Source organism: Bradyrhizobium lablabi, assembly GCF_900141755.1.
Classification (GTDB): domain Bacteria; phylum Pseudomonadota; class Alphaproteobacteria; order Rhizobiales; family Xanthobacteraceae; genus Bradyrhizobium; species Bradyrhizobium lablabi_A.
Genome location: NZ_LT670844.1, coordinates 6772746 through 6828900 on the forward strand (window position 1 = coordinate 6772746; position 56155 = coordinate 6828900).

At 62.0% G+C, this 56155-nt stretch carries 56 protein-coding genes, 1 tRNA gene and 3 pseudogenes (2 of these 60 only partly in view); 34 read left to right on the plus strand and 26 right to left on the minus strand.

Features of this window, described 5'->3' with window-relative positions:
• From B5526_RS31400 to B5526_RS31410, 3 genes are all read left to right on the plus strand, one after another.
• Positions 1–207, plus strand: the 3' portion of a protein-coding gene (locus tag B5526_RS31400; protein WP_079543623.1) for an ABC transporter permease. 963 nt of this gene lie to the left of the window's left edge; 207 of the gene's 1170 nt are visible here — the last part of the coding sequence; its start codon lies off the left edge, out of view; it ends in the stop codon at positions 205–207.
• Between the two features lie 129 nt (positions 208–336).
• Positions 337–1650, plus strand: coding sequence for an adenylate/guanylate cyclase domain-containing protein (locus B5526_RS31405; RefSeq protein ID WP_079543624.1), 1314 nt, complete (start codon positions 337–339; stop codon positions 1648–1650).
• 13 nt (positions 1651–1663) lie between these two features.
• Complete coding sequence (locus B5526_RS31410) at positions 1664–2578, plus strand: PhzF family phenazine biosynthesis protein (protein WP_079543625.1); 915 nt, start codon at positions 1664–1666, stop codon at positions 2576–2578.
• A 182-nt stretch (positions 2579–2760) separates the two neighbouring features.
• On the opposite strand, the gene B5526_RS31415 is transcribed toward B5526_RS31410, so the two are convergent.
• Both B5526_RS31415 and B5526_RS31420 read right to left on the minus strand, forming a co-directional pair.
• Positions 2761–3222 (minus strand): DUF488 domain-containing protein, encoded by a 462-nt coding sequence (locus B5526_RS31415; RefSeq protein ID WP_079543626.1) that lies wholly within the window; start codon positions 3220–3222, stop codon positions 2761–2763.
• 11 nt (positions 3223–3233) lie between these two features.
• A complete protein-coding gene (locus B5526_RS31420; RefSeq protein WP_079545645.1) occupies positions 3234–4016 on the minus strand; it encodes a DUF72 domain-containing protein in 783 nt (260 codons plus the stop codon).
• Positions 4017–4301: 285 nt separating this feature from the next.
• Between B5526_RS31420 and B5526_RS31425 the strand changes: the two genes are divergently transcribed.
• The 9 genes and pseudogenes from B5526_RS31425 (at position 4302) to B5526_RS38575 (ending at position 11994) form a co-directional block, all read left to right on the plus strand.
• A complete protein-coding gene (locus tag B5526_RS31425) occupies positions 4302–4670 on the plus strand; it encodes a hypothetical protein (protein WP_079543627.1) in 369 nt (122 codons plus the stop codon).
• Between the two features lie 97 nt (positions 4671–4767).
• Complete coding sequence (locus B5526_RS31430; RefSeq protein WP_079543628.1) at positions 4768–4956, plus strand: hypothetical protein; 189 nt, start codon at positions 4768–4770, stop codon at positions 4954–4956.
• A 265-nt stretch (positions 4957–5221) separates the two neighbouring features.
• Positions 5222–6355, plus strand: coding sequence for a glycosyltransferase (locus B5526_RS31435; protein ID WP_079543629.1), 1134 nt, complete (start codon positions 5222–5224; stop codon positions 6353–6355).
• 8 nt (positions 6356–6363) lie between these two features.
• Positions 6364–7866, plus strand: a complete 1503-nt coding sequence (locus B5526_RS31440) for a glycosyltransferase family 39 protein (protein WP_079543630.1) — start codon at positions 6364–6366, stop codon at positions 7864–7866.
• A 253-nt stretch (positions 7867–8119) separates the two neighbouring features.
• Positions 8120–8857 carry a DUF899 family protein gene (locus tag B5526_RS31445; RefSeq protein ID WP_079543631.1) on the plus strand — a complete coding sequence of 246 codons (738 nt, stop codon included), beginning with the start codon at positions 8120–8122 and terminating at the stop codon, positions 8855–8857.
• Between the two features lie 212 nt (positions 8858–9069).
• Positions 9070–10212 carry a DUF2778 domain-containing protein gene (locus tag B5526_RS31450; RefSeq protein WP_079543632.1) on the plus strand — a complete coding sequence of 381 codons (1143 nt, stop codon included), beginning with the start codon at positions 9070–9072 and terminating at the stop codon, positions 10210–10212.
• A 98-nt stretch (positions 10213–10310) separates the two neighbouring features.
• Positions 10311–11033: a signal peptidase I gene (gene lepB / locus B5526_RS31455; RefSeq protein ID WP_079543633.1), complete on the plus strand. Its 723-nt coding sequence runs from the start codon at positions 10311–10313 to the stop codon at positions 11031–11033.
• A gap of 42 nt (positions 11034–11075) precedes the next feature.
• Entirely contained in the window at positions 11076–11627 is a 552-nt protein-coding gene (locus B5526_RS31460) for a GNAT family N-acetyltransferase (RefSeq protein ID WP_197688378.1), read from the plus strand.
• A gap of 81 nt (positions 11628–11708) precedes the next feature.
• Positions 11709–11994 (plus strand): annotated as a pseudogene (locus tag B5526_RS38575) (GIY-YIG nuclease family protein).
• Between the two features lie 177 nt (positions 11995–12171).
• Here B5526_RS38575 and groL read toward each other — a convergent pair.
• Together groL and B5526_RS31470 are read right to left on the minus strand one after the other, a co-directional pair.
• Positions 12172–13818, minus strand: a complete 1647-nt coding sequence (groL, locus tag B5526_RS31465; protein WP_079543634.1) for a chaperonin GroEL — start codon at positions 13816–13818, stop codon at positions 12172–12174.
• A 92-nt stretch (positions 13819–13910) separates the two neighbouring features.
• Positions 13911–14228 (minus strand): co-chaperone GroES, encoded by a 318-nt coding sequence (locus tag B5526_RS31470; protein WP_079543635.1) that lies wholly within the window; start codon positions 14226–14228, stop codon positions 13911–13913.
• Positions 14229–14607: 379 nt separating this feature from the next.
• Between B5526_RS31470 and B5526_RS31475 the strand changes: the two genes are divergently transcribed.
• The 3 genes from B5526_RS31475 (at position 14608) to B5526_RS31485 (ending at position 17562) form a co-directional block, all read left to right on the plus strand.
• Positions 14608–14892 carry an usg protein gene (locus B5526_RS31475; protein WP_079545648.1) on the plus strand — a complete coding sequence of 95 codons (285 nt, stop codon included), beginning with the start codon at positions 14608–14610 and terminating at the stop codon, positions 14890–14892.
• Positions 14893–14954: 62 nt separating this feature from the next.
• Positions 14955–15500, plus strand: coding sequence for a cupin domain-containing protein (locus B5526_RS31480; RefSeq protein WP_079543636.1), 546 nt, complete (start codon positions 14955–14957; stop codon positions 15498–15500).
• An 88-nt stretch (positions 15501–15588) separates the two neighbouring features.
• On the plus strand, positions 15589–17562 hold the full coding sequence (locus B5526_RS31485) for an acyltransferase family protein (RefSeq protein WP_172842157.1): 1974 nt from the start codon (positions 15589–15591) through the stop codon (positions 17560–17562).
• Between the two features lie 10 nt (positions 17563–17572).
• Here the strand turns inward: B5526_RS31485 and B5526_RS31490 are convergent, their stop codons facing one another.
• A complete protein-coding gene (locus B5526_RS31490) occupies positions 17573–18823 on the minus strand; it encodes a NupC/NupG family nucleoside CNT transporter (protein ID WP_079543638.1) in 1251 nt (416 codons plus the stop codon).
• A gap of 169 nt (positions 18824–18992) precedes the next feature.
• On the opposite strand from B5526_RS31490, the gene B5526_RS31495 reads away from it, so the two are divergent.
• A complete protein-coding gene (locus tag B5526_RS31495; RefSeq protein WP_079545650.1) occupies positions 18993–19283 on the plus strand; it encodes a BrnT family toxin in 291 nt (96 codons plus the stop codon).
• The gene (locus B5526_RS31500; RefSeq protein ID WP_079543639.1) at positions 19264–19569 is read left to right on the plus strand and encodes a BrnA antitoxin family protein; all 306 of its coding nucleotides are present in this window, start codon (positions 19264–19266) and stop codon (positions 19567–19569) included. The genes B5526_RS31495 and B5526_RS31500 overlap by 20 nt, the downstream gene beginning before the upstream one ends.
• A gap of 18 nt (positions 19570–19587) precedes the next feature.
• On the opposite strand, the gene B5526_RS31505 is transcribed toward B5526_RS31500, so the two are convergent.
• The 5 genes from B5526_RS31505 to B5526_RS31525 form a co-directional block, all read right to left on the minus strand.
• Entirely contained in the window at positions 19588–20346 is a 759-nt protein-coding gene (locus B5526_RS31505; protein WP_079543640.1) for an SDR family oxidoreductase, read from the minus strand.
• A 15-nt stretch (positions 20347–20361) separates the two neighbouring features.
• Positions 20362–21120 (minus strand): peptidase, encoded by a 759-nt coding sequence (locus tag B5526_RS31510; protein ID WP_079543641.1) that lies wholly within the window; start codon positions 21118–21120, stop codon positions 20362–20364.
• A 167-nt stretch (positions 21121–21287) separates the two neighbouring features.
• Positions 21288–22127, minus strand: coding sequence for a transglutaminase family protein (locus B5526_RS31515; RefSeq protein WP_079543642.1), 840 nt, complete (start codon positions 22125–22127; stop codon positions 21288–21290).
• Between the two features lie 137 nt (positions 22128–22264).
• On the minus strand, positions 22265–23209 hold the full coding sequence (locus B5526_RS31520) for an alpha-E domain-containing protein (RefSeq protein ID WP_079543643.1): 945 nt from the start codon (positions 23207–23209) through the stop codon (positions 22265–22267).
• A gap of 75 nt (positions 23210–23284) precedes the next feature.
• Positions 23285–24703 carry a circularly permuted type 2 ATP-grasp protein gene (locus B5526_RS31525; protein WP_079543644.1) on the minus strand — a complete coding sequence of 473 codons (1419 nt, stop codon included), beginning with the start codon at positions 24701–24703 and terminating at the stop codon, positions 23285–23287.
• 224 nt (positions 24704–24927) lie between these two features.
• Here B5526_RS31525 and B5526_RS31530 point away from each other — a divergent pair, with 224 nt between their 5' ends.
• From B5526_RS31530 to B5526_RS31540, 3 genes are all read left to right on the plus strand, one after another.
• A complete protein-coding gene (locus B5526_RS31530) occupies positions 24928–25665 on the plus strand; it encodes a competence/damage-inducible protein A (protein ID WP_079543645.1) in 738 nt (245 codons plus the stop codon).
• Positions 25666–25684: 19 nt separating this feature from the next.
• The gene (gpt, locus tag B5526_RS31535) at positions 25685–26215 is read left to right on the plus strand and encodes a xanthine phosphoribosyltransferase (RefSeq protein ID WP_433994607.1); all 531 of its coding nucleotides are present in this window, start codon (positions 25685–25687) and stop codon (positions 26213–26215) included.
• A 159-nt stretch (positions 26216–26374) separates the two neighbouring features.
• Positions 26375–26998, plus strand: a complete 624-nt coding sequence (locus B5526_RS31540; RefSeq protein WP_079543646.1) for a hypothetical protein — start codon at positions 26375–26377, stop codon at positions 26996–26998.
• 129 nt (positions 26999–27127) lie between these two features.
• Here the strand turns inward: B5526_RS31540 and B5526_RS31545 are convergent, their stop codons facing one another.
• A complete protein-coding gene (locus B5526_RS31545) occupies positions 27128–28150 on the minus strand; it encodes a methionine synthase (RefSeq protein ID WP_079543647.1) in 1023 nt (340 codons plus the stop codon).
• Positions 28151–28264: 114 nt separating this feature from the next.
• Between B5526_RS31545 and B5526_RS31550 the strand changes: the two genes are divergently transcribed.
• The 3 genes from B5526_RS31550 (at position 28265) to B5526_RS31560 (ending at position 30734) form a co-directional block, all read left to right on the plus strand.
• Positions 28265–28966: a glutathione S-transferase N-terminal domain-containing protein gene (locus B5526_RS31550; RefSeq protein WP_079545655.1), complete on the plus strand. Its 702-nt coding sequence runs from the start codon at positions 28265–28267 to the stop codon at positions 28964–28966.
• 185 nt (positions 28967–29151) lie between these two features.
• A complete protein-coding gene (locus B5526_RS31555) occupies positions 29152–29760 on the plus strand; it encodes a 2-hydroxychromene-2-carboxylate isomerase (RefSeq protein ID WP_079543648.1) in 609 nt (202 codons plus the stop codon).
• Positions 29760–30734, plus strand: a complete 975-nt coding sequence (locus B5526_RS31560; protein WP_079543649.1) for an NADPH:quinone oxidoreductase family protein — start codon at positions 29760–29762, stop codon at positions 30732–30734. The genes B5526_RS31555 and B5526_RS31560 overlap by 1 nt, the downstream gene beginning before the upstream one ends.
• 149 nt (positions 30735–30883) lie before the next feature.
• Here the strand turns inward: B5526_RS31560 and B5526_RS31565 are convergent, their stop codons facing one another.
• A complete protein-coding gene (locus B5526_RS31565) occupies positions 30884–31774 on the minus strand; it encodes a crotonase/enoyl-CoA hydratase family protein (protein WP_079543650.1) in 891 nt (296 codons plus the stop codon).
• Positions 31775–31932: 158 nt separating this feature from the next.
• On the opposite strand from B5526_RS31565, the pseudogene B5526_RS31570 reads away from it, so the two are divergent.
• Positions 31933–33054, plus strand: a pseudogene (locus tag B5526_RS31570) (IS4 family transposase); the annotation flags it as partial.
• 145 nt (positions 33055–33199) lie between these two features.
• Here the strand turns inward: B5526_RS31570 and B5526_RS31575 are convergent.
• The 7 genes from B5526_RS31575 to B5526_RS31605 all read right to left on the minus strand — a co-directional run bounded on the left by B5526_RS31575 (position 33200) and on the right by B5526_RS31605 (position 42618).
• On the minus strand, positions 33200–34630 hold the full coding sequence (locus B5526_RS31575) for an amidase (protein WP_079543651.1): 1431 nt from the start codon (positions 34628–34630) through the stop codon (positions 33200–33202).
• Positions 34623–35795 carry a M20 aminoacylase family protein gene (locus B5526_RS31580; RefSeq protein WP_079543652.1) on the minus strand — a complete coding sequence of 391 codons (1173 nt, stop codon included), beginning with the start codon at positions 35793–35795 and terminating at the stop codon, positions 34623–34625. The genes B5526_RS31575 and B5526_RS31580 overlap by 8 nt, the downstream gene beginning before the upstream one ends.
• Before the next feature lie 5 nt (positions 35796–35800).
• On the minus strand, positions 35801–37327 hold the full coding sequence (locus B5526_RS31585; RefSeq protein ID WP_079543653.1) for a M81 family metallopeptidase: 1527 nt from the start codon (positions 37325–37327) through the stop codon (positions 35801–35803).
• A gap of 260 nt (positions 37328–37587) precedes the next feature.
• Positions 37588–39231, minus strand: coding sequence for an ABC transporter ATP-binding protein (locus B5526_RS31590; RefSeq protein ID WP_079543654.1), 1644 nt, complete (start codon positions 39229–39231; stop codon positions 37588–37590).
• A gap of 139 nt (positions 39232–39370) precedes the next feature.
• Positions 39371–40261 (minus strand): ABC transporter permease, encoded by an 891-nt coding sequence (locus tag B5526_RS31595; RefSeq protein ID WP_079543655.1) that lies wholly within the window; start codon positions 40259–40261, stop codon positions 39371–39373.
• Between the two features lie 13 nt (positions 40262–40274).
• The gene (locus B5526_RS31600; RefSeq protein ID WP_079543656.1) at positions 40275–41216 is read right to left on the minus strand and encodes an ABC transporter permease; all 942 of its coding nucleotides are present in this window, start codon (positions 41214–41216) and stop codon (positions 40275–40277) included.
• Between the two features lie 271 nt (positions 41217–41487).
• Positions 41488–42618, minus strand: coding sequence for a M20/M25/M40 family metallo-hydrolase (locus tag B5526_RS31605; protein WP_079543657.1), 1131 nt, complete (start codon positions 42616–42618; stop codon positions 41488–41490).
• A gap of 280 nt (positions 42619–42898) precedes the next feature.
• Here B5526_RS31605 and B5526_RS31610 point away from each other — a divergent pair, with 280 nt between their 5' ends.
• Complete coding sequence (locus B5526_RS31610; protein WP_079543658.1) at positions 42899–44500, plus strand: ABC transporter substrate-binding protein; 1602 nt, start codon at positions 42899–42901, stop codon at positions 44498–44500.
• 54 nt (positions 44501–44554) lie between these two features.
• Here B5526_RS31610 and B5526_RS31615 read toward each other — a convergent pair whose 3' ends face one another.
• Positions 44555–45415 (minus strand): alpha/beta fold hydrolase, encoded by an 861-nt coding sequence (locus B5526_RS31615; RefSeq protein WP_197688379.1) that lies wholly within the window; start codon positions 45413–45415, stop codon positions 44555–44557.
• A gap of 66 nt (positions 45416–45481) precedes the next feature.
• Here B5526_RS31615 and B5526_RS31620 point away from each other — a divergent pair, with 66 nt between their 5' ends.
• From B5526_RS31620 to B5526_RS31640, 5 genes are all read left to right on the plus strand, one after another.
• Entirely contained in the window at positions 45482–45832 is a 351-nt protein-coding gene (locus B5526_RS31620; RefSeq protein ID WP_079543659.1) for an ArsR/SmtB family transcription factor, read from the plus strand.
• Positions 45833–46321, plus strand: coding sequence for an SRPBCC family protein (locus B5526_RS31625; protein WP_079543660.1), 489 nt, complete (start codon positions 45833–45835; stop codon positions 46319–46321).
• A gap of 24 nt (positions 46322–46345) precedes the next feature.
• Positions 46346–47005 (plus strand): glutathione S-transferase family protein, encoded by a 660-nt coding sequence (locus B5526_RS31630; RefSeq protein WP_079543661.1) that lies wholly within the window; start codon positions 46346–46348, stop codon positions 47003–47005.
• Between the two features lie 528 nt (positions 47006–47533).
• On the plus strand, positions 47534–47935 hold the full coding sequence (locus B5526_RS31635; protein ID WP_079536392.1) for a helix-turn-helix domain-containing protein: 402 nt from the start codon (positions 47534–47536) through the stop codon (positions 47933–47935).
• Positions 47932–48789 (plus strand): IS3 family transposase, encoded by an 858-nt coding sequence (locus tag B5526_RS31640; RefSeq protein ID WP_079543662.1) that lies wholly within the window; start codon positions 47932–47934, stop codon positions 48787–48789. Before B5526_RS31635 ends, B5526_RS31640 begins: the two co-directional genes overlap by 4 nt.
• 171 nt (positions 48790–48960) lie before the next feature.
• On the opposite strand, the gene B5526_RS31645 is transcribed toward B5526_RS31640, so the two are convergent.
• Positions 48961–49599, minus strand: coding sequence for a cytochrome P460 family protein (locus tag B5526_RS31645; RefSeq protein WP_244562107.1), 639 nt, complete (start codon positions 49597–49599; stop codon positions 48961–48963).
• A gap of 251 nt (positions 49600–49850) precedes the next feature.
• Between B5526_RS31645 and B5526_RS31650 the strand changes: the two genes are divergently transcribed.
• Positions 49851–50114, plus strand: coding sequence for a BrnT family toxin (locus B5526_RS31650; protein ID WP_079543663.1), 264 nt, complete (start codon positions 49851–49853; stop codon positions 50112–50114).
• Positions 50107–50502 (plus strand): BrnA antitoxin family protein, encoded by a 396-nt coding sequence (locus B5526_RS31655; protein ID WP_079543664.1) that lies wholly within the window; start codon positions 50107–50109, stop codon positions 50500–50502. The genes B5526_RS31650 and B5526_RS31655 overlap by 8 nt, the downstream gene beginning before the upstream one ends.
• On the opposite strand, the gene B5526_RS31660 is transcribed toward B5526_RS31655, so the two are convergent.
• A complete protein-coding gene (locus tag B5526_RS31660) occupies positions 50469–50861 on the minus strand; it encodes an ABC transporter substrate binding protein (protein WP_172842158.1) in 393 nt (130 codons plus the stop codon). The two genes, B5526_RS31655 and B5526_RS31660, sit on opposite strands and share 34 nt — an antisense overlap.
• Positions 50862–51139: 278 nt before the next feature.
• On the opposite strand from B5526_RS31660, the gene B5526_RS31665 reads away from it, so the two are divergent.
• The gene (locus tag B5526_RS31665) at positions 51140–51472 is read left to right on the plus strand and encodes a GYD domain-containing protein (RefSeq protein ID WP_079543666.1); all 333 of its coding nucleotides are present in this window, start codon (positions 51140–51142) and stop codon (positions 51470–51472) included.
• 249 nt (positions 51473–51721) lie between these two features.
• On the opposite strand, the gene B5526_RS31670 is transcribed toward B5526_RS31665, so the two are convergent.
• The 3 genes from B5526_RS31670 to B5526_RS31680 form a co-directional block, all read right to left on the minus strand.
• Positions 51722–52561 (minus strand): universal stress protein, encoded by an 840-nt coding sequence (locus B5526_RS31670; protein ID WP_079545659.1) that lies wholly within the window; start codon positions 52559–52561, stop codon positions 51722–51724.
• A 187-nt stretch (positions 52562–52748) separates the two neighbouring features.
• Positions 52749–52835 (minus strand) — tRNA-Leu (locus B5526_RS31675).
• A gap of 90 nt (positions 52836–52925) precedes the next feature.
• A complete protein-coding gene (locus B5526_RS31680) occupies positions 52926–54050 on the minus strand; it encodes a tyrosine-type recombinase/integrase (RefSeq protein ID WP_079543667.1) in 1125 nt (374 codons plus the stop codon).
• 1193 nt (positions 54051–55243) lie between these two features.
• Here B5526_RS31680 and B5526_RS38110 point away from each other — a divergent pair.
• On the plus strand, positions 55244–55744 hold the full coding sequence (locus tag B5526_RS38110) for a hypothetical protein (protein ID WP_154071548.1): 501 nt from the start codon (positions 55244–55246) through the stop codon (positions 55742–55744).
• Between the two features lie 371 nt (positions 55745–56115).
• Here B5526_RS38110 and B5526_RS39520 read toward each other — a convergent pair.
• Positions 56116–56155: pseudogene (locus tag B5526_RS39520) on the minus strand (HlyD family type I secretion periplasmic adaptor subunit) (its annotated part continues 227 nt past the right edge of the window); the annotation flags it as partial.

Below are 56155 nucleotides of genomic sequence, written 5' to 3' on the forward strand. Positions count from 1 at the left end.
TTCATGTTTCCGTTCGCGGGCATGCCGATCTGGGCGCAATATATCGGCGAAGGCCTGCCGCTGACGCATTATGTGCGGATCGTGCGGGCCATCATGCTGAAGGGCGCGACGCTGCAGAATTTGCAATATGACACAATTGCACTGATTGCACTGATGTTGTTCGCCATGACCATCGCGGTGACGCGCTTCCGCCGCACGCTCGATTGATGCTAGATGCCGACTGTCATTCCGGGGCGATGCGAAGCATCGAACCCGGAATCTCGAGATTCCCCGATGTGCAATTGCACATCTGAGGTCTGGTCCTCGGGACCATCCCGGAAATGACGGTGTAATTTGATGGCTGCGTTCTGGGGAAAAAAGGCAAGCACGAGACGGCCGGCGGTGTCGGCCGAGTTCGATCATGCGCTGATGCGCGAGGTGATGCAGACCGAACTTATCCGGGTTAAGGCGCTCATCATCACCGCTGTTTCTCTCCTCGTCATTCTCTGGACCATCGATCTGATCGACCCAAGGGGGCTCGATCGCATCTGGCGGGGAAGGTTTCAGCCGACCTATCTCAATTACATCCTGATCCCGTTTATCCTGTTCGAGCTCTGGGTGCATGGCAATATCCAGAGGCATCTGAAACTCGACCGCGATGTGGCCCTGATCCGGCGATATCTGGGTGTGCTGATCGAGACCTCGCTGCCGACCGTGGCGCTGGCTGTGCATATCCAGAAGATGGGGCCGGTCGAGGCGCTCGGCTTCGTGATGCCGTTCGCCTATTTCATCTTCATCATCCTCTCGACGCTGCGGCTCGATTTCTGGCTTTCGACCTTCACCGGTTTCGTGGCGGCAGCGGAGCTGTTTTGTATCGCGATGTTCTATCACCCGGCAGCGACCACCGACCCTTCGCCCGACGGTTTTTACCACGGCGCGCGCAGCATGATGCTCTTGATTTCAGGGGTTTTGGCGGGCGCGGTCGGGGTTCAGTTGCGCCGTCAGTTCGCAGCCAGCATCATGGCCGCGACCGCGCGCGACCGTGTCACCAATCTGTTCGGCCAGCACGTTTCGCCGCAGGTAGCCGAGCGGCTCCTGCTCGAGGGCCCGAGCACCGACAGCGACATTCGCCGGGTCGCCGTGATGTTCGTCGATTTCCGCAGCTTTACCGCAGCGGCGCGCTCGCGCTCGCCCAAGGACGTCGTCGACCGGCTCGACGGCGCGTTCGCGGTGCTGGTCGAAATCCTCGACCGTCACGGCGGCATCGTCAACAAATTCCTGGGCGATGGTTTTCTGGCGCTGTTCGGCGCGCCGTTCGAGGTCGCCGACGCCGCCCATCACGCGGTCGCAGCCGCCCGCGAAATGCTCACCGCGATGGAACACATCAACGAGGCCTCGCATTGGCCGCTCCGCATCGGCATCGGCATTCATGTCGGCGAAGTGGTCGCGGGCAATATCGGCTCGCCCCGGCGCAAGGAATATACCGTGATCGGCGACACCGTGAATTTTGCCTCGAGGCTGGAGGCGCTCAACAAGGAATTCAATTCGCAGCTCTTGATCTCGGCCGCGGTTCGCGACGCGCTCGGCGAGGACGGCCGCGACGCAGTCTCGCTCGGCGAAGTCCCGGTCAAGGGCTATGACCAGCCTATGACGGTTTGGCAGTTGGGATAAAAGGAGACATCACATGCAACGGCGTTATATCACCGTGGACGTTTTCACCGACCGCGCCTTTGGCGGCAATCCGCTGGCCGTGGTGCTGGATGCCGGCGGGCTCTCGACCGCGCAGATGCAGGCGATTGCATCGGAGTTCAATTATTCCGAGACCACCTTCGTGCTGCCGCCGCGCGATAGCGCGCATCACGCGCAGGTTCGGATTTTTACCGTACGCTCCGAAATCCCGTTCGCGGGCCATCCCAATGTCGGGACGGCTTTTGTGCTGGCGACGCAGATGACAAAACCGCCTGGGCGATTCCTGTTCGAGGAAGGCGCCGGTCTCGTGCCGGTTGAAATTCTGAAAGAGCAGGGCAAGGCGGTTGGCGCCGAACTCACCGCGCCGCAGCCGCTCAAGAAGCTGACGACGTTTAGCGCCGAACAGGCGGCCGCTTGCCTGTCGCTGTCGGCAGCCGATGTGAGAACCGACCGGCATCCGCCGCTGATTGCTTCCGTCGGGCTGCCGTTCCTGATGGTGGAATTGAACGCGCGCGAGGCGCTGAGACGTGCAAAACCCGACGCTGCCGCGTTTGCCCGCATTTTCCCCTGCGACGGCAGTGACGCGGTCTATTTCTATACGCGCGACGTGCCGCCGTCCGAACGGCCCTGCGACCTGCAGGCGCGGATGTTTCACCCGGGATCGAGCGGGCTTTCCGAAGATCCCGCCACCGGCAGCGCCACCGTCGCCGCCGCGGCGCTGCTCGCCGATCTCGCGGGCGAACGCGACGGCGAATTGAAACTGCGCATCGGCCAGGGCGTCGATATGGGGCGGCCGAGCTTGCTCCTGACGCGGGTGCGGAAGGAAAACGGCGTCGTCGCATCCGCCCATGTCGGCGGGCATTGCGTGCCGATGATGGAAGGAACTTTTCGATTGGCGGGGGAGGGGTGATGAGCGAACCTGCACCATCCACCGTCATTGCGAGGAGCCAACGGGTCGCGCGAACGCGCGCCCGATGACAGGCTCCGCGACGAAGCAATCCAGCTTTTCATCCGTAGAACGAAAGCTGGATTGCATCGCGGAGCCTGTCATCGGGCGGCGCCTTGCGCCGACCCGTTGGCTCGCAATGACGGTTAGACTTGCGGCGCGACCAAATTCTCGATTCTGACCCCGTCACGATCCCCGATGATCTCGGCGATCCATTGCCGGTGGCAATGCAGATGGTCGCGCTCGTAGCAGAGGATGCACACGGGCCCGGACTTCCTGACCAGCGCCGACAACTCGTCGAGTTCTTCTTTCGCCTGCGGCGTCTTCAGGTGCTTCGCATAGATCTTGTGCAGCGCGTCGAACTTGCCGCTGCGCGCGGCCTCGCGGCCGTCCTTGGGCGTGCCGAGGCCGCGCAGGTGCAAATAGGAAATACCGCGCTCGTCGAGCCCCGCGGCAAGCTGGTTTTTTGAAAACCCGGGACGGCGCGAAGACGCGACCGCGCGCACATCGACCAATAGTTTTATGCCGGCCTGCTCGAGTTCGTCGAGCACGGCCTTGGCGGGCGTCTGTTCATAGCCGATGGTGAAGAGTTTTTTCGCCTTGGCCATTTGCCGTCCACTTATTTCACCCGTTCGATCAATTCCATCGCGCCTGATGGCGCGCGCACCTTGCCCTCGTGGATCACATAGGCGAACACATCGCGCGGGGCTTTTTTGGTGCTTGCCGGAGCAACACGCGGCAGATCGTCCGGCTCGCCGCCATCGGCCCATAATTGCAGCCGCTTCGCCCAGGCATCGAGCGCCTTTGGCGGATAGCAGGTCGCGATCTCGTCATTGCCCTTCTGCAGCCGGGCATAAACAAAATCTCCGGCGACATCAGCGATCGCCGGATAGCTGCCATGTTCCGCAAACACGACGGGCGTTTCAAATTTGCGCAACAACGCGATGAACTCGGGTACGCAAAAACTGGCGTGGCGGACCTCAACCACATGGCGGAGGTCGCGACCCTCGAGCCTGCGCGGCAGTAATTCCAAAAACTTGCCGAAGTCGGATTCGTCGAATTTCTTGGTCGGCGCGAATTGCCAGAGCACCGGGCCGAGCCGGTCGCCGAGTTCCAGCACGCCGGTATTGTAAAAATACTTGATGGAATCGCCGGCCTCCGCCAGCACCCGGCGATTGGTGGCGAAGCGCGGCCCCTTCACCGAAAACACAAACCCGTCCGGCACCTCGCGCGCCCATTTCCTAAAACTCTCCGGCTTCTGCGAGCCGTAATAGGTGCCGTTGATCTCGATCGAGGTCAGCTTTGACGCCGCGTATTCGAGCTCCTTCGCCTGCGTCAGCTTTTCCGGATAAAACACCCCGCGCCATGGTGCAAAGGTCCAGCCGCCGACGCCGATATAGATTTTTCCGGAATTTTTTGAGGCGGATTTTGCAGGCGCTTTGGTTTCATGCGCCTTGGCGACGGGCGTCTTGGTTTCAGCCGGCTTGGTTGCAGCCGTCTTGCTTGCAGGCGTCTTCTTGGCGGGGGCTTTGGGGGTCTTGCTCACCGGCTACTCTCGTCGCGAACGGAACCTGGTCTCCCCGAGCCTAGTCAAATCAATCGTGATTGGCCAGTTCGCTCCGGACAGCGCCTTGGCGTTTACGGCAGTCCGGCGTTCACGCTAGGATGATCAAAAAAGGAGAACAAGATGCGGTCGATTATTCTGGCGGTTATCGCGATGTTGCCTTCTGTTGCCATGTCCAATGTTGGCTTGGCCGGCGAGATCGACGAAGCGCACCGGGACGCGGTTGTGGGGCGGGACTCCTACTGGAATTGCCTCGCGCAGGAGTATAACCGCGACAGCAACAAGGGCCTGTCGGGCCAGGATTTTACATCTCTGATCGCCAGCGTTTGTCCGTCCGAGCGGCAGAATTTTCGGGTGACGCTGGTGGATTATCTTTCGATGCAGTTCCCCGACGTCGACGCGGGAGCGCATATGACCACCGCCAACAGCGCCATCGCGGCGGCGCAAAAGGACATCGTGACGGCCTTCATCAAGCACAAGGCGCCGAAATAGCTTGGCCAAATTGGAAATTGCTTGGCCAGATTGTCAGCGAAGCGTTGTATGTCTATTTCCTCGGGGTGAGTTTTTAAGGGGCGGCCGGGATATCGAGATGGACTCGGAAAAAGTAGCAGGCATTTTGGGTGCGATCGTCGCGGCAGCCGTGCTGGGGATGGCGTTTTTCTACGTGCCGATCGGACAAATCAGCAAGCCCCAAACGCAGATTCAAAAGACTGAACAGCCGACGAAACCGGCCCCGCCGGCGGTCAGGGGGCCGGTGATCAGAGAGGTGCCTCAATAGGCCGCAGACGCTGGGCCCGAGCAGGAGCCCCTTGCGGACGGCCCGGATCATCCCTATCTGGTTACTAACGGCGACGTCGATGCTTGATAGCTCCGGCGCTGGGACGACCACTGAATAGATCGGCTGCGCCGGATGTACGCGCGCCCCTGTTCGTGGTCGTTGGCATTTTGGGGCCTGTTTTGGGCCGTTTTTAAGCTCCTCCGACCCCCGTTTCGGGAACTGCGCCTTGGCTTCCCCTGGCGGCGCGGATATACGCTTGGCCGTCATGAATGAAGCCATCAGACCGGGCCCCGAAAGCCAGCCGCAGGCAGTCGCCTCGCCCGAGCTTTCGGTCGTCGTCCCCACCTTCAACGAGCGCGACAACGTCTTAACGCTGTTCCGGCGGCTGGAGACCGCGCTTGCGGGCAAGGCCTTTGAAGTCATCTTCGTCGACGACAATTCCCCCGACGGCACCTGGGACGTCGTGCGCGGGCTGGCGCGGCAGGATTCGCGGGTCCGCTGCATCCGGCGGATCGGGCGGCGCGGCCTGTCGGGCGCGTGCATCGAGGGCATCCTGGCCTCGAGCGCGGCCTGTGCGGCGGTGATCGATGCCGACCTGCAGCATGACGAGACGCAGCTTAAAAAGATGCTGGCGCTTTTGCAGGGCAATGAGGCCGATCTCGTGGTCGGCAGCCGCTACATCGAAGGCGGCAGCGCCGACAGTTTCAACAAGCAGCGTGCCGGCGCCAGCGCGCTCGCGACCGAAGTCGCGCGGCGCGTGCTGCGGGTCAAGATCGCCGATCCCATGAGCGGCTTCTTCATGATCCGCCGCGAGCGGTTCGAGCAATTGGCGCCGCAGCTCTCCACGCAAGGATTCAAGATACTGCTCGATATCATCGCCACCGCGCACGGCGATCTTCGCGTGAAGGAAATCCCCTACACCTTCGGCTCGCGGCTGCACGGCGAGAGCAAGCTCGATTCGATGGTGGCGCTGGATTTTCTGGGGCTGGTGCTCGCGAAACTGACGAATGACGTGGTGTCGTTGCGCTTCCTGTTGTTTGCGATGGTCGGATCGACCGGCCTGTTCGTGCATCTGGCCGCGTTGTTCGTCGCGCTCAATATTCTTGGCTGGCCGTTCCCGCAGGCGCAGGCCTGCGGCGCGGTGGTCGCCATGACCAGCAATTTCATCCTCAACAATTTTCTCACCTATCGCGACCAGCGCCTGAAGGGTTTTGCCATTTTGCGCGGTCTGTTGCTGTTTTATCTCGTCTGCAGCGTTGGGCTGTTCGCCAATGTCGGCGTCGCATTCTCGGTTTACGACAAGCAGCCGATCTGGTGGCTGGCCGGTGCGGCCGGCGCGCTGATGGGCGTGGTGTGGAATTACGCGATGTCCGGGCTGTTTGTCTGGCGCAAGCGATGAACGTTTAGATGACTCCAAGCGATTTGCGGCTCGTCCGCACCACGGCGATGACGATATCGGCGCTGGTAGCGCTGCGGCTGGCCGCAGCCGCCTGGACCCCGCTGACGTTCGACGAAGCCTATTACTGGATGTGGTCGAAACATCTCGCCGGCGGCTATTACGATCATCCGCCTGGCGTCGCCGCGGTGATCCGGCTCGGCACCATGATCGCCGGCGACACCGAACTCGGCGTGCGGCTGGTGTCGATCTTGCTGGCGCTGCCGATGAGCTGGGCGGTGTTTCGCACCGCCTCGATCCTGTTCGGCGGCTTCCGGGTGGCTGCGACCGCTGCCATCCTGCTCAATGTCACGCTGATGGCCGCCATCGGCACGCTGATCGTGACCCCGGACGCGCCGCTGTTGGTGGCCTCGAGCTTTGTGCTGTTTGGTCTGGCAAAAGTGCTGGAGACCGGGCGCGGCGCCTGGTGGCTGGCGGTCGGCGCCGCGGTCGGCGCAGCGCTGTTGTCAAAGTACACGGCGATGTTTTTCGGCCCGGCGATCCTGATCTGGCTGATCGCCGTCCCAAAATTGCGGCGCTGGCTGCTCTCGCCCTGGCTCTATCTCGGCGGCCTGGTTTCGCTGGCGTTATTCTCGCCGGTCATTCTGTGGAACGCCGATCACCACTGGGTCTCCTTCATCAAGCAGATCGGGCGGGCAAGAATTGAGGATTTCAGGCCCGCCTTCATCGGCGAATTGATCCCGACCCAGATCGCGTTCGCAACACCGCTGGTTTTCATCCTCGGCGTGATGGGACTTTACGCGCTCGCAAGGCGCAATGCCGGCGCATCCGCCGCGCGCGTGCTGATCAACGCGACCTTCTGGACCATCGTGGCGTATTTCGTCTGGCATTCGCTGCACGCCCGCGTCGAGGCGAACTGGTTCGCGCCGGTCTATCCGGCCTTCGCGATCGCGGCCGCGGTCGCCGCCAACATCGCGCGATGGGAGAGGCGCCAGCAGCGCATCGTCGATTTCTGCGCGCGCTGGGCCCCGCCGGTCGGCATCGTGATGTTCGCGCTTCTGATCGTGCAGGCCGATACCGGCATGCTGTCGGGCTACCGCCGCGACGCCACCGTGCGCAGTGTCGGCGTCGGCTGGCGCGAACTCGCCTCCGGGATCGAAGCGGTGCGCGCGCGCGTCGGTGCAGCCTGCGTGCTGGCGCCGGATTACGGCACCACCGGCTGGCTCGCCTTCTATCTGCCCAAAGGCACCTGCGTGGTGCAGCCGACGCAGCGCATCCGTTGGGTCAACATGCCCGAGCCGGACCCGGCGCTGCTGAGGGGCAAGCTACTCTATGTCGACGAGGCGCGGCCCGGCGGGCGGCCGTATCTGAAGGACGCGTTCACGCAGGTTGAGCTGGTCGCGGAGCTGCCGCGCAAGCGCGGGCCTTTGACGATCGAGACCTACGCGCTGGATCTGTTGGAGGGGCCGAAGGGCGAAGTGCTCGATCCCTCTCCGCCGCCGGAACTGGAGTGACGGGGGACACGCAATCTCACCCCGTCATTGCGAGCCAACGGGTCGGCGCAAGGCGCCGCCCGATGACAGGCTCCGCGAAGCAATCCAGCTTTGTTACCCGGAAACAGAAAGCTGGATTGCTTCGTCGCTGCGCTCCTCGCAATGACGTGGCGGGAGAGGCGGAAAAAATATTCCGCCGTCCTGTCGGATCGCTCCTCGGCAAAACGTCTTGTAGCCTGGGAACATCCAAAGCCACCAAGCCGGAGGTCATGCCATGAGCAGTTCCACCCAGAAATCCGCCGATATTTCCGCCTTGAAGCCCGCCGCCGAGCTCGCCCGCTTAAGCGGTTTTCGTTTTCCCAACGAAAGCGCCGAATATCGCCGCGCCCGCGAGGGGTTGCTGGCGGAAGAGATCGAGCTTCGCCGCCACATCGAACGCGTCGCCGAGCAGCGCCGCGCGCTGCCGCCGGGCGGTGAGGTCAAGAAGAATTACGCGTTCGAGGGCGAAGCGGGGCCTCTAGGCTTCGCCGAGCTATTCGGCAACAAGGACACGCTCGTGGTCTACAATTACATGTATGGCCCGCAGCGCGAACGGCCGTGCCCGATGTGCACGTCATTGCTGAGCGCATGGGACGGCGAGGTGCCGGACATTCTTCAGCGTGTCGGGCTTGCGATCGTGGCGCGCTCGCCGATCGAACGGCTGAAAGCATTCAAGCGCGAGCGCGGCTGGCATCATCTGCCGCTATACTCGGACATCTCCGGCGAGTTCAGCCGCGATTATCATGGGTTAACCAAGGACGGCGGCGATGACGCCGCGTTCAACGTGTTCACGCGGCGGCCGGAAGGAAACGGGGTCACAATCAGGCATTTTTGGGGCGGCGAGATGAACGGCGCTTCCGCCGATCCCGGACAGGATCCGCGCGGCGCGCCGGACCTGATGCCGCTCTGGACGATTTTGGACGTGACGCCGGAGGGCAGGGGAACCGACTGGTATCCGAAGCTCAATTATTGAGAGCGCGAGCCCCGCGCGCCCCGTAATTTTGCGGGCGCGCGGGGCTTGCGTTAACGCTATTTCCCACCGCCCAACATCTGCCCGCACTTAATCTGCATTTAACTAAAAGTCGCCTTAATGACGCTCCGCGCCTCTGCGAGATGCTCTGCCGGGACTTCCCCGTGCGGCGGCATCGAGAGGAACAAAGTGGACATTGTGTGGGCGCAAGGTGAATGAGTACGAGTGCGTGTGTTGAGTTCGCGGCGTTCAAGCCAAGACGTTCATCCCGAAAAACCATCTCGCAGAACCTCTTCGGCGGCGCCGCCATCGCCTGCCTCGTGCTCGGCTGTGGTTGGACCGTCTATACCAACATCCTGGCGGCCAGCGTCTATCCGTCGCTCGGCAGCGCCCGCTACGACGAGCCCGTAATCAAGTCGCAGCCCAGGCTCGCCGCGCGGTCCGCAACACAGGCCGTCAACGAGGTGTTTGCGGCGCTGCCTGATGCGGCTCCGGTGATTTCGAAGCCGGCAACCGTCGCACCGATCACGCCGCCCATGTTCAACGAACGGTTTGCAGCGTCCGAGGCGCAAGGCGTGCCGTCGAACGCAGCGAACGCATCCCCGCCGGGCGAGGCGCCGAAGCTCGCGTCCAAGGAAACCTCCAAGACCTCCTCGCTCGCGGCAAAAGTCGCCGAGGCGCCGAAGAAGGAAACCTCGCCGGCGCCGGTCAAGGTTGCCGCACTTCCCGTTCCGCCGCCCCCGGGCGAGGCCAAGACCGCGAACAGCGCAGGCATGACGGTCCGCGACATGGCGCAACGCGCAAAAGCGGCCGTGATGTCGATCGCCTCCACCGAGAAGCGGACGGTCTTTGAAAAGCTCTGGGGCAAGCAGCCGTCGCAGGGCTCGCTGCTGGCCTATGCCTCCGCCGACGCCAGCATCACCGGCAGCCTCGGGCAAAACCAGAACCCGGCGCTCGGCGGATCGGCGCCCTATGATCGCTCGACCGCGGTCTATGATATCTCCGCGCACATGGTCTATCTGCCCGACGGCACCAAGCTGGAAGCCCATTCCGGCCTCGGCGACAAGCTCGACGATCCATCTTCGGCGAAGATCAGGATGCGCGGGGTGACGCCGCCGCATATCTACGAATTGAAGCCGCGCGAGGCGCTGTTTCACGGCGTGCCGGCGTTGCGGCTAACCCCGATCGGCGGCGAGGAGGCGATCTACGGCCGCAGCGGGTTGCTCGCGCATAGCTTCATGCTCGGCGCCAACGGCGATTCCAACGGCTGCGTCTCGTTCCGCGACTACAACGCCTTCCTCAACGCCTACCGCAATCAGGGCATCAAGCGCCTCGCCGTGGTCGCACGGGTGGAGTGAGTCCTATATTGCCGGCTATTTGCTTTTGACGCCGAGCGTTGCATATTGACGTTCGTCTTTCCGGCTAATCCGGCTGGTTCGTGCGGAACGCCCATTTCATGACGCTGGCTCAGGAAGCAAAATCAGAATCGCCGTGGGCGATTGGAGGGCTTGTCGCCCTCAGCTTCGTCCTGATGGTTCTGTTGCTGTCGCTCCCGCTGCTGGTTCGCACGTTCCTGTTCCAGCCCTTCAATATTCCATCCACCTCGATGATGCCGACATTTCTGTTGGGCGATTATTTCTTCGTTTCGAAATATGCCTATGGTTTTCCGGCGCCGCTGTCGTCGGGACGCATTTTAGGGTCGGAGCCGGCCCGCGGCGACGTGGTCGCGTTCTTGTTGCCGAAGGATACTTCAACCGTTTTCATCAAGCGCGTGGTGGGATTGCCGGGCGATCGCATTCAAATGAAGCAAGGGTTGCTTCACATCAACGGCGTTCCCGTAGCGCGCGACCGTCTGGCCGATTTCGTTGGCCTGGATCCCTGTGGATCGGATGCTCGGGCCAATACGAAGCACTGGCGCGAAACCCTGCCGAACGGGGCGAGCTATGAGATCCTGGATTGCGTCGATAACGGCTTTTACGACAACACCAACGTCTACACCGTGCCTTCAGGCCATTTCTTCATGCTCGGCGACAACCGCGACAATTCGACCGACAGCCGGGTGCTTTCGACGGTCGGTTATGTGCCACGGGAAAATATCATCGGCCGTGCCGGGCTGATCTTCTTTTCCCGCTCCCCGTCAGCGGTGCGTTGGGGTCGGATCGGCCAGTTCGTTCATTGAGCGGTTGGTTCCCCCGAGGCTGAACAAGGCTATCACCAAACGATGTCACAACCTGATTTCCAACCAACGCTGATCGGCCCGACCGTGACGGTCAGACCGATCATGGCCTCAGACTGGCCCGAGCTGTTCGCAGCCGGCTCCGATCCGGAGATCTGGAAGGTGCATCCCTCTCCCGATCGCTACACCGAGCCGGCCTTCAGGGCGTATTTCGACAGCGCGGTCGCCTCGAAAATGGCGTTTGTGTTCGTCGACCGGTCGACCGGCGCCCTGATCGGCTCGAGCCGCTATCACGGCTATGACGCCGAACGGAGCGAGATCGAGATCGGCTGGACGTTTGTAGTCCGCTCCCATTGGGGTGGGGCGACCAATCGCGAGGTCAAGCGCCTGATGCTCGACCACGCCTTCACGTCAGTCGATACCGTCATCTTCTGGGTGGGCGAGAAAAACTGGCGCTCGCAGGGTGCGATGAAAAAGATCGGCGGCGTGCGGCGCGACGGGCTCTTTACCCGGGAGTCGTCCGGTGCGGTGCCGTATTTCATCTTCGAAATCGGCAAGAGCCGATATCAGCAGGGCGGCCGGGCGCTGGTCGAGTGAAGTTTCTATGGCACTATCATTCGTCATTCCGGGGCACGCCACTTCGCGCGAGCCCGGAATCCATAACCCCCGATGCCCGCGATGGCGTACTGCGTCTATCTACTTGCGAACAGGAAGCACGGCACGCTTTATCTCGGCGTGACAAACGACATCGTGCGGCGTGTACGAGCATCGAACCAAGATCGTTCAGGGCTTTACGAAACGATACGGCGTCGACAAACTTGTCTGGTTCGAAATCTATGACGACGTAACGACCGCGATCGCCCGCGAAAAAGAACTCAAGAAATGGCGGCGCGACTGGAAGATCCGGCTGATCGAAGAGCAGAATCCGGGCTGGGTGGATCTTTATCCCGGTATTTCAAACTGACATTGGGGGTTATGGATTCCGGGCCCGCGCCAAGTGGCGCGTCCCGGAATGACGACTGAGTTCTTGGCGTCGCGGTTCGCTTCACGGGGCTACGCTGACAACGCCTACGCCAGTAACGAAAAAACCCCGGCATCGCTGCCGGGGTTTTGCGTCGTCGTAATCGGCTGTACGGCCGGATCAGAAATCCATGCCGCCCATGCCGCCGCCGGGGGGCATGCCGCCGGCGCCGGCGCCGGTGTTCTTCTTCGGCATTTCGGCCACCATGGCTTCGGTGGTGATCAGGAGCGCGGCAACGGAGGCCGCGTTCTGGATCGCCGCACGCACCACCTTGGTCGGGTCGATGATGCCCTTCTTGACGAGATCGCCATATTCGCCGGTCTGCGAGTCGAAACCGTAGGAATACTGGTCCTTCTCGAGGATCTTGCCGACGATCACGGAACCGTCTTCACCGGCATTGATCGCAATCTGGCGGGCCGGCCAGGACAGCGCCTTGCGCACGATCTCGACGCCGGTCTTCTGGTCGTCGTTCTTGGTGCGGATGCCCTTGAGGTGCTCGGAGGCACGCAGCAGAGCGACGCCGCCGCCCGGCACGATGCCTTCTTCAACGGCCGCGCGGGTCGCATGCATCGCGTCATCAACGCGATCCTTGCGCTCCTTGACTTCGACCTCGGTCGCGCCGCCGACGCGGATCACCGCGACGCCGCCGGCGAGCTTGGCCAGACGCTCCTGCAGCTTCTCACGGTCGTAGTCCGAGGTGGTTTCCTCGATCTGCGCCTTGATCTGCGCCACCCGCGCCTCGATGTCGGCCTTCTTGCCGGCGCCGTTGACGATGGTGGTGTTCTCCTTGTCGATCATCACCTTCTTGGCGCGACCGAGCATCTGCAGCGTGACGTTCTCGAGCTTGATGCCGAGATCTTCCGAGATCGCCGTACCGCCGGTCAGGATCGCGATGTCCTGCAGCATGGCCTTGCGGCGATCGCCGAAGCCCGGAGCCTTGACGGCCGCGACCTTCAGACCACCGCGCAGACGGTTGACGACGAGGGTGGCGAGTGCCTCGCCTTCGACGTCTTCCGCGATGATGACCAGCGGCTTGCCGGTCTGCACCACGGCTTCCAGCAGCGGCAGCAGCTCGTTCAGCGAGGAGAGCTTCTTCTCGTTGATCAGGATATAGGGGTCTTCCATCTCAACGCGCATCTTGTCGGCGTTGGTGACGAAGTAGGGCGAGATGTAACCGCGGTCGAACTGCATGCCCTCGACGACCTCGAGTTCGGTCTCGAGCGACTTGGCTTCCTCAACCGTGATGACGCCCTCGTTGCCGACCTTCTTCATGGCGTCGGAGAGGAACTTTCCGATCTCGGCGTCGCCATTGGCGGAGATGGTGCCGACCTGGGCGATTTCGTCGTTCGAGGTAACCTTCTTGGAGTTCTTGACGAGGTCGGCGACCACGGCTTCCACGGCGAGGTCGATACCGCGCTTCAGATCCATCGGGTTCATGCCGGCGGCAACCGACTTGGCGCCTTCGCGGACGATCGCAGCCGCCAGCACGGTCGCGGTGGTGGTGCCGTCGCCGGCCGCATCGGCCGACTTGGAGGCGACTTCGCGCACCATCTGGGCGCCCATGTTCTCGAACTTGTCGTCAAGCTCGATTTCCTTGGCGACGGTGACGCCGTCCTTGGTGACGCGGGGTGCGCCGAACGACTTGTCGAGCACGACGTTGCGGCCCTTGGGGCCGAGCGTCACCTTGACCGCGTTGTTGAGAATGTCGACACCGCGCAGCATGCGGTCGCGCGCCTCGACGCCGAATTTAACTTCCTTAGCTGACATATTTGGTTTTCCCTGAGTTGATGTCGGTCTCTCACCCTTCGAGAGGCGCCTTGCAGGCGCTCCTCAGGGTGAGCCGTGTGCAGGCTTTGGCCTTACGCGGCCTTCTTCTTGGCGGCGGGGAGGTCGGTGAGAACACCCATGATATCGCTCTCCTTCATGATCAGGAGATCCTCGCCGTCGAGGACGACCTCAGTGCCCGACCACTTGCCGAACAGCACGCGGTCGCCGACCTTGAGGTCGATCGGGATCAGCTTGCCATTTTCGTCACGGCCGCCGGGACCGACCGCGGTGATTTCGCCTTGCGAGGGCTTCTCCTTGGCAGTGTCCGGAATGATGATGCCGCCCTTGGACTTTTCTTCGGCCTCGATGCGCTTGACCACAACGCGGTCATGGAGCGGACGGAATTTCATACAGTCCTCCTAAGCTTTTGAAGATGTTGCCAGTTTTTGAAAATTAGCAGTCCCCGCCGGCGAGTGCCAGCGCGGCTGCAGACGACATAGGCCAGACTTGTTCCGGGGACAAGGGCTTCTAGCAGAAAAACTGGCACTCAAATATGACGCCTGCCAATTTCGTTAATCATGATTAATCGGCCAGAATGGACGTCGAAAGCCGGTATTAGCACGTGCGGTAAGCTGCTGCTAACGCAAGAATTTTCAACAGTTCATTAAACATTTAGGCTTGTGATGGGTTGGTCATGTGCGTCACATTTCTCTCATGTGAGCGCATCTCCACCGGGTGGCTCCCGGTCGGCGGCCATCTCGGGAATGCGCTCCAGCAATGGAGGTTGGCATGGTCTCGCGGGTTGGGGTTTCCGAGGATTTCCGGAAGCAGGTGCTGGGTTACGGGCTGACAACGGCCCAAATTCTCTATCGCATGCCGGATCACCCCTCGTTGTTACAAACCTATGTCTGGCAGAACTACGATCTGTGCCCGAATTTCCCGGTGCTGAAGGACTTCCTCGCATTCTGGCAGGAGAAGCTGGAAGGCCCGCTTCATTCGGTGACCGTTGCGCATTCCAAGCTGATCAAGCCCGCCGAATTGCGTGCGGTCGACGGCGTGTTCCGGCTGCACTGAAAAGGACCCGAAGCGCGAACTGTGCTAACGTTCTCCCACAACGTGCAACAGGGAGAACGTCAATGGCCAAGCAGAAGCCGACATCGCGGGCCGCGGCCAAGGCCGCCGCGCAGAAAAAATCTCCGGCGGGCAAGACTGCCCATAAAACCGCAGCCAAATCCACAGCACGAAAAAAGCTCAAGGCCAAAGCGCGTGCCGTGCCGTCGGCAAAGCGCGCGCGTCCGAAACAGCGCATCGCGATCAGCCATTACCGCGACGAGGATTTCAAGGCCGATGGCTTGCGCGCTTACGCAAAATACCGCGATCTCGGCATTGCCGATGCCACAAACGGCCTGGCGCGGGCGCATGTGATCCGCCTGATCGGGCCGTGCAATCCGGCCGAGGTTTCAAAGCTGCATTTCCACGACGTCGACTTCCAGATGGTCTATGTGCTGAAAGGCTGGGTCAAAACCTACATCGAAGGTCACGGCGAGACCCTGATGAAGGAGGGCACCAGCTGGACCCAGCCGCCCCGCATCAAGCACCTGATCCTGGATTATTCCGACGATGTCGAACTATTGGAAGTGATCCTGCCCGCGGACTTCAAGACCGTCGAACTCGCGGCATGATGCCCGCGCGCCTCATCATGCGTTTGTCGCGCTGCCGGACCTCTTTCCACCAGGCTGGTTTCAATCAGGCTTGGGCGGCATAGCGATTGTGAGGCGCGACTATCGCGAAGACATCGACTGGCTGCGCGCCATCGCCGTGCTGGCGGTGGTCGCGTTCCATTTCGAGGCGCCGGCGGTTTACGGCGGCTTTGTCGGCGTCGATATCTTCTTCGTGATCTCGGGCTATCTGATTACCGGGATCATCCAGTCTGAAGTAAAAAGCGGGACCTTTTCCTTCGCGCAGTTCTATGAGCGGCGGGTGCGCCGGCTGCTGCCCGCGCTTTACGCCATGGTGGTGCTGACGGCCATCCCCTCGTTCCACTATCTTTTGACATCGGAGCGGCAGGAATTCTTCCGCTCGGTCGCAGCGGTCGTGACCTTCACCTCGAATTTCTTCTTCTGGTTCCAGACCGGCTATTTCGAGCATGCCGCGGTCGAAAAACCTTTGCTGCACACCTGGTCGCTGGCGGTCGAGGAGCAATTTTATCTGGCGCTGCCGCTGTCGTTATGGGCGCTGCTGCGCTTTGTAGGCGGCCGCCGCGTCGTGCCCGCAGCACTCGGCGTGCTGTCGTTGGCATCGTTTGCGCTGTGCATCTGGCTGATGCGGACCGACCGCTCCGCCGATGCGTTCTTCATGAGCCCGCCGCGCGCCTGGGAATTCTTGATCGGCGGCATCGTTGCGATCCCCGGCTTTCCGGTGTTGCGCCATGCGCTGGCGCAAGCAGTCGCGCGCGCCACAGCGCTGGTGCTGATCGCGATCCCGATATTCTCGCTGCGGCAAGGGCCGGGATTTCCGGGCTTCAACGCGCTGACGCCGTGCATCGGCGCCGCGATGTTCACCTGGAGCGGCATCGGCGTGCCGACGTTGAAGCGAAGTCGCTATTCGCCGTTCAATGTCGCAAGATTTTTCGGGCAGATTTCCTATTCGCTCTATCTCTGGCATTGGCCGCTGTTCACCTTTGCGCGGTTCTCCAAGGCAGGCCTCGTGCTCGGCGCGACCGACAAGGTCGCGCTGTTCGCGCTGACGGTTTTGATCTCGTCTCTGTCGTGGCGATTTGTCGAACAGCCGTTCCGGCTGAAGGGGCTGGCGCCGACACGCGGGTTCATGTTTCGCATCGCCGGCCTTGCAACGCTGGTCTTGCTGGCCGGCAGCGCCCTTGGGATCGTCGCCAGCCAAAGGCCGTCGGAAGCCGACCGCGTCGCGCTGCAGCTGGAATCCTTTAACGCCTATGATTACCAGCCGCTCTATCGCTTCGGCAGTTGTTTCGCGCCTGCGAGCGGCGTCCTCGACGAGGTGTGTCTTGCTTTCGCGCCCGATAAAACAAATTTGCTGCTCTGGGGCGACAGTCTGGCCGCGCATTATTTCCATGGTCTTGGCAAGACAACCGATCCGCGACTGACAAAAACCCTGCAGGCGACCCAGGCGGCGTGCATGCCGACCTTCAATGCGGCGGCGCAGGGCAATGCGTGGTGTCGCGGTTTTGCCGGCCAGATGGATGCATTTTTTGCCGATCACAAGCCGGCCCTCGTCATTCTCTCGGCGGACTGGCTGGAATATTCCCGCCCGCCGCGGTTCGACGGCATGATCGCCGACCTCAAGCAAACCATCGCCAAACTCAACGAGCGGGGCGTGCCTGTGGTGCTGCTCGGCCCCGCCGTGCAGTTCAGAAGCCGGCTGCCGTCGATGCTGATGCGCGCGCATCTGCGCCAGGTCGACGCGCGCCCCGATGATTTCGTGCTGCCCGAAATTTTCGATCTCGACCGCAACATGAAGGCGGCGCTGCCGGCGCATGAAGGGTTTTCCTACATCTCTGTGGTCGATGTGATCTGTCCCGCGCGGCAATGTCCGCTCACCCTCGACGGCGGCATTCCCCTGGCGTGGGATCACGCGCATCTGACCGCGGAGGGGTCGGTCTATGTGGTGAGCAGGCTGGCGCTCAAACGCGTCATTCCGGGGCAGCCCGCAGGGCTGAACCCGGAATCTCGAGATTCCGGGTCCACGCTGACGCGTGTCCCGGAATGACGCCAAGGCGTCACGTCATCACACCCACGATCGCGCCCATCAGGCAGGTCGTCAGCGTGCCGGATACGATCGATTTTAGTCCCAGCGAATTGATCTCGTCGCGGCGCTCCGGCGCCATGGTGCCGAGGCCGCCGATCATGATGCCGAGGCTGCCGAAATTGGCAAAGCCGCACATCGCGTAGAGCATGATCAGCCGCGAACGCGGATCGAGCGCCTCAGTGCCGAGCTTTGACAGATCGACATAGGCGATCAGCTCGTTGAGCACGGTCTTGGTGCCCATCAGGCTGCCGGCGGTGATCGCCTGCGACCAGGGCAGGCCCATCAGCCAGCACACCGGTGCCATGATATAACCGAGCATCCGTTGCAGCGAAACGCGCGTGCCCCCGATTTCGGGCAACAGTCCGAGGAAGGCATTGGCGAGATAGACCAGCGCCACCAGCACGATCAACATCGCGACAATGTTGAGCAGCAGCTCCAACCCGGCCGTGGTGCCCTTGACAATGGCGTCCATGGTGGAGGAGGTGTGCATTTTGGGGTCCTCCAACGCGCCGCCGGTGCGCGCTTCGCTTGTCTCCGGCACCATGATCAGGCTGATCAGGATCGCCGCCGGCGCGCCGAGCACGGAAGCGATGACAAAATGCGCCGCCGCGTCCGGGATGAGGGGCGCGAGCAGTGTGGCGTAGAGCACCAGCACGGTGCCGGCGATGCCGGCCATGCCGCCGGTCATCACCAGGAACAATTCGCTGCGCGTCAGCTGAGCCAGATAGGGCCGGATGAACAGGGGGGATTCCACCATGCCGAGAAAGATGTTGGCGGCCGTCGACAGCCCGACCGCGCCGCCGACGCCGAGCGTGCGTTCCAACAGCCACGCCATGCCGCGCACCACCGGCGGCAGCACGCGCCAGTAGAACAACAGCGCGGTGAGCACGCTCATGACCAGCACGATCGGCAGCGCCTGAAACGCCAGGATAAAATCCGCGCCGGGCGCTTTCAGGTCGAACGGCAGCGCGGCGCCGCCGAGATAGCCGAACACGAAGGACGTGCCCGCGCGCGAGGCCGACGAAATCGCGCCGACGGCATCGTTGATGACACCGAACGCATGCGCGACGAGGGGCAATTTTATCAGCACCACGGCGGTGAGGACGGTAACCACGAGCCCGATCGCCGCCTGTCGCAGCGAAACCGCGCGGCGGTTCTCGCCGAATGCCCATGCAATCAGGAGCAACGCGATGACACCGAACGCCGATTGCAGTTGAAGCATGATTCCCCCGAGGCCGGGGTGATTATGAGGGCAGGGCCGCAGGCTACGCAAGGTGATGCCCAGCGGATGGATGCCAATACTCCAGTTGAACAGGCGGTTTCGCCGCATCGACGGCCGCTTGACACTACCCGGTTGTAACGCCATATTTGTAGTTACTAGCGAGGTGGCGGTGCGTTGGACGTGGGACCCGGACAAGGCGGCGGCAAACCGCGTCAAGCATGGCTTGTCGTTCGAAACCGCGGTGCTGGTGTTTGACGATCCGCTGCACGCATCAAGGCCGGACCCACACGCGGATGGCGACCGCTGGCATACGATCGGACTTGTTGGGTCAGTGTTGCTGCTGGTGGTTCACACCTTGCCGGAAACCTACTCCGAAAAAGCCGATCAGGTCGGTCGCATCATCAGTGCCCGCAAGGCCACCGCGCACGAAAGGAAAATCTATGAAGAAGGGAACTTCTAAGCGGTTGTCGTCTAAGCAATTGGCGGAACTGAAGTCGCTGGCTGCTCTGCCCGATAGCGCCATCGATACCTCGGACGCGCCGGAGCTTCTTGACTGGTCCGGGGCCAAGCGTGGTCTTTTCTATCGGCCGGTCAAGCAGCAACTAACGCTTCGCCTCGACGCCGACGTGGTCGACTGGTTCAAGCGCCACACGAAATCCGATGAGGGCTATCAAACCCGTATCAACCGGGCCCTGCGCGAGTACGTGCAGGGGCAGGCAGCCAGGAGCCGACGTTCGCGGGCGTGAATCGCGCCGCGCTGTTGCTCACCCCCGTCCGACGAACGGCATCTTGCTCGCCATCACCGTCATGAACAGCACGTTGGCGTCGAGGGGCAGGCTTGCCATGTAGGCGACGGCGTCGCCGACCGCCTTGGCGTCCATGCGCGGCTCCGGCATCTTGCGGCCGTCGGGCTGCAGCACGCCGTCGACCATGCGGTCGGTCATCGGAGTTGCGGCGTTGCCGATGTCGACCTGGCCGACCGCGATGTCGTAGGCGCGGCCGTCAAGGTTGGTTGCTTTCGTCAAGCCGGTGATGGCGTGTTTGGTCGAGGTGTAGGCGGCCGAGAACGGCCGCGGCGCGTGCGCGGAGATCGAGCCGTTGTTGATGATGCGGCCGCCGCGCGGGGTCTGGTCCTTCATGATGCGGAACGCGTGCTGCGTGCACAGGAAGGGCGCGGTCAGATTGGTGGCGACCACGGCCTGCCATTGCACGAGGCTCAGATCCTCGAACGGCACCGGCGGCGCGCCCATGCCGGCATTGTTGAAGAGCACGTCGAGCCGGCCGTAGACCTCCATCACCTTGGCAAACAGGGCTGCGATCGAGCCGGGATCGGTCATGTCGGCGGAAACCGCAAGGCTCTTGCCGACATTGTCGCCGAGCTTCTTGGTCTCCTCCAGCATCTCCATGCGGCGTCCGGCGAGCACGACGGTAAAGCCGGCGTTCATCAGCGCCAGCGACGCCGCGCGTCCGACGCCGGTGCCCGCGCCGGTCACGACGGCTATTCTGTTCTTTACCTCGGTCATTTGCTTCCTGCCTTTTTAAGTTTTTCGTTCTGTTTCGGTCTTGTAGGGTGGTCTCGGGATATTCTGATGCGCCGCGCGCAGCGCCGCCGACCAGCGCGAGCGCAGGTCGTGGAAATACGGCTCGCCGGCTTCGATGCGGTGATTGAGGTCGGCGTCGCAGACGTCGGTGCGCGCCACCAGCACGTCGATCGGCAGGCCGACGCCGAGATTGGAGCGCATCGTCGAATCCATCGAGATCAGGCTGGTCTTCAGCGCCTCATAGAGTTCGACGTCGTAATGCATAGCGCGGTCGAGCACCGGCTTGCCGTATTTGTGCTCGCCGATCTGCAGATAGGGCGTGTCGGTGGTGCATTCGATGAAATTGCCGGCCGGGTAGACCATGAACAGCCGCATCCGCGAGCCCTTGATCTGGCCGCCGAACAGGAAAGAGACGTCGAAATTGATGTCCTCGGACTGCAGCGCGATGCCTTCGGTGGCATGCACCGCCCGGATCGCCCGGCCGATCCGTTGCGCGGCCTGGAACATGGTCGGCGCGTTGAGGAGCGTTTCGATATCGCCGGTGTGGGGGTCTTCGAGCCCTTCGGTCAGGGTCGACAGCACCGACTGGCTGATCGCGAGATTGCCGGCGCTCGCAATCGCCATGATGCGCTCACCCGGCTTTGAAAAGATATGGAGCTTGCGAAAGGTCGAGACGTTGTCGAGACCGGCATTGGTCCTGGTGTCGGCGATCATGACCAGCCCCTCGCGCACCAGCACTCCGCAACAATAGGTCATTTCCGCAATCCCCGAGCTCAGGCAGCGGGAATTAGTAGCCAATTTTGCACGTGGCTCCAACCCCATTCGGGCATCGCTCTTCGTCATTCCGGGGCGCGCGTTAGCGCGAACCCGGAATCTCGAGATTCCGGGTCTGGTCCTTCGGACCATCCCGGAATGACCAGATTTCACGACTGGCTCTGCGACTGCCCCTGGCGTCCGCCGGCCTGGTCGACCTTGACCATAACCGACAGGGTTTCCGTGCCGCCGCCATAGCGGGTGCCGCGCACGGGTGCTGCGCCGAGATAATCGAGCCCGATGGCGACGCGGGCATGCGCGTCGGTGGTGCAGATGCCGTTGGCCGGATCGAACCCGACCCAGCCCAGACCCGGCACGAACGCCTCCGCCCAGGCATGGCCGGCCTCCTGATTGACCATCCCGTCGGAGCGCAGGAAATGCCCGGAGACGAAGCGCGCCGGAACGCCGCCGCTGCGCGCGCAGGCGATGAAGATATGCGCATAGTCCTGGCACACCCCGCGTTTCAGGCCGAAGGCTTCCACCGCCGAGGTGCCGCTGTTGGTGGGGTCTTCGTCGAAGGTCATGTGCTCGTTGATCTGCATCATCAGCGCATGCAGGAATCCGAGCACGTCGTTTTCCGATTCCGAGCGCAGCTCGCGGGCAAAACTCGCCATCGCCGGATTGACTTCCGTCAGCTGCGTCGAGCGCAGGAACAGGCTCGGCGGAAAGCGCTCATCGGTTCCCTTGAGCACGCCGCCGGTGTCGTGGGTCTCGATCAGGCCCTCGACACGGATGGTGAGATCGGCGATCGGCCCGTGGGTCAGGACGTGCGTGACATTGCCGAACGCATCCTGGTGCACGTCGAGCCGGGAATCGGTGGAAACGTCGATCTGCCATTCGGCGACATATTGCCCGTCATGGCTGCCAGGCGTCATCCGCAGGATCTGAATCACGCCGGTCGCCGGCGGCTCGTAGCGATAGCGGGTGGAATGGGCGATTCGCAGGCGCATGACTTACCAGGACAGAATTAGGGTTCAGGCTACATTAGTTCGTCATGCCCGGGCTTGTCCCGGGCATCCACGTCTTTCTTGTTCACTCTCCCAAAGCAAGACGTGGATGGCCGGGTCAAGCCCGGCCATGACGGAATTCAAATCAAATACTGCTTGGTGATGATTTCGCCGAGCCTCGAATTGTCCGCGATGAATTCCTGGATGAATTCATGCACGCCGTGCTGGAAGATATCGTCCATGTGGCTGTGTTCCAGCCGGTTGCGGACACCGCGGGCATGGCGCTGCGAGGCGCCCTGGCGGCCATAGGCAACCCCGATCTGGTCGAGATTGCGCACCAGGTTGCCGTAGCAGCTTGCGAGCGACCGCGGCAGCGAGTCGTTGAGGATCAACAGATCAGCGATCAGCCACGGTTTCAGCGTCTCCCGATAGACCCAATGATAGGCCGTCAGCGCCGAGACCGAGCGCAGGATCGAGGTCCACTGGTAATAATCCAGGGGACCACCGACATGTTCCTCTTCCGGCAACAGCACGTGATATTTGACGTCGAGGATGCGGGCGGTGTTGTCGGCGCGCTCGAGATGCAGGCCGAGCCGCGAGAACCAGTAGGCGTCGTTGCGCAGCATGGTGCGGTAGGCCGAGCCGTCGAAGCGCAGCGAGGTTTCCTGCACGAAGCGGAGGAATTTCGTCAGTTCCTCGCGGGTTTTGGTGCCCTTGCCCCAGACTTCCTGCAGGTCGATCCAGGCGCCGTTGATGGTATCCCACATCTCGCTGGTCAGCGCGGTGCGCACCGAGCGCGAATTAAGCCGGGCGTTCTCGATACAGTTCTTGATCGAGGACGGGTTTGAGGGCGCGAACGACAGATACTCGACCACGTTGTGTTCGTCGGCTTCCTCGTAGACTTCATAAAAGCTGGCGCTGACGCCCGCGGTCAGTAGCGCCGAATCCCATTCGTTGGTCTTGCCGATATAGGTATTCGGCAGCGCGGTGACGCGCAGCGTCGCCTCGATGGTGCGCGCCAGATACTCCGCGCGTTCGACGTAGCGGGCGAGCCAGTACAGGTTTTCAGCGGTCCGCGACAACATGCGTGAATTCTGCCCTCTCTACTCGTCCAGTATCCAGCTATTCGTCCAGGATCCAATTACTCGTCCAATATCCAATTACTCGTCTAATATCCAAGTGTCCTTGGTGCCGCCGCCCTGGCTCGAATTCACCACCAGCGAGCCTTCCTTCAGCGCCACCCGCGTCAGCCCGCCGGGCACGATGGTGACGTGGTTGCTTCCGGTCAGCACGAAGGGTCGCAAGTCGACATGGCGCGGGGCCAGCCCCGCTTCGGTGCAGGTCGGGCAGGTCGACAGCGCCAGCGTCGGCTGGGCGATGAATCCCTCCGGCTCGCGCTTTAGCTTGTCGCGGAACGCCTCGATCGTTGCTTTCGTCGCGGCCGGTCCGATCAGCATGCCGTAGCCGCCGGAACCGTGCACTTCCTTGACCACCAGCTCGCCGAGATTGTCGAGCACGTAGGCCAGATCCTTCGGCTCGCGGCAGCGCCAGGTCGGCACGTTCTTCAGGATCGGCTCTTCGCCGAGATAGAATTTTACGATTTCGGGCATGTAGGAATAGATCGCCTTGTCGTCGGCGATCCCGGTGCCGACCGCGTTGGCGAGCGTGATGTTGCCGGCCGCATAGGCTGACATCAGCCCGGGCACGCCGAGCGCCGAATCCGGGCGAAACGTCAGGGGATCGAGGAAGTCGTCGTCGACCCGGCGGTAGATCACATCGACGCGCTTCAAGCCCTCGGTGGTGCGCATGAACACCTCATCGTTCTTGACGATGAGGTCGCGGCCCTCGACGAGCTCGATGCCGAGCTTGTCGGCGAGGAATGAATGCTCGTAATAGGCGGAATTGTAGACGCCGGGCGTCATCAGCGCCACCGTCGGCTCGGCCGAGGCACTGAGCGGCGCCACCGAGCGCAGCGCCGACAATAATTCGTCCGGATACTTTTCCACCGGCGCGACGCGGTGGCGGGCAAACAGGTCCGGAAACAGCCGCATCATGATTTCGCGGTTTTCCAGCATATAGGACACGCCCGAGGGCGTCCGCGCATTGTCCTCCAGCACGTAGAATTTTTCCGGGTCGACGCGGACGATGTCGATGCCGGCGATATGGACATAGACGTCGTGCGGCACGTCCTGGCCGTTCATCTCGGGGCGGAACACCGGGTTCTGGAAGATCAAATCGTCCGGGATGATATTGGCGCGCAGCACGTCGCGGTTGTGATAGATGTCGCGCAGGAACATGTTCAGCGCGCGGACCCGCTGTTTCAGCCCCTTTTCGAGGATGGTCCACTCTTTCGCCGACATGATCCGCGGGATCACGTCGAAGGGAATCAGCCGTTCCTGGGCTTCGGCGTCGCCATAGACGGCAAAGGTGATGCCGATCCGGCGGAACAGCAATTCCGCTTCCTGACGCCGATATTCGAGCGCATCCGGCGGCGTCTCCTTGAGCCAGCGGGAGAGCTCCTGATAGGCCGGGCGAAGCTCGCCGCCGGGCCCATTCATTTCATCGAACGCAACTGCCATATATCCCGACACTTTTCTGGGGCCATGCGGGACAGTGCATGACTGAAAGGGATGGTAGCAAGGCCCGGGCCAGCGCGATATGCATTCGCTGGCGTCATTTGGTAAGGACGTTCCGGGGACTTGCCTGAAAAACCGGCTGGCGGGTGCTTATTTCGGCAGCAAAACCCCGTGACTTCAAGGTGTTGGCTGGGCAAGGTCACGAAAATAGAGGGCGAGGAGAACGCATGAGCGAGATCGTCACCGCGGGAATTCTGGTGATCGGCGACGAGATCCTGTCCGGGCGGACCAAGGACAAGAACATCGGCTTCATCGCCGAATATTTGACCAATATCGGGATCGACCTCAAGGAAGTCCGCGTCGTCGCCGACGACGAGGCCGACATCATCGCCGCGCTGAACGCGCTGCGCAACCGCTACGATTACGTCTTCACCACCGGCGGCATCGGGCCGACCCATGACGACATCACCGCCGACAGCGTCGCCAAAGCGTTCGGCGTCGGCATCGACCATCATCCGGAGGTGGTGGCGCGGTTTCGCGAACGCTGGGGCGCGGCCGATCTGAACGAGGCGCGGTTGCGGATGGCGCGGATTCCGGACGGCGCCGAATTGATCCAGAGCGCGACCATCCTGGCGCCCGGCTTCAAGATCGGCAACGTCATCGTGATGGCCGGCGTGCCCTCGATCATGCAGGCGATGATGGACATCGTCGCCCCCAAGCTGAAATCAGGCGTGCGGATGCTGTCGGAATCGGTGCGCGCCAACGCGCGGGAAGGCGACATCGGCGGCCCCTTGCGCGACATCGCCATCGCCCATCCCGACACCATCATCGGCAGCTATCCGTTCATCGACGACGACAAGAAGCCGAACACTAATCTCGTGGTCCGCTCGCGCGACCCGGAAAAACTCAATGCCGCGATGAGCGCGGTAAAGGAAATGCTGGCGGGATTGAACGTCGCCCGGTGAGCCCAGAAACTTAAGGAGAATGAAGATGGCGGAGCATCCGGAACTGAGCGCGCAGGAGCGGGCCGGAAAAGCCTTTCCGGTGTCCTGGGACCAGTTCCACAGGGATTGCCGGGCGCTGACCTGGCGGCTGAACGAGGTCGGGCCGTTTCATGCGGTCATCGCGATCACCCGCGGTGGATTGGTGCCGGCGGCGATCGTCGCGCGCGAACTCGGCGTTCGCATCATCGATACCGTTTGCATCGCGAGCTACGATCACACCAAGCAGGGCGATTTGAAGGTGTTGAAGGGCATTTCGGCCGACACCGCAAAACTCGGCGGCGGAACGGGTAAGGGGCTATTGATCGTCGATGATCTCGTCGATACCGGCAAGACCGGGCGTCTGGTGCGCGAGATGATTCCCGATGCGCATTTTGCAACGGTATATGCAAAACCGATGGGACGGCCGCTGGTCGACACGTTTATCACGGAAGTGTCGCAGGATACCTGGATCTTCTTTCCCTGGGATACCGCGCTCTCGTTCCAGCCCCCGATCCGCGACGGCGCGGCGTGATTTTTTCTTACCTCGCCCCGCTTGCGGGGAGAGGTCGATCGCGTAGCGATCGGGTGAGGGGGACTCTCCGCGCATACTTCGTTTTCAGAATTTGCGGAAGCGGCCCCTCACCCCAACCCTCTCCCCGCGAAGAGCGGGGCGAGGGAGCAGGAATAGCGAATGCCGCTGCAAAACCGCGTCACGCCGACCGGCGACATCATCGCCACCTCGCATCGCGGGATGTTCACTGGCAATCGCGGCATCATTCACGACCCCGCGACGAAAACGCTGACGCGGCGCTGGGCGAGCCAGGCGTGGCTGACTTGCCTGTGCGAATTCCGTGGCTGGCGGCGCGAGGTGATGGGTGGCCGCAGCTGGACCGAATTGTTCTTTCTCGACGAGGCCACCGCGCTTTCGGCCGGACACCGCCCGTGCTTCTTCTGCCGCCGCGACGACGCCAATAGGTTCCGCGCCGCGTGGGAGGAGGGCAATGGGGTGCGAGGCGTTCTCGCGCGCGACATCGACGCGGTGCTGCACCGCGAGCGGCTGGTAGGAGCCAAGAAGCGGTTGCACGCGCTGCCGCTGCCACTGGAAGAGTTGCCCGAAGGGGCGATGGTGCAGCAGGGAAGCGAGAGCTATCTGATTGGGCAGGCCCGGGTACTAAAGTGGTCGGCTGCCGGCTATCGTCAGGCGGAGCCCGCGCTCCAAGACACCATGCTGCTGACGCCACCCTCGACGCTGCGCGCGCTGGCGTCGGGGTATCGACCGGTGCTGCATGGAAGCGCGATGTCGCCAATCCCATAGATGCCGTCATTCCGGGGCGCCGCGCAGCGGCGAGCCCGGAATCCATAACCACGATTGGGGGTTATGGATTCCGGGCCTGTCGCCTCAGGTCGGCAATTGCCGACCGAAGGCGCATCCCGGAATGACAATTTACCCAAACCTCTGCCGCGCCAGCTTCGCGCCCGCCCCCAGCGCCATCAGTTTTGCTTCGGCGATGGTCCGCTGCATCGGCGCCATGCCGCAATTGGTCGTCGCGACGATGTTGCTCTTCGGCACGAATTTCGAGACGGCGTCGATCACCTTGGCGACATCCTCCGCGGTCTCCACCGTATCGCTGGCAACGTCGATCACGCCGGCCTGCACCACCTTGCCCGTAAGCAGCGCGAGCAGTTCCAGCGGCACCTTGGAATTGCGGCATTCGATCGCGACCTGCTGGATCGGGCTCGCTGCGATCGCCGGAAAAATATCCTCATATTGCCGCCACTCGCTGCCGAGCGTCTCTTTCCAGTCGGTATTGGCCTTGATGCCGTAGCCGTAGCAAATGTGAACGGCGGTCGCGCAAGTGAGCCCCTCCGCGGCGCGCTCCAGCGCCTTGATGCCCCAGTCCGAGACCTCGTCCATGTAAACGTTGAAGGCGGGCTCGTCGAACTGGATGACGTCGACGCCGTCGGCCTGCAGCGCCCTGGCTTCCTCGTTGAGCAGCTCGGCAAACGCGAACGCCATCTTGACGCGGTCGCCGTAATATTTGTCGGCGATGGTGTCGATGATGGTCATCGGGCCGGGCAGGGTGAACTTTAGCTTATGCGTCGTGTGGGTGCGGGCGACGCGCGCCTCGTCGGCATGGACGCGGCCCTTCAGCCGCAAGGGCGCCACCACCTGCGGCACCATCGCCTTATAGCGATCCTTGCGGATTCCCATCTCGACCTTGTGGGCGAAATCGATGCCCTCGATCTTCTCCAAAAAACCATGGACAAAATGCTGCCGCGCCTGCTCGCCCTCGGTGACGATGTCGACGCCGGCGTCTTCCTGCAGCTTTACTGCCAGCATGGTGGCGTCGCGCTTGGCGCGCACCAGCTCGTCGCCGGACGATTTCCAGGGCGCCCATAATTTGTTGGGCTCGGCCAGCCATTCCGGTTTCGGTAACGAGCCTGCGATCGTGGTTGGAAACAGCATGGGTGCCTCCCGGAGGGTTCTGATTGAGTGCCTCTCTGCCATGTCTTATGCTTTAGGTACAGAACAACAAAAGTCGCCCTCTGGCCTGTCCCCGGGGCGATGGCAAGGGAAACCATGATCGACCTCCATTACGCGCCGACGCCGAACGGCTGGAAAATCTCGATCATGCTGGAAGAACTCGGAATTCCCTATTCTGTCATTCCGGTCAACATCCGCTCCGGCGAACAGTTCGAGCCGGAGTTTCTGGCGATCAGCCCCAATAATCGTATCCCGGCGATCGTCGACCATGCACCCGCCGACGGCGGCGAGCCGTTTGCGGTGTTCGAGACCGGCGCGATCCTGATCTATCTTGCCGAAAAAACCGGCCGCTTTCTGCCGGCGGACATGCGCGGTCGCTCGAAAGTGGTGCAATGGGTGATGTGGCAGATGAGCGGGCTCGGTCCGATGCTCGGCCAGCACGGCCATTTTGCGCTCTATGCGCCCGAAAAAATTCCCTACGCCATCGAGCGCTATCGTGACGAAGCCGCCCGGCTTTATCGCGTGCTCGATACCCAACTGGGCAAGACAGGCCGCTATGTCGCCGGCGATTACTCGATCGCCGACATCGCCTGCTTCCCCTGGACCATGACCCACAAGGCGCAAGGCTTTACGCTCGACGATTATCCCAACATCAAGCGCTGGTACGCGCAGGTGCGCGCGCGGCCGCAGGTGCAGGCGGGGCTGGCGATCGGCAAATTCGTCAAGGAGCCGTTCGACGAGGAGGCGCGCAAGAACATGTTCGGGCAGAAGGCGAAGGAGATGGCGGAGAGGAAGTGACTCCTTTACCTCGCCCCGCTTGCGGGGAGAGGTCGATCACGAAGTGATCGGGTGAGGGGGACTCTCCGCGAGTCCGCGTCTGTCGAGAGAGCCCCTCACCCCAACCCTCTCCCCGCGAAGATGAGCGGGGAGAGGGAGTAAGACGTCGACAGCCTGCGAAACAAAATCAAATCAAAGGAAACGCCATGATCGAATTCTTCTTCGACTGTTCCAGTCCCTGGACCTATCTCGCCTTCCACAACATCCAGCCATTGGCAAAAGAATTCGGCCAGGAGATTTCGTGGCGGCCGATTTTGGTAGGCGGCATTTTTAATTCCATCAATCCGAGCGTCTATGCTTCGCGGGAGCATCCGGTAGAGGCCAAGGTCAACTACATGAAGAAGGACATGGCCGACTGGGCGCGTTCCGCGGGGCTCGCCATAAAGATGCGGCCGACGGTATTTCCGGTCAACAGCGTCAAGGCGATGCGCGGCTGCATCTGGTCGGCTAAGGACATGTTGCCGTTCGCCCGCGCGGTGTTCGAGACCTATTGGGGCGGCGACCAGGATATTTCACAGGATGCGGTGCTGACGGAGGTCTGCAAGAGCGTCGGCGTCGATCCCGCGAAATTCCTGGCCGGGATCAGCGACCAGGCGATCAAGGATCAGCTCAAGGCCAACACCGACGAAGTGATGGCGCGCGGCGGGTTCGGCTCGCCGACCATTTTTGTCGACAAGACCGACATGTATTTCGGCAACGACCGCTTGCCGCTGGTGCGCGAAGCCTTGGCGCGGCGAAAAGCGAGCGCGGCCTGATGCCGAAGGCGGTCATCTGCCGCGAGCTCGGTCCGCCCGAGCGCTTGCGCCTCGAAACTTTTGTCAACGCGCCGCTGCAGCAGGGCGAGGTACGCGTCGCCATCCGCGCCGCCGGGATCAATTTTCCCGACATCTTGATGGCGGCGGGCGAATATCAGTTAAAGCCTGAGCTGCCATTCACGCCCGGGGTGGAAGCCGCCGGCGACGTGATCGAGGTCAATGGCGCGCCCGGTGTCGCCGTCGGCGACAAAGTGATCGTCAAGATGCGGCACGGCGCGTATGCCGATGAGGCGGTGGTGGCGCCGTCGCAGCTTGCGCCATTGCCATCGACCTTCGACTATGCCGAAGGCGCGACCTTTCTCGCAGCCCACGGCACCGCCTATCACGCGCTGATCGACCGCGGCCAGCTTCGACCGGGCGAAGTGCTGCTGGTGCATGGCGCCGGCGGCGGCGTGGGGCTAGCCGCGGTCGAGATCGGCAAGTTTTTGGGGGCGACCGTGATCGCGGCGGCCTCGAGCGAGGAGAAACTCGCGGTGGCGAAGGCGCGCGGCGCCGATCATCTCGTGCTTTACGCCCGCGAGCCGTTCCGCGACGCGGTGAAACGCATCACCGATGGCCGTGGAGCCGACGTGGTGTTCGATCCCGTCGGCGGCGAGATTTTCGAGAACTCACTGCGCTGCATCGCCTGGGGCGCGCGAGTCCTCGTGATCGGTTTCACCGGCGGCATTGGGCTCGCCCGTACCAATCTCGTGCTGATCAAGGGCGCCAGCGTGCTCGGCGTCCGTGCCGGCGAAGCGGTGCGGAAAAATCCGGCGCTTGGCGAGGTTCGGTTGAAGGCGCTGAATGGGTGGGCGGAGGCTGGAAAGCTGCGGCCGAACATCTCGCACCGATTGCCGCTGGAAGATTTTGCGCAGGCGATGCGGCTTCTGATCGATCGCAAGGCGATCGGGCGCGTAGCGCTGATGATGCGGTAGTCTCTCAATCGTCGTCCCTGCGAAAGCAGGGACCCATACCGCGTGATCTATCGAGAACGCACAATTGGGAGACGCTCTTCGTAAAACTAAAGCCGGTGGTTATGGGTCCCTGCTTTCGCAGGGACGACGGAAGGGGTTGTGGCATCGCCTCACTCATACTCCCGCTCGTCCCACCACGGAAAGTAATCCGGCATATCCGAAGACACCTTGTTCTTGAACTCTGCCGGCCGCTTTTCCAAAAACGACACCACGCCTTCTTTCACATCTTCCGAACGCCCACGCGCGTAGATGCCGCGGCTGTCGACCTTGTGGGCTTCCATCGGATCGTCGGCGCCCAGCATCCGCCACATCATCTGGCGGATCAGCGCCACCGACACCGGCGCGGTCTTTGTCGCGATCTCGCGCGCCAGCGCGCGCGCGGTCGGCAATAATTCGTCCGCCGGCACCACCTTGCTGACGAGGCGGCCGGCAAGCGCTTCCTGCGCCGGAAATACCCGGCCCGTGTAGCACCACTCCAGCGCCTGCGAGATGCCGACAATGCGCGGCAAGAACCAGCTCGAGGCGGCCTCCGGCACGATGCCGCGCTGGGAAAACACAAAACCGAAACGCGCATCGACCGACGCGATACGGATGTCCATCGCAAGCTGCATGGTGACGCCGATGCCGACCGCCGGCCCGTTCACCGCCGCGATCACAGGTTTTAGGCATTTGAAGATGCGCAAGGTGACCTGGCCGCCGCCGTCGCGCACATTTGGATCGCTGTAATCGACCCTGCCATCGGCAAGCCGTTTGACGGGCCCGCGCCGCGCGTCGCGATCAAAGGTGTCGGCGCCGGAGGAGAGATCAGCGCCGGCGCAGAATGCGCGCCCAGCGCCGGTGACGATGATGGCGCGGATGTCGTCGTCTTTGTCGGCCGCATCGAAGGCGTCGATCAACTCCTTCTGCATCGCGGCATTGAAGGCGTTGAGCTTTTCGGGGCGGTTCAGCGTGATGGTGAGAATCTGCTCGGCGACCTCGTATTTGATCGTCTCATACGCCATGGGGTTTCCTCCGGTGTTGTTTGTTGTTTTCCTCTCGTCATGCCCGGGCTTGTCCCACGGGTGTCTGGCACGGTCCATGCTTGAAGGAGCGCACGGCATTGATTCTACTCGTTTCCAGCTGGTTGCGAATCATCTGGACACGAAAAGGGATCAACGCCGTGCGGCATCAGAATATCGTTTTTCATGGGCTTCTGAAGCATATTCCGTGGTCGATGCTCGATCGGCTTGTGGATCAGTACAATGCCGACTGGGATGGCCGTGTCGTCAAGACCAGGGCTCATTTGATCGCGATGCTGTATGCGCAGTTTTGCGGCGCGCGGAGCCTGCGCGAGATTGAAACGAACCTGCAAAGCCACGCCGGCAAGCTTTACCATCTCGGCGGCCGCACCATATCGAGATCGGCGCTCTCGACCGCCAATGCTTCGCGTCCTGTGGAGGTCTTCGCAGGCCTGCTTTCGGCCCTGATGGCGCAGTTGCAGGCCGGCTATCGGCGGAAGATCGGCGATTGCGTTCGGCTGATTGATTCGACCAGCGTGCAGCTGAGCAGCCTGAGCGGCGATTGGGCGACGTTTTCGGCGGGAGTTTGCGGCGCCAAAGCGCACATCATCTACGATCCGGATGCCGATCAACCGCTGTACCTGATGGTGACACCGTCGAACGTCAACGACATCACGGCCGCCAAGGAGATGCCAATCGAGGCGGGAGCGACTTACGTTTTTGACCTCGGCTATTACGATTATGGTTGGTGGGCGGAGCTTGATCAGGCGGGTTGCCGCATTGTCACGCGCCTGAAGTCCAACACGCCTTTCACCGTCGTCGAGGATCGGCCGGTGTCGCCGGGATCGTCGATCCTCAGCGATCGGACCGGGTATCTTCCCAAACGGCTCGCCGCGTCGCGTCAAAACCCGATGGCGGGTCTCGTCCGTGAAATTCGCGTCATGATCGAGACCGGCAAGGTGCTGCGCATCTTCACCAATGACCTGGAGGCAAGCGCGCAAGAAATCGCCGATTTGTACAAGCGGCGATGGGCCATCGAGTTGTTCTTTCGATGGGTCAAACAGACCTTGAAGATCGGCCACTTCTTGGGAACCTCCGAAAACGCCGTTCGCATTCAGATCACTGTCGCGCTGATCGCCTTCCTGCTGCTGCGGCTGGCTCACGACGCCAACAGGATCGTGACCGGCCCGCTCGCCTTCGCAAGGCTCCTGCGAACAAACCTGATGCATCGGCGCGCGATCGCTGAGCTTCTCCAAGCTACGCCACCCCCCGAGCCACAACAGTCCAGATTTGACTTCGGACCACACGCAACCCGTGCGGCGCAACGGCGCAGCCATATTCGTGTGGATGCCGCCATGGAGAAGGCGGCATGATAAGCACAGACCGTGCCAGACACCCGTGGGACAAGCCCGGCCATGACGGTGTTGTTTATCGGGGCGTCAGCCTGGCGGCGCCTGGCCACGGCTTCTGCGGCCCGCGCATCCCCTCGAACGCCTTCGCCATCCCCAAGACGCCGAGATCATCAAAACGGCGGCCGACGATCTGGACGCCGATCGGGAATCCACTTTCGCTGAAGCCGCCATTGATGGCGGCGGCCGGATTTTCCGACATGTTCCACGGCACGGTGTAGCAGATGTGCTCGAATGGTTTTGCCGGATCGTTGATCGGGGAAGCGAATTCGGCGGGGAAATTCACCACCGGCGATACCGGCGACACCACGTAATCGACATCGGCGAACAGCTTTGCCGCGGCGCTGCGGATCGCCATCGTGGCATTGAAACCCCTGATGACATCGACGCCGGAAAGTTTCGCGCCGGATTCCCCCCATTTGACGATATAGGGCAGCGCCTTGGCGCGCTCGCTCTCGCTTAGTTTTGCAAGGTCGTCCCACATCCGCGCGCGCCAGAAATTGTCGAGACCGTCGAGCATCTCGCGCGTCAATATGCCGTCGACTTCGGTGATAACGGCGCCGGCGGATTCGAATGCTTTCGCGGCCTTCACAGCCACCGCGCGGACTTCCTTTTCCAGCGCCTGGCCGACGCCGAGATCGAGCATCAACCCGATGCGCAGTTTCCGCGGCGACTTTTCGAGCGCCTTCCAGTTGATGTTGTCAGGCGGCAGGCTCATGCCGTCGCGGCGATCCGGTCGCGACAACACGCTCATCATCAGCGCGGCGTCGTCGACAATGCGGGTCATGGGACCTGCGACGCGGCCGACATAGGACGGATCGATCGGGATCCGCCCGAGGCTCGGCTTCAACGCGACGAGGCCGCACCAGCAGGCCGGCAACCGCACCGAGCCGCCGATATCGGTACCGAGATGCAGCGGGCCGTAACCCGCGGCGCCCGCGGCGCCGGCGCCTGCGCTCGAACCGCCGGGGTTCTTGCTGAGGTCCCAGGGATTACGGGTCAATGGGTGGAAGCTCGACAGCCCCGACGACAGCATGCCGTAATCCGGCATGGTGGTTTTCGAAAAAATCACCGCGCCCGCTTCGCGCAAGCGCGCCGCCGGCGGCGCGTCGACGGCCGCGGGCACCAGCTTGACGCTGGCCGCGCCAAGCGGCACCGGCACGCCTTTGGTCGCGATGTTGTCCTTGATCGTGACGGGCACGCCGTCGAGCGCGCCGGTCGGCTCGCCCTTCTGCCAGCGCTCGGTGGACGCTTTTGCGACCGCGCGCGCGCCGTCGGGATCGAACGCGTAAAGTGCCTTGATGTGCGGTTCCCATACCGCGACATGGGCCAGCACGTCTTCCAGCACTTCCGACGGCGAGAATTGCTTGGCACGAAAGCCCGCGATCAGGTCGATCGCGCTGAGATCGTGCAGCGAGGTGACCGCGTCATTCGATGCCGGCTTATGCATGGGCGCCGACCGGGAGGCGGGTTTCGATGATGCGCGCGAACATGCTGGCGCCGACGGGTAAGATCTTGTCGTCCAGCACATAGCCGGGATTGTGCACCGGCACCGAGCCGTCGTGGCCGACCCAGAAATAGGCGCCCGGTATGGCCTGCATCATGTCGGCAAAATCCTCGCTGCCCATCTTCGGCTGCGAGCGGGTGATGACTTTTGCCGGGTCGACCACGGTGCGCGCCACCGCCTCGACCACGCGGGACTGTTCTTCCTGGTTCACGAGCACACTGAACGTGTCGCGAATGTCGGCTGTGATCTCGACTTGGAACGCGGTCGCCATGCCGGCGCAGATCGCGCGCATCCGCTCGCGGATCAGCGCGCGCACCTCGTCGGAAAAGGCGCGGACGGTGCCGCAGAGTTTTGCCTCGCCCGGGATCACGTTGTAAGCGGAGCCGGCGTGAATTTGGGTGATCGACACCACCGCCGCCTTCAGGGGATCGACGTTGCGGCTGACGATGGTCTGTAGCGCCTGTCCGAGCGTCATCGCGATGACCACCGCGTCCTTGGAGCGTTCTGGCATCGCGCCATGGGCGCCATAGCCCGAAATGGTGATGTCGAAGAAATCGGCGCCGGCCATCGCCGGCCCCGGAAGGATGGCGACCTCGCCATGATTCAGGTCGGGCGCGTTGTGCAGCCCATAAACCTCGTCGCAGGGGAATTTCTCGAACAACCCGTCCTTGATCATGGCGCGGGCGCCGCCGAGGCCTTCTTCGGCCGGCTGAAAGATGAAATGCACGGTGCCGTCGAAATTCCTGGTCTCGGCGAGGTAGCGCGCGGTGCCCAGCAACATGGTGGTGTGGCCGTCATGGCCGCAGCCGTGAAAACGGCCGGGAATGGTCGAGCGCCACCTTAAGTTGGTGTTTTCTTCCATCGGCAGCGCGTCCATGTCGGCGCGGAGCCCGATGCGCTTTCCGTTGGAGCCCTTGCCCTTGAGCACGCCGACCACGCCGGTGCCCCCTAAGCCGCGATGCACCTCGATGCCCCATTGCGTCAGCTTGTCGGCGACGATGCCTGAGGTTCGGACTTCCTCGAAGCCGATCTCGGGATGGGCGTGCAGATCGCGGCGGATTGCGGTGAGTTCGTCGGCAAAGGCTTCGATGCGGTCGATATTGGGCATGTCTGTTATCCGGTTGCAGAGGAAGGTAAACGTGATTTCGCGAAAGCGGGGCCGTTCGGCTTGATGCGGATGCCCGGGCGCAGCCGCGTCCACGGCAGGGTGGCGGGATCGGCCGGCATCGCGCCGGGCGCGGCGCAGATCAGGAGCTTTTCGGCGATCGGTTCGAAATCGGCGCGGAAATGCACCGAGCTCTTGTTGACGAGGATCGCCTGCGCGGTCGGCTCGATGCCGACATAGCGATACATCGACTGATCCGCGAGCTGCGCCTTGTGCGAGCCCACGACCACCCTGACATCGCCGATGCGCAAGCACGCCGATGGTCCCATCTCCATGTCGCGGCCGCCATAAAAGGGACCCGGCGCGATAAATCTGCCATCGGACAGTTTTTCGACGACGAACGTCTCGTGGTAGGGCGCATCACCGGGAATGCCCGACTTGCCGCCGATCGCGAGCGTGATGGTGGCGCCGGCGCCGGCTTCATGCGCGGCTTTTGCGGAAGCCGGATCGTAGATCACGCCGATCGCGGCGCGCTTTGCCTCGTTGCGGACCAGCGCGCGCAGCATGCCGGTGGTGTCGGAATCACCCCCGGCGCCGGGATTGTCCTGGGTGTCGGCGATGACGATCGGCTTGCTCGCGGTTTTTGAAAGTTCCATCGCGTAACGCACGCCTTCGTCGGGCGCGAAGATGCGGCCGTCGAAATCGTCTTCGTGCCCGGTGACGATTTTTGCCAGCGCGTCCGCGGCGGCGTCGGCATCTCCTTGCGTCCTCCCATAGGCGAACACGCTCGGCCCGCAATGCTCAAAATCCGCCGCCGGAAAACCCGGCGCGAATGACAGCGTCGGAACTGCCTCGCTTTGCATCGCCGCCAGCTTTTCGTAGATGCCTTTGGTCGGCTGATCGTTGGTGCATTGCCAGCTGATCGGAATCAGGAACGGCAATTGCCGGAACGCTTTTGCGAATTTCTGCTTTGTCTTGAGCAGCAAGGCGAGATGCTTGGCGGCGGCGCGGCCGGTCTCGGCCATGTCGACATGCGGATATTTGCGATAGGCGATCAGCGCGTCCGCCTGCTCCATCATCTGCGGCGTGACATTGGCGTGCAGGTCGAGGCTCGCCACCAGCGGTACGTCGTGGCCGATCACCTCGCGCACGCGCCGCAAAACTTCGCCTTCGCCGTCGTCGAGGTGCTCCGTGACCATGGCGCCGTGCAGGTCGAGATAGACGGCATCGAGCGGCCCTGCCGCTGTTATGCCGTCGACCATCACCTTGACGATTCGCTCATAGGCATCCTTGGTCACATGCGCCGAGGGAGTGGCGCCGCAGGAAATCGTCGGCACCAATTCCCAGCCGTTGTTTTTGGCTTCGCCGGCAAAGCCCGCCAGACCCACATTGATGCTATGCATGACTTTGAGCACATCGCCGCCCGTGGCCATCGCCGGCCAGCCACCGCCATGCACAAAATCCTCATAGGTCGCCTTGGTCGGCGCGAAGGTATTGGTCTCGTGCAGGAAGCCGGCAACGGCGATACGGGTCATTAATTCTGCCTCAGTCGATCGTTCGTGCGCGCGACGTTAGCCTCGTCGTCGCAAAAAGCGCAAGCGATGAAGCAATCCCGCCGCGCATGGCTTCGAACCGTTTCGGGATTGCTAGGTTTGCCACCGGCCCATCCCCGTCATTGCGAGCCAACGGGTCGGCGCAAAGCGCCGCCCGATGACAGGCTCCACGAAGCAATCCATCGTGAAGGAAGCAAGCTGGATTGCTTCGTCGCTTGCGCTCCTCGCAATGACGGCGGGATTTAGGCGACCGCCCCAGCCGCAACCGGCCTGAAATTCGCAAAATCCCACCCCCGTCCGGGGGCGGCTTCGAGCAACTGCTTGGTGTACGCCTGTTGCGGATGGGTCAGGACCTGCGCCGCCGGCCCCTGTTCGACGACGCGGCCATGCTGCATCACCGCGACGTCGTCGCAGATTTGCGCTGCGACGCGCAAATCGTGGGTGATAAACAACAGCGCGATGCCGAGCCTGGTCTGGATTTCGTCGAGTAGTTCCAAGACCTGCGCCTGCACCGAGACGTCGAGCGCCGAGACCGCTTCATCCGCCACCAGCACATCCGGATCGAGCGCGAGCGCGCGCGCAATCGCGATGCGCTGGCGCTGGCCGCCGGAGAATTGATGCGGATAGCGCGAGATGGCATCCGGCGGCAGATCGACCAATTCCAGGAGCTCGCGCGCTTTCGCCAGCGCTTCCTTTCGCGGCATGCCGTAATTGATCGGACCCTCGGCGATGGTCTCGCCGACGGTGATGCGCGGATTGAGCGAGCGGTAAGGGTCCTGGAAGATGATCTGGATGCGCTTGCGATGCGGCTGCAATAGCCTTCGCGACAGTTCGGAGATTTCGCGCCCGACAAGCCGAACGCCGCCGGAGGTCGGATCGATCAATCGCACGATGCAGCGCGCCACCGTCGATTTGCCGGAGCCGCTTTCGCCGACAATGCCGAGCGTGCGGCCCTTGCGCAAAGTGAGAGTAACGTCCTTTGCCGCCACCACCTCGCGGGTGCCGCCGAACAAAAAGCGCTCGCGATAGACTTTGCCGAGCTCGTTGGCTTCCAGCACCACCGGTTCCCGCGATTCCGCGCGCGGCCGGCGCGGCACCAGGCTCGGCACCGCCGAAAGCAAATTGCGGGTGTACTCCATGGTCGGCGCGCGCAGGATGGTGTCGAGCGGACCGGTCTCGACCAATTGCCCGTGGCGCATCACCGCGACGCGGTCGGCGATCTCGGCGACCACGCCCATGTCATGGGTGATGAACAGCACCGCGGTGCCGTGATCCCGCTGCAGGTCGCGGATCAGGGTCAGAATTTGCTTCTGCGTGGTGACGTCGAGCGCCGTGGTCGGCTCGTCCGCGATCAGGAGTTTTGGCTCGAGCACCAGCGCCATCGCGATCATGATGCGCTGGCGCTGGCCGCCCGACAGCCGGTGCGGATAGGAGGCAAAGATGCGTTCGACCTCGGGCAGCCGCACCTGTTCCATCATCTCGAGGATGCGCTTTTTCCGCGCCCGGGCGTCGAGGTCGGTATGGACCCGCAGCACCTCGTCGATCTGGCGGCCGACCGGCACCACCGGATTGAGCGCCGTCATCGGTTCCTGAAAGATCATCGCCATGGTGGTGGCGCGCAACTGCCGCAGGCGGCGATCGGAAGCCGTGAGCAGCTCTTCGCCGACCAGTTGTATGCTGCCGCCAGACGGCACCAGCGAGCCTTTTTGCAACAGGCCCATCACGGTCAGCGACGTGACTGACTTGCCCGATCCGCTTTCGCCGACCAGGCACAGTGTCTCGCGCTCGCGCACCTGCAGCGAGATGCCATCGATGATGCGCGGAGCTTTCGGATTTTTGCCGAGGCCGACGACGAGATTGTTGATGTCGAGGACGACGTTGGTCATGCCGTCACCGCTCTCTCCGCGTCATTGCCTGCGACAAACGCGAAGCGTTTGCGCAAGGGAGCGCAGCGACGAAGCAATCCAATTCTCCGCGCGGCGATACTGTTATGGATTGCTTCGCTGCGCTCGCAATGACGTTCCATCACTTCCCGCCCTCCCGCTGCTTCATGCGGGGATCGAGCGCGTCGCGTGCGGCGTCGCCGATCAGATTGACGCTGAGGATCGCGATCGACAGCAACAGCCCAGGCCAGAAGATCAGCGACGGTTTGATCTGAAAATAGGCGCGGCCCTCGGCCATGATGTTGCCCCAGGTCGGGGTCTCCGGGCTGATGCCGGCGCCGAGGAACGACAAAATCGCCTCGGTGAGAACCGCGGACGCGCACACATACGTGCCTTGCACGATCAGCGGCGCAATTGTGTTCGGCATCAGATGCCGCCACATGATCTTCGGCAGGCTGGAGCCGACCGAGATCGCGGCTTCGACATAGGGTTCCTCGCGCGCCGACAGCACGACCGAACGCACCAATCTCGCCACCCGCGGAATTTCCGGAATGGTGATGGCGATCATCACCGTCATCAGGCTCGCGCCCGACAGCGAGACCACGGCGATCGCCAGCAGGATGCTCGGGATCGCCATCAACCCGTCCATCACCCGCATCATGACCGCGTCGACCCATTTGAAGAAGCCGGAGACGAGGCCGATCAGAAGCCCGATGCCGATAGAGATGACGGCGGCGCCGAGGCCGATCAGCATAGAAATGCGCCCGCCATAGAGAATGCGCGACAGCACGTCGCGGCCGTAACCGTCGGTGCCGAGCAGGAACTGCGCGCTGGCGGGTTTCAGCCGCTGCGCCGGCGCCAGCAGCAGGGGATCATGCGGCGACAGCCAGGGCGCCAGCACGGCGGACAGGATCACCAGTGTGAGGCAGATGGTGGCGGCCGCGATGATCGGCGTTGCCGTGAGAAATCCGAGCCCCGGCCGGAACGGCGTCGTGATCGGTATCGAGGGTTCGGGAAGGGTTTCGATCGCCATCAGCAGCGAATCCTCAATAACGAATTCTGGGGTCAAGGAACGTGTAGGCGACGTCGATCAAGAGATTGACCGCGACATAGATGCCCGAGGTCAGAAGGATCATCGCCTGGATCACCGGATAGTCGCGCGCCAATACCGCATCGACGGTGAGGCGGCCGATGCCAGGCAGGTTGAACACGCTCTCGGTGACGACGACGCCCGATATCAAAAGCGCAAAGCCTGTCCCGATCACGGTGATGACGGGCACCGCGGCGTTGCGCAGCGCGTGGCGCAGCAGCACGGCGGTCTCATTGATACCCTTGGCGCGCGCGGTGCGCACATAATCCTCGCCCAGCACGTCCAGCATCGAGGCGCGGGTCATCCGCGCGATCAAGGCGACATAGATAAAGGACAATGTGCAGGTCGGCAGGACGATGCGTTCGAGGAACGGCCCAAAACCGGCGGTGATGCTCTTAAAACCCTGCACCGGCAGCCAGCGCAGGTCGATCGCGAAAATCTGGATCAGCACATAGCCGATCACGAACACCGGCACCGAAAAACCCACTACCGACAATCCCATGACAAAACGGTCGATCCAGGTGCCGTGCTTCCACGCCGCGATCACGCCGAGCGGCACCGCGACAACGATGGAGAGGATAATGGTCGAGAGCGCGATCGAGATCGACGGCTCGATGCGCTGGCTGATCATTTTCAGGACCGGCACATTGGAGATCAGGGACACGCCGAGATCGCCATGCAGCAGCTTGTTGATCCAGGTAAAGAATTGCGTGTAGAGCGGCTCGTGCAATCCGAGCGAGACGCGGATGCGCTCGAGTTGCTCGGGCGTTGCATTGTCGCCGGCGATGATCGCGGCGGGATCGCCGGGCGTCAGCCGCAGCAACAGAAACACAAATAAGGCGACCACGCCCATCACGGGAATGGCGGCAAGAACGCGGCGAAGCAGATATCCGAGCATCGTTTTCCGTGAGTTATGCGCCAACCCAGACTTGAACCCAGACTTGGGGTTGTCGCGGATTTTTTGTTTCCCGCCCGTAGTCGTCGGGCGAGCAAATCCTGTGCCATCGGGACGGCCAAACAATCACCCCGCGTCATGCCCGGCCTTGTGCCGGGCATCCACGTCTTTCTTCGCGTCAAAGCAGGAAGACGTGGATGGCCGGGCATAGGCGAGCGGAAGCGACGCCGTCCTTCGGACGGCTATGCCCGGCCATGACGAAGATAGCACCTTATCACTCCAGCGTCGCCAGCAGGCCCGCCATCAGGCGGCCGCGCTCGGCGAGGCTGTCGACTTCGATATGTTCGTTCAGCGTATGGGCATCGGCGCCGCGCACCCCTAAGCCGTCCAGCGTCGGGATTCCCATCGCGCCGGTAAAATTGCCGTCGGAGCCGCCACCGGCGCTGCCATGGGGCAATTCGAGCCCGAGTTGTTTCGCCACCCCGCGCGCCTTTTCATAGAGCGCCATGGTGCCGGCACCGGGCTCCCATACCGGCCGCGTCACGCCCCGCGTCACCTTGAAGGTGACATCATTGGCGGCGCCTGAAAGCGCCAGCATGCGCTCGACGCCGCGATCGAGATCGGCCTGGCGTTTGGCCATGCTCAGCGCCTCGCCGGTGCAGGTGGTGGCGACGCAATTGACCCATTGGCCGCCATGCACGATGCCGACCGAGAAGGTGCAGTCGTCGCTCGTCATGGCGTCGATGGCGATGATCTGGCGCGCCATCTCGCGGATCGCCGAGCGGCCCGAGGACAGCGTGGCGCCGGCATGGCTGGGCTTGCCGATGGCCTCGAGATTGAACCGCGCAATGGCATAACGCCCTGTGACCACGCCGTTATTGGGCCGGCCCGGTTCGGGCACCAACACATATTTGTTGCGCGCGGCTTCCGCCTCGATGATGTCGCGGGTCGAGGGCGTGCCGACTTCCTCGTCAGGGGTGAACAACACCGTGATCGGCAGCGGCGTCGTAAAGGAAGCGCGCGCCAACTGCCGGATCGCTTCGAGGGTCAAGTAATTGCCGCCCTTCATATCAAAGATGCCGGGGCCGAAACATTTGTTGCCCTCGCGCCGCCACGCTAGCTTCTCCAGCGTGCCGATGGGGTGAACGGTGTCGAGATGGCCCGCGATCAATATCCCGGGCTCGCTTTGTTTGGGGTGGGGAAAGCGCGCGCGCACGCAACCGCCAAATCCTTGCCGCCCGGCGATGCGTTCGATCGTCGCTCCCATGATCGCCATCTCGCGCGCGGCGATGTCGAGCATGCGCTCGACCGCGCTCGCATCCCAGGTCGGGCTTTCGCATTCGACCCAGCTGCGCAAGCCTTGCAACATGGCCTCGGAATCGAAGGGAAGGTTGGCGGGGTTCATCGGGATTCTCTTTGGTTTTTGAGCGGGATGTTTCGGTTGTCGTCGCAGCGACGCGAGGCTTACGAGAAGGATCGGCAGGCGATTTGTAAAGTGAAACATGCGCGGCCGTCAGCCAACATTGGTAACCGGAAGTCATGCGCCAAAACCCGATTGACGCGCCGAGCACTTGGTGCAAGTCTCAAAACTTAAGGATTTGCAGCGTGTTAGTGCGCCTAAATAACGGCCCTCATGCTTAACAAATGACCGGTGTTTGACCGGTTTCACGTCAGGAGACCAATCGATGTTCCACTTCTCGCGCTGGAAGCGCCCCTTGATCGCGTCGAGCCTGGCGCTGGCGGCGCTGGCGCTGGCATTGCCGTCGCAGGCGGTTGCCGCCGGCAAGACCATCACCGCGGTGATGCATGCTGATCTGCGCACGCCCGGCATGATGACGACCGCCTACATCGTGCGCGATTTCGGTTACATGATCTTTGACACGCTGCTTGCGGAGGACGCCAACTTCAAGATCCAGCCGCAGATGGCGGAATGGAAGGTCTCCGACGACAAGCTCACCTACACCTTCACGCTGCGCGACGGCCTGAAGTGGCACGACGGTCCGCCGGTCACCGCGGAAGATTGCGTCGCCTCGCTCAAGCGCTGGGGCAAGGCCGACGGCATGGGCCAGAAGCTGATGGATTTTACCGCCAGCATCGAGGCCACCGACCCGAAAACCATCACGCTGAAACTGAAAGAGCCCTACGGCCTGGTGCTGGAGTCGATTGGAAAGCCTTCCTCCTTCGTGCCGTTCATGATGCCCAAGCGTCTGGCGGAAGCGCCGGCCGACAAGCCTCTTCCGGAATTGATCGGGTCCGGTCCCTTCAAGTTCGTGCCGGCCGAATTCCAGCCCGGCGTGAAGGCGGTCTACGAGAAGAACACGGACTATGTGCCGCGCAAGGAGCCGCCGAGCTGGACCGCCGGCGGCAAGGTGGTGAAGGTCGACCGCGTCGAATGGATCACGATGGCGGATGCGCAGACCGCGGTGAATGCGCTGCAGTCCGGCGACATCGATTTCATGGAAGCGCCGTCGTATGATATTCTGCCGGTGCTGGAAGCCAACCCGGACATAAAACTTGAAACCCTGAACAAGCTCGGTCTGCAGACGCTGGGGCGAATGAACTTCCTTCAGCCGCCTTTCGACAACGTCAAAATACGACGCGCTGCGTTCCTGGCGCTGAACCAAAAGGACGTGCTGGACGCACTCGTCGGCAATCCCAAATATTACAAGGTCTGCGGCGCGGTGTTCGTCTGCGACACGCCGCTCGCCACCGACATCGGCGCGGAGACGCTCATCAAAGGCAACGGCATGGCGGAGGCGAAAAAGCTGCTCGCCGAATCCGGCTATGACGGCACGCCCATCGTGATCATGGCGCCCGGCGATGTCGTGACGCTGAAGGCGCAGCCGATCGTCGCGGCGCAATTGCTGCGCGACGCCGGCTTCAAGGTGGACGTGCAGGCCACCGACTGGGGAACCGTGGTCAGCCGCCGCACCAGCCAGAAACCGATCAAGGAGGGCGGCTGGAATATGTTCTTCACCAACTGGGTCGCCGCCGACGTGATCAACCCGGTCGTCAATGTGTCGATCGGCGGCAGAGGCACCAAGGGCGGCTGGTTCGGCTGGTCGGAAAACGCCAAGATCGAAGGGCTGCGCGATGCCTTCGCGCGTTCCTCATCGCCCGAAGAGCAGAAGAAGATCGCCGCCGACATCCAGAAGGAAGTCTACGACCAGGTGATCTATATTCCGCTCGGGCAGTTCTTCGGGCCGAGCGCATGGCGGAAGTCGCTCTCCGGTGTACTCGATGGTCCGGCGACGCCGATCTTCTGGAACATCGACAAGTCGGAGTGAGGGCAAGGCTCGAGGGCAAGGCTCGAGGGCAGGGCTCGAGGGCAAGGCTCGCCGTTACACCGGAAACGCCGCAAGGTGCGGCAGCATTAGCTCGTTGACGCGATCGGGCGCCTGTTCGCCGGCGAAGTGGCCGACGCCCGCGAGCGCTTCGAAGCGATAGGGCGCGGCGACAAAATCCGCCGTGCCCTCGGCCGCCATTCGTCCGACCGTCTCATCCGCATCGCCCCAGATGTAAAGCGTCGGCACGCGGATCGGGCCAAGCGGCGTGCGGATCGCGCCGCGCGCGCGATACCAGGTGAGTGCGGCTTCCATGGCATCGCGGTTGCCGAGCACGGCAAGATGCTGGGCGATCGCGCTTTCGGGAACGCCGGCGGCGGCGAGACGTTCGCGCAGTTGTTTGGCATCATCGGCCAGCAGTTTTTCGCCGGCATCGGGTTCGAGAAAGGCCGTGTGGTGCCGCGAGCGGTAGGCCTGATCGCCGTCGAGCATCGGCAACGCGCGATTAAACGCGTTCGGATGCGGCCGCGACAACACGGTGAGCGAGGCCAGCCGCTCGGCGAAGCGATCGGCGAGCGCCCAGGCGATGCTGCCGCCCCAGTCATGGCCGGCGAGATGGAAACGCCGTTCGCCGTAGCCGCACGAGGCCGCGATCGCCATCGCGTCCTCCACCAGCCGGTCGATATGATAGTTCGAGGCGTCGCGCGGGTCCGGCCGCGCGCCGGGCGAATAGCCGCGCTGGCTTGGCGCCACGGCGCGATAACCGGCATCGGCCAGCGCCTCCAGCTGCGCGCGCCAGCAATGCATGGATTCGGCAAAGCCGTGCAGCAACAGCACCATTGGCGCACCCACGTCGCCCTCGACGAGGGCGTCGAAGGTGAGGTGAGGGGTGATGGCGATGTGCTGAAGCTCGGTCACGACTCGCAGTCTAGCACCGAAACAAGACGTCTTGACAGATAAGTAAGCTATAGCTTACCGTTAGTCATGACTTACGCAAATGCGGCTTACAGAAAACCGGCCCACGGAAATGCGTTGACCGTGCTTGCCGACCCGACGCGGCGGAAAGTGTTCGAGCGCCTGCGCGCCGGGCCGCATCCGGTGAATTTGCTTGCTGCGGGACTGCCGGTCTCGCGGCCGGCGGTGTCGCAACACCTGAGAGTCTTGAAGGACGCCGGCCTGGTCGCAGAGCGCAGCGAAGGCGCGCGCCGGATCTATTCGCTGAGGCGCGAGGGCCTTCAGGAGCTGCGCGAATGGCTCGACAGTTTTTGGGGCGATGCGCTGGAGGCTTTCAAACTGGAAGCGGAAAAACCGCTAAAGAGCGGAAGGAGAAAGTGAATGAACGAGATGGCCGCCATCGCACCCGTACGCAAAACCGTCCGCGTCAAGGCGCCGATTACGCATGCGTTCGAGGTCTTCACCAGCGGCCTGACGCGCTGGTGGCCATTCGACCACGGCGTCGGCAAGAAACCGATCCAGAAGGTTCTGATGGAGCCGCGGCTTGGCGGGCGCTGGCTCGAGATCGCGGACGACGGCAGCGAGACCTCGGTCGCCACTATCACGGTGTGGGAGCCGCCGCATCGGTTGGTGATGGTCTGGCAGGTCAACGCGCAATGGAAGCCTGACGCGACGATGAAATCCGAAGTCGATGTTCGCTTTTCCGCCGACGGGCCCGATGCGACCGAGGTCGAACTGTTGCACCACAAGTTCGAGACGATGGGCGCCGAAGCGGGCGCCTCAATGCGGAAGGATGTCGATGGCGGCTGGCCGGGTCTGATGGCACGTTTCGCCAGCGAAGCCGAGCGAAGCAAAAATCAGACCGCGTGAAACCATCAAGCGAAGGAGATCGTCATGTCGGAATTCACAGTCCACTCCGTTGCCGGCAGTCCGTTCGGACGCGCCGTCCTGGCGACGCTGGAAGAGAAGGGCGCATCCTATCGGTTCTCAGCGGTCGCAGGCGGCGGCTTGCGCGCGCCCGAACATCTCGCCCGGCACCCCTTCGGCCGGGTGCCGGTGCTGCAGCACGGTGGCTTCATGCTCTATGAGACGCAAGCGATTCTGCGCTATCTCGACCGCGTGCTGCCGGCGCCCGCGCTGACGCCACCAGATGTAAAACGCGTCGCGCGGATGGATCAGGTGATGAACATCAACGACTGGTACCTGTTCCACGGCGTCGGCAACGTCATCGTCTTTCATCGCGTCGTGGGACCGCGGGTAATGGGGCTTGCGCCCGACGAGGCCGCCATCGAAGCCGCGATGCCCAGGGCGCGCACGGTGTTTTGTGAATTGGCGCGGCTACTGGGCGAGCAAGCTTTTTTCGCAGGCGAAACGATCTCGCTCGCCGACCTGATGGTGGCGCCCGCCATCGGCTTTTTCGCGCAGACGCCGGAATGGACCGAGCTCGGCGCGCCGCATCAAAACCTCGTCGCGTGGCTGGCACGAATGGAAGACCGGCGGAGCATGCGGGCGACCACGTGGGAGCGGGTGTCGGAGATGGCAGAGGCGGCCTGAGCGCAAACAGCCCAACCTCGGCGCGGATCCCACTTCGCATGCGATCAGCAGTGGTTGCTGCGGGGCGATTCCAGCCCGTCGTTGAGGACCGGCGGGGCGCTCTGCGCAGGGGGCGAACGCACGTCCTTGCGCGGTTCGCGCGCTGATCCCGGGCGCTGATCCTTCTGATTGTCATTGGCCATGTCGTCTTGCTCCATTGCTGCAGTACAACATCCGCACTGCAGCAATGTTCCGCAAGTCCCGCGGCTCCCTTACGCCGAATGAGTCACGACCTGTTGAAGCAATAAATTCGCTGACAGGATCGGAGAATTACGGTGACGGTTCAATGCGATTGAAGCGGGCTGTGGATTGCACACCCGTAACAGCGTTCCGGCCACCAGACCGCGAAAAAACTCGGCCTCATTATTCCGCCGCTTCTGCTTGCCCCCGCGGATGAGGTGATCGAATAAGAATTACGGTGACAGCACTGGACTGCACCCCTGGAACGAGACACGATAATTTCTGTGACAGGCATTTCGAGGATGACCTGTGGCAGCAAAAGGAAAGATCCGTCAGTTTCCGACGGCGTACAAATTGAAGGCGATCAAGCTTGCTGAAGGAGGCGAAGGCGTTCTGCCTGTGGCCCGCAAGCTTGGGATATCGCGCAAGCTTCTGCATGACTGGATCAAGGCGTGGAAGGCCCATGGGCCTGAGGGGTTGAATCGCAAGCGCGGGCCCAAGCCTGGCCCCCGCAGGCTCAGGCCGCTACAGGCGGATGACAAAAAACGCTCTGCGCTCGCCCAGGCGAGCGCGCGCATCGCCGAGCTTGAACGGCTGGTGGGCCGCCAGCAACTGGACATCGATTTTTTTCGAAAAGCCTTGCGCGCCTTGGAGCGGCCGGCAGCGCAAGGCAAACCCGCATCCGCATCATCGAAGTTATTGAAGCCATGACGCTAGAAGCGGCCGGTTCGCACGCCGATGTGCTGCACCTGTGCAGGCTCGCAGGCCTGCCGCGCGCGACGTATTACCGGCACCTTGCCGGACGCAGCGGTGAGGCGGCTGAGTGCGAGTTGCGCGACGTTATCCAGCGCATTTGCCTCAAGCACCGCTTCTATGGCTATAGGCGGGTGACAGCGGCCCTCAGACGGCAGGGCATGGTGGTGAATGCCAAGAAAGTTCAGCGGCTTATGCGCGAGGACAATCTCCTGGCCCAGCGCAAGGCGCCGTTCCTGAAGCCACCAGCCGACCGCCCCTCGGCCTTTCTCATCGTGCCCAATCTGGTGCGCGGCCTTGTTCCGTCAGCGCCTGATCAAATCTGGGTCGCCGACATCACTTATGTGCATCTCGCCAGAGCCTTCGCCTATCTCGCCGTCATTCTCGACGCCTTCTCGCGCAAGGCCGTGGGCTGGGCTTTTGAGAACACGCTCGATGCCTCACTCGCCATCGCCGCGCTGGAGACAACCATCGATGCCCGAAAGCCGCAACCCGGCAGCCTGATCCATCACTCCGATCGCGGGGTGCAATACGCCTCCATCGCCTATCGCCAACGGCTGGCCGATCGCGACATCACCATCAGCATGAGCAGACCGGGCAATCCCTTCGACAACGCCAAGGCCGAGAGCTTCATGAAGACGCTGAAGACCGAAGAGATCGACGGCAAGGCCTTCGCCGACCTCAGTGACGCCCGCCGCCGAATCAATAGCTTCATCGCAGAAGTCTACAACAAGGACCGGTTGCACTCGGCGCTCGGGTACCAATCGCCCCTTGAGTTCGAAACCGCGTTCGCGCAAAACAAACCACGATAACGCATCATGGCAACCGCACTGTCACAGAAATTATCGTGTCTCGTTCCAGGGGTGCAGTCCAGCACTGTCACCGTAATTCCCGGTGGCGGCGGCCTTGTTCATGTTTCTGTTCGGGAGATACATGAACGGTTACTTGAAATGATGACCGTGATGAGCCAGCGGAGATTCGGTTCACCTCTGGGGATACGCCGTGAAAATGTAATCCTTTGCCGCCACGGTCGTGTGGCACGCGTAGCCGCACTTCGCGTCGTTCCCATTGGGCTTGAACGTGTCGGACGCGGCATCATAAAGAAACTGGGCGTAGGCCCATCCGTTGGTGTCCGGGAATCGCTTGCTGTCTTTTTCGATGAACGAAACCGATTTCAGGGTGTCCGGGACCATCACGAAATAGGGGGACTCGGGGTTCTTTTTCGAGGACCACTCGATCTTCACGATCTTGGAGCCTTCGGGAAAAGGCTTGCCGTTGCCGGGGACGCCTTGTCGATACGCCTCGATCATCGCGTCATTCGCCGCGATCACTTTCAAGCTGCTTTCAGTCTGACTGACGGCGACATCCTGCCAGGTTTCGTATCCCCTGAACTCGGAAAACGAGAGCCGTTTGGCACTTGCAGCGTGAATCTGTCTTGAGCCGCTAGCGCCATGCCGCCCAAGACGGCGAGCAAGACCACGATAATCGATATCGCCGGGAATGAAGGTCTCTTCATGGCTCGCTCCTCCACTGCTGCTTGCAATTGGATTTAAGATTGCGCGGCGTGGCGCGTATATTTCCGGCGCGCGGCATCCGAATGCGAGATAGAGTTTGTAGCACAAGCGGCCGCCGTCGCAAATTGACGGTTGTCAATGTTTTCGGGGGTGCCCAATCAGCTCTTGGCTGCGTGCTTTCGGTGAATGCGACCTGGAATTTCTGCAATTGCGGTGACAGCGCACTTTACGGGCGTCACCGGAGATCAATTAAGGTGCGCACTGTCACAGTAAGAAAAGACTTGGAGTTTCTGTAGCGGTCTAGTCTTTTATCTAGACAAAAGGCTTGATAAAGGTCTAGATGAGCCCCATAATGGAATATGGAGTTCGAGTGGAACCCGGCCAAGTGCGCGAAGAATATCGCTGAACGCGCCATCGACTTCGCTGATGTGGTGGTGGGTTTTGCGGACCCCGGAAGGAAAGTGGTCAAGGACACGCGCAAAGACTACGGCGAGGTGCGCTACAACATGCTCGCTAAGGTCAACGGCCGGGTCTTTCACGTCACCTTCACCGAACGCGGAGAGATCACCTGGATCATTTCCGCGCGCAAAGCAAACGAGCGGGAGCAACGGCGTTATGGCTAAGGCAAAAGTGCGCGCCGTCCTAATCGACGGCAAACCCTACCAGAAGAAAGCAGATGGCAGCCTGGTGCCTCTTAAGGGCAAGACCGACTGGGAGCGTCTGGATCGCCAGACCTCTGCCCAGGTGGAAGCTATTGCGGCCAACGATCGTGAAGGTGCGCCCATGTCTGATGCGGAGTGGGCCAGGGCGGAGATTGTGCGGCCGGAGAAGGTTGCCGTTGGCCTTAAGCTCGATAGCGATGTCCTGGGCTGGTTTAAGGACCAGGGTAAAGGCTACCAGACTCGTATCAATACAGTTCTGCGTCGCTTTTACGAGGTGCATCAAAAAACGGGGGGATTGGATAACCGTCGCCGTGATCAAGGACGGCGAAATCCGTCAAAGGCGAGGTGATACGTTGGTAGGAACGCCTTGGCGGTCTTGAGATTGATCACCATCTCGATCTTGGTCGGTTGCTCCACCGGCAGGGCGCCGGGTTTTGCGCCATCCAAAATCCTTTTCACGAAAAACGACGCTCTGACGATCAGCGTCTGCAATGATATCCCATAGGTCATCAGGCCGCCGAAGTCGGCGAAGTCGGTTACGGTGGAAAAACTCGGCAGACGATGCGCCAGCGCCAACGCGGCGATGCGATCGTTCAGATCGATATTCCCGGAATCCGCGACAAGTTGCAGCGTGTCGGGATGTTGCGCCGCAAGGGTGGCGAAAACCGAATCGAGCTGATCGGGCGACTGCAATGCGATCGGCAGCACCTGCATGCCCCTTGCGCTTTTCGCGCGCGCGGTGGAACCCGAAAGCAACCGGCCGGACGCCGATCCCTGTTCTCGATTGTCATATAGCCACCGGCGACTTTGGCGCGGCGTCGTGCTGCTCCAGGCCTGGTGATCACGAGAGTTCCGTGGCCGTTCGCGGCGTGCAACCGTTTCGACAGCAGGCAGGACGCAAGGACGGCGCGTGGCGAATATGCTATCAACAAGCGCCAGGGTTCATTTGAGATTTCTGGCCAAAACTTCAACCAGGGAGTTCAGACATGGCGCTCTATATGTATCAGGCAAGCTACACCGGAGAATCATGGGCAGCGCAGATGAAGAACCCGCAAAACCGCGTTGAATCCGTTGGACGGCAGGTGTGCGAAGCCGTCGGCGGCAAAATGGTTGGTGGTTGGTATTGCTTCGGCGATTATGATCTCATCCTGATCGCCGATGTGCCGAACAACGAGAGCATGGCCGCCATCGCCGTGACGATTGCCGGGGGCGGCGCAATCAAGGCCAGCCATACCACTGCATTGATGACCGGAGCGGAGTTCCTGGGGGCCCTGAAGAAGTCGGAGTCCGTTGCCAAGGGTTATAAGCCCGCCCGATAGGAATCGTCGGCCTTCGATCACCCGCATCCGGGTCGATCCGGTCGGCCTTCCGCCGCGGGTTCATCATTTGGATGCGGGTTTGTTTTGCTGGGCGCATGGGTGGTCTGACTCGCCGCTTTCGTCGATTGAGGTCAACTCAAGCCCGCTACAACGATGCCATAGACACATGTTTGCGGTTCGCACTTTTCGCGACGTATCGGCGCCCGCGATATGGTCGCTATCGGTGCACGGCAACGGTAGCGCGCTTGTCTAATGCGCCATCCATAACGGCAAGTCCGCGTGCTCCATGATGTGGCTGGTGGCGCCGCCGAAAATCATTTGCCGCAGCCTGTTCCTTGTGAAGGCTCCCTTGACCAATAGATCGCAGCCTTGCTCCTTGGCCGCAGCCAGGACCGCTTCACCAGTGCTGCGGCCGTCCAGCTCAACGTTCATGGCCTCGACGGCAATCCCATTATACCGCAATTGCTTGCGCACCTGATCGGCTGATGGACCCGGCACACCCTGTCCACCGACGACAGTCAAAACCGTCACGCGCCCGGCTAGCCGCAGCAATGGCATCGCCAAAGCGTTGGCGCGGGCCTGCTCGGTGCTGCCATTCCAATGGATCATGATGTTGGTCGCGATCTGTTTCGGAGCGGTCGGTGGCGACAGCACAACAGGCCCACCGCTTTCGAATAGTCCCGACTCGATGGCACGTTTATATAGAGCGGCCGTTTCAGCGTCCGGCCTGCTCATGACGATCACATCGAACGCGCGGCCATGGCTGCCAACAAGACCTTCACCCGGCGGCACCTCGGCAAACCAGCCAAACGAAGGCCGGTCCGTGGTCGTTCTCACAGCAGCAACGCCGTGCTCCTGCATGAAGGTTTCGAAGAGCTTGCGCGCCCCCGCCGTTTCCTCTTCGCGCCGCGCTCGATAGGTTTCCATGGAATAGCTGCTGGCCAGCTCTGCCACGACAAACTCAGGGGCGCCAAACCACAGTGGAACACCCTCGATATAGGCGCCGGTGCGCTGCGCGAGCAGCACCGCCGTTTCGAGCGTGGATTTCATGGCCGAGGTATTTTGGATTGGTACCAAAATCGTCTTCATCGTCAGCTCCTCCGCTCGTTGCAAATGAACGATAGTCCAATGCAGCCAAAGCGGCGGCTTTTCCCGAATTGCCAACGCGCTTCGCTGATCTTCTTGGACGGCCCAATGAATCACTCGCGGGAGCGAAGCCCGTGAGATGATGATCGCGGCACGCGACGCCATTTCAAAGTGGTACAATCCTAGGCCTTGGTGCGGGCGGTGGGACTCGAACCCACACGACGTTGCCATCGAGGGATTTTAAGTCCCTTGCGTCTACCAGTTCCGCCACGTCCGCCCTATTGATTTCCATAGCTTTTTCGTCCCGGGCCGGCAAATGTTTTCCAATCGAACCCTTGCGGTTTTCCATTTCGGTTACAAAACCTGTTCACGCCTTGTCCGGACGGTCGCTGATCCTGCTGAATGCCCGGATGATGTTCTGCTCGGCCTCGACGTGCCGGGTATAGTGGGCGCCCATGCGTTCCGACTCGTCGCCTATCAGATCGGCCACCTCGCGGGTGTTGGCGCCGGTGCGCCTCCACCAAGCGGCGTAGGACACGCGCAAACCGTGCAGCGTGGTGCCGGCGCCAATGTGGCCGGCGCGCTCCTGGTCGCGCAGCCAATGGCTCACCCGGGTCTGCATCTCCTTCTCGGACGGCCACGCGGTGCCGTCGTCGCGGACGGCGATCAGCCCGTCTGCCCGCTGCACCTTCAGCTCGCCCATGAAGGCCTGCAGCTCGGACAGCACCGGTAGGTTCACGAATTTGTCGTTCTTGCGCGCCTTGTACCGGACGGCTTGCCCGGTAAGTGGATGCGCCTTGAACTGCTTCCGGTTGACCTGAACGATCGTCTGGCCGCGGAGGCCGGCGTAGCGTGCGAGGAACAGGCAAATCTTGATCTCGAGCCGAGCGTTCTCGCGCGCGAATTGCCACTCCTCTGGCTCCCACTCGCGGTTAGCGTTGGGATCGGCCTTGTGGGCCTTGTCCATGCCCAGGCACGGGCTGAAGGACATCTTGCCCCGCTTCACGGCTTGCCGGAACATCGAGGATAGCGCCGCGATCATCTGGTCGGCGAAGCGGGGCCATTTGTCATTCGCGCAGGTGTCGCGCACCTCGTAGAGAGCCGGCTGCGTGATATCGTTGAGCACCATATCGAACTCGGGCCGCAGATAATCGAAGGCATCGAGATAGTCGTCACGAGTGGACTTGGCGAGCTTCCACCACTTCGGATAGCCGTCGACCTCGCCTTCTTTGGCGTCATCGATCGCGCCGCAGGTGTACCAATGGACGAAGCCGCCCAGGGTCTCGATCGGGAAGTCGCCCGCCCGACGCTTGAGCAGTCGCGGCCGGTTATAGACTTGAATGAACTCAGGATCCTCCAGCTTCTGCAGCAATTCGGCGCGCGAGCCAATGAAACCCTTGATCAGGGGCTCGCCGGTCTCTCGGCGATAGACGTAATACTTGCCCCGAGCGTTCGCGATCTTAAGCCCTTTGAACTTCACCCTGACCACCATTCAGCTTCTCCCCGAACCGTCGGACCGGCCGGGATGGTTGCGTATTTTGCTCAGCCAAGGCAAGACTTTGAGCAGAACGCACGCCCGACGAAATGCATGCGCTCGCCGCCTTCTACGGCACGGGTGCCAGCACCGGACCAGCGGAGGGCCTTCCCTCGCGGTAACACGGGCGATGGTTGCCGTGTCCGCGCCTGAGCCGTAAAGCATCGTCATGCGGATATCCGTTGCGCTTGGAATTGTTCTCGCGGGACTCGCGCTCCCGACATAGAATGTGGCCGCACAATTTATCGAAAAGAAAGTGCCCACCTTGGCGGCGGCACAGAGAATCTCATTGCATTTTCATCGGAGATCGAGCGTGTTCGTTGCGTTTGGGAGCAGTCCTTTTTGGTGCGGCGCTCGTCTCGTTGGGCTTAGACATATTGCCCGAATGTAGTGGTGTCGGGTCATAGACGCGTATGCTGAGGCGCGGCTCGCGCCAAGCAGCATGGCCCGTCATCCGATCATGACCGTCCCGTGCTATTTTCCATGAAGGGCCGCTTCTGGCGCAAAGCGGACATCGGCCAGACTGGCAACGTCAGCTAAGTGCCGATAGTGTTGAAAAAGTCCTTTTAGGGTGATGAACGAAAATTTTTAGAGCCGCTGATGCGTCTTACGCGCGGCGACGTGAGGGACCATATCGTTTCGTCCAAAATCGACCACGGACCTTCCTAGTAGCGTTGAAAAGCCACACAGCCGCAGGGACGTCTAAAAATCAACTTTCGCGAGATTTCTGGGGCTGATCGATTTTCGACTTTTGCAACAGTATCTGCCAAAAGCGGTCATCGACCGATTTTATTCGATCACCTCGTCGGCGCGTAGCAGAAGGGTTGTCGGCACCTCGATCCCGATCGGCTTGGTAGTTGTGATGTTCACAATCGTCACGAACTTTTCTGCCTGTTCGACTGGGATGTGAGCGGGTTTTGCGCCCACGAGGGATCAATGACCAGCCCAACATGATCGGCACGGTTTGATGATCGTGGCATGGTGATTTTAGCAAGCTAATAGGACATACATGTTGCCCCTTAAAATCAGGCATAACTTGCACTCTTCGGGTTTCTAAATTTCGCCCTTCAAGTGAACGCAAGTTGGCCTTGGAAATCGATTCGATATAGGCCGGAGTAACGTCTGTATATGGTCTAAGACGGAGCGACCGCATGCGCCTCGCAGTGATTGTCGTGTTCTTGTCAGTGCTGACCACACCGTCAGAAGCTTCAACGTCCTGCATGAGCAAGACCGAAGCGCGTCAGCATTTTGGTACGGTGTACCTCTATTGGCATGGCCCGGAGCATTGTTGGGACGCGACACCGACGCGTCCCCATGGGGTTCGCCATCGCGTGCGTCATCCCGAGCCCGAGCAGACACCGCGCTTCGTGGTCCCGATGCCATCGCCAGACCTGCGCAGATCGGCGAACGCGATGGCCACCGATGAACCCGAAACCGATCTGATAACGGTGACACCATGGGTCGAACGCTGGACCGATATCACACAGATAGTGCCACCGAAGTCCATCGTCGTCACCGATCGCAAACCCGAGCCGATAGTCGCGCCGCGCAGCGTGGTGATAGTGATCATCGCCACCGCACTGACGCTTGTGATTGTCGAAACTCTGTTCGGTGGCACGAGATGGGTTAGACACAGTCATCAACGGCATTGATCGCGTTAGGGACGCCGGAGAGTCTTCGCATTTGGCTCGGAGCAAGGTAATGACCCATGAACAACTCGCAGCCATGCACAGGTTACTTGCCGAGTACCATCGCAAGCGGGCAAAGGAAGCGGCGCTCGACGTTGTGAAGCGCACCTGCGCCGGTTCCTACGCGGATATGCCGCCTATTATAATGTGTCGAGGACCCATCGATCTCTGAACAAGGACGCCCCTCTCCGTCGCGCGATTGAGCGCCTCGGCGCCGTCGTCTCACGACCTGTCCTTGGCGGCCTTCACCATCAATATTGCAGAATCTAATTTTCGGCACACACAGCCGGTGCAATCGCGGGCCGGGGGCGCATTTGGCCTCGCCCCCGCACGGTTCATCTCTCCCGCAGGGTCTCCTGCTTGTACCTCAGCAGC

Bases quoted from the DNA above. Each gene is read 5' to 3' on its own strand.
- B5526_RS31405 (WP_079543624.1), top strand. From the start codon at position 337: ATGGCTGCGTTCTGGGGAAAAAAGGCAAGCACGAGACGGCCGGCGGTG.
- B5526_RS31560 (WP_079543649.1), top strand. From the start codon at position 29,760: ATGCCGAAGGCGGTCATCTGCCGCGAGCTCGGTCCGCCCGAGCGCTTG.
- B5526_RS31530 (WP_079543645.1), top strand. From the start codon at position 24,928: ATGAGCGAGATCGTCACCGCGGGAATTCTGGTGATCGGCGACGAGATC.
- B5526_RS31500 (WP_079543639.1), top strand. From the start codon at position 19,264: ATGAAGAAGGGAACTTCTAAGCGGTTGTCGTCTAAGCAATTGGCGGAA.
- B5526_RS31445 (WP_079543631.1), top strand. From the start codon at position 8,120: ATGAGCAGTTCCACCCAGAAATCCGCCGATATTTCCGCCTTGAAGCCC.
- B5526_RS31520 (WP_079543643.1), bottom strand. From the start codon at position 23,209: ATGTTGTCGCGGACCGCTGAAAACCTGTACTGGCTCGCCCGCTACGTC.
- B5526_RS31525 (WP_079543644.1), bottom strand. From the start codon at position 24,703: ATGGCAGTTGCGTTCGATGAAATGAATGGGCCCGGCGGCGAGCTTCGC.
- B5526_RS31515 (WP_079543642.1), bottom strand. From the start codon at position 22,127: ATGCGCCTGCGAATCGCCCATTCCACCCGCTATCGCTACGAGCCGCCG.
- B5526_RS31655 (WP_079543664.1), top strand. From the start codon at position 50,107: ATGGCTAAGGCAAAAGTGCGCGCCGTCCTAATCGACGGCAAACCCTAC.
- B5526_RS31410 (WP_079543625.1), top strand. From the start codon at position 1,664: ATGCAACGGCGTTATATCACCGTGGACGTTTTCACCGACCGCGCCTTT.
- B5526_RS31630 (WP_079543661.1), top strand. From the start codon at position 46,346: ATGTCGGAATTCACAGTCCACTCCGTTGCCGGCAGTCCGTTCGGACGC.
- B5526_RS31670 (WP_079545659.1), bottom strand. From the start codon at position 52,561: ATGAAGACGATTTTGGTACCAATCCAAAATACCTCGGCCATGAAATCC.
- B5526_RS31550 (WP_079545655.1), top strand. From the start codon at position 28,265: ATGATCGACCTCCATTACGCGCCGACGCCGAACGGCTGGAAAATCTCG.
- B5526_RS31620 (WP_079543659.1), top strand. From the start codon at position 45,482: ATGACTTACGCAAATGCGGCTTACAGAAAACCGGCCCACGGAAATGCG.
- B5526_RS31545 (WP_079543647.1), bottom strand. From the start codon at position 28,150: ATGCTGTTTCCAACCACGATCGCAGGCTCGTTACCGAAACCGGAATGG.
- B5526_RS31680 (WP_079543667.1), bottom strand. From the start codon at position 54,050: ATGGTGGTCAGGGTGAAGTTCAAAGGGCTTAAGATCGCGAACGCTCGG.
- B5526_RS31600 (WP_079543656.1), bottom strand. From the start codon at position 41,216: ATGCTCGGATATCTGCTTCGCCGCGTTCTTGCCGCCATTCCCGTGATG.
- B5526_RS38110 (WP_154071548.1), top strand. From the start codon at position 55,244: ATGCGCCTCGCAGTGATTGTCGTGTTCTTGTCAGTGCTGACCACACCG.
- B5526_RS31610 (WP_079543658.1), top strand. From the start codon at position 42,899: ATGTTCCACTTCTCGCGCTGGAAGCGCCCCTTGATCGCGTCGAGCCTG.
- B5526_RS31435 (WP_079543629.1), top strand. From the start codon at position 5,222: ATGAATGAAGCCATCAGACCGGGCCCCGAAAGCCAGCCGCAGGCAGTC.
- B5526_RS31555 (WP_079543648.1), top strand. From the start codon at position 29,152: ATGATCGAATTCTTCTTCGACTGTTCCAGTCCCTGGACCTATCTCGCC.
- gpt (WP_433994607.1), top strand. From the start codon at position 25,685: ATGAAGATGGCGGAGCATCCGGAACTGAGCGCGCAGGAGCGGGCCGGA.
- B5526_RS31650 (WP_079543663.1), top strand. From the start codon at position 49,851: ATGGAGTTCGAGTGGAACCCGGCCAAGTGCGCGAAGAATATCGCTGAA.
- B5526_RS31470 (WP_079543635.1), bottom strand. From the start codon at position 14,228: ATGAAATTCCGTCCGCTCCATGACCGCGTTGTGGTCAAGCGCATCGAG.
- B5526_RS31425 (WP_079543627.1), top strand. From the start codon at position 4,302: ATGCGGTCGATTATTCTGGCGGTTATCGCGATGTTGCCTTCTGTTGCC.
- B5526_RS31590 (WP_079543654.1), bottom strand. From the start codon at position 39,231: ATGACCAACGTCGTCCTCGACATCAACAATCTCGTCGTCGGCCTCGGC.
- groL (WP_079543634.1), bottom strand. From the start codon at position 13,818: ATGTCAGCTAAGGAAGTTAAATTCGGCGTCGAGGCGCGCGACCGCATG.
- B5526_RS31480 (WP_079543636.1), top strand. From the start codon at position 14,955: ATGGCCAAGCAGAAGCCGACATCGCGGGCCGCGGCCAAGGCCGCCGCG.
- B5526_RS31565 (WP_079543650.1), bottom strand. From the start codon at position 31,774: ATGGCGTATGAGACGATCAAATACGAGGTCGCCGAGCAGATTCTCACC.
- B5526_RS31575 (WP_079543651.1), bottom strand. From the start codon at position 34,630: ATGCATAAGCCGGCATCGAATGACGCGGTCACCTCGCTGCACGATCTC.
- B5526_RS31510 (WP_079543641.1), bottom strand. From the start codon at position 21,120: ATGACCTATTGTTGCGGAGTGCTGGTGCGCGAGGGGCTGGTCATGATC.
- B5526_RS31640 (WP_079543662.1), top strand. From the start codon at position 47,932: ATGACGCTAGAAGCGGCCGGTTCGCACGCCGATGTGCTGCACCTGTGC.
- B5526_RS31505 (WP_079543640.1), bottom strand. From the start codon at position 20,346: ATGACCGAGGTAAAGAACAGAATAGCCGTCGTGACCGGCGCGGGCACC.
- B5526_RS31450 (WP_079543632.1), top strand. From the start codon at position 9,070: ATGAGTACGAGTGCGTGTGTTGAGTTCGCGGCGTTCAAGCCAAGACGT.
- lepB (WP_079543633.1), top strand. From the start codon at position 10,311: ATGACGCTGGCTCAGGAAGCAAAATCAGAATCGCCGTGGGCGATTGGA.
- B5526_RS31475 (WP_079545648.1), top strand. From the start codon at position 14,608: ATGGTCTCGCGGGTTGGGGTTTCCGAGGATTTCCGGAAGCAGGTGCTG.
- B5526_RS31665 (WP_079543666.1), top strand. From the start codon at position 51,140: ATGGCGCTCTATATGTATCAGGCAAGCTACACCGGAGAATCATGGGCA.
- B5526_RS31490 (WP_079543638.1), bottom strand. From the start codon at position 18,823: ATGCTTCAACTGCAATCGGCGTTCGGTGTCATCGCGTTGCTCCTGATT.
- B5526_RS31625 (WP_079543660.1), top strand. From the start codon at position 45,833: ATGAACGAGATGGCCGCCATCGCACCCGTACGCAAAACCGTCCGCGTC.
- B5526_RS31580 (WP_079543652.1), bottom strand. From the start codon at position 35,795: ATGCCCAATATCGACCGCATCGAAGCCTTTGCCGACGAACTCACCGCA.
- B5526_RS31605 (WP_079543657.1), bottom strand. From the start codon at position 42,618: ATGAACCCCGCCAACCTTCCCTTCGATTCCGAGGCCATGTTGCAAGGC.
- B5526_RS31540 (WP_079543646.1), top strand. From the start codon at position 26,375: ATGCCGCTGCAAAACCGCGTCACGCCGACCGGCGACATCATCGCCACC.
- B5526_RS31595 (WP_079543655.1), bottom strand. From the start codon at position 40,261: ATGGCGATCGAAACCCTTCCCGAACCCTCGATACCGATCACGACGCCG.
- B5526_RS31440 (WP_079543630.1), top strand. From the start codon at position 6,364: ATGACTCCAAGCGATTTGCGGCTCGTCCGCACCACGGCGATGACGATA.
- B5526_RS31415 (WP_079543626.1), bottom strand. From the start codon at position 3,222: ATGGCCAAGGCGAAAAAACTCTTCACCATCGGCTATGAACAGACGCCC.
- B5526_RS31460 (WP_197688378.1), top strand. From the start codon at position 11,076: ATGTCACAACCTGATTTCCAACCAACGCTGATCGGCCCGACCGTGACG.
- B5526_RS31585 (WP_079543653.1), bottom strand. From the start codon at position 37,327: ATGACCCGTATCGCCGTTGCCGGCTTCCTGCACGAGACCAATACCTTC.
- B5526_RS31430 (WP_079543628.1), top strand. From the start codon at position 4,768: ATGGACTCGGAAAAAGTAGCAGGCATTTTGGGTGCGATCGTCGCGGCA.